This window comes from Vibrio anguillarum, from assembly GCF_001989995.2.
Taxonomy (GTDB): domain Bacteria; phylum Pseudomonadota; class Gammaproteobacteria; order Enterobacterales; family Vibrionaceae; genus Vibrio; species Vibrio anguillarum.
Genome location: NZ_JAHGUP010000050.1, coordinates 1 through 57,671, shown reverse-complemented (window position 1 = coordinate 57,671; position 57,671 = coordinate 1). Strand labels below are relative to the sequence as shown.

General features: G+C 45.5%; 52 protein-coding genes, 1 pseudogene and 1 riboswitch (1 of these 54 running past the window's edge). Of the genes and pseudogenes, 37 read left to right on the top strand and 16 right to left on the bottom strand.

Annotated elements, in window-relative coordinates; translation table 11 throughout:
• The 3 genes and pseudogenes from PL85_RS12645 to PL85_RS12635 form a co-directional block, all read right to left on the bottom strand.
• A protein-coding gene (locus tag PL85_RS12645) for an integrase (protein ID WP_115339417.1) crosses the window boundary here: on the bottom strand, positions 1-1,539 show its 5' portion. It extends 873 nt beyond the left edge of the window; the window shows 1,539 of its 2,412 coding nt (coding positions 1-1,539); its start codon is at positions 1,537-1,539; its stop codon lies off the left edge, out of view.
• Positions 1,533-3,872: a hypothetical protein gene (locus tag PL85_RS12640; protein ID WP_115339416.1), complete on the bottom strand. Its 2,340-nt coding sequence runs from the start codon at positions 3,870-3,872 to the stop codon at positions 1,533-1,535. The genes PL85_RS12645 and PL85_RS12640 overlap by 7 nt, the downstream gene beginning before the upstream one ends.
• Positions 3,873-4,019: 147 nt before the next feature.
• Positions 4,020-4,934: pseudogene (locus tag PL85_RS12635) on the bottom strand (YifB family Mg chelatase-like AAA ATPase); the annotation flags it as partial.
• A gap of 477 nt (positions 4,935-5,411) precedes the next feature.
• Between PL85_RS12635 and ilvG the strand changes: the two are divergent.
• The 6 genes from ilvG to acuI all read left to right on the top strand — a co-directional run bounded on the left by ilvG (position 5,412) and on the right by acuI (position 12,821).
• On the top strand, positions 5,412-7,058 hold the full coding sequence (gene ilvG, locus PL85_RS12630; RefSeq protein WP_064624014.1) for an acetolactate synthase 2 catalytic subunit: 1,647 nt from the start codon (positions 5,412-5,414) through the stop codon (positions 7,056-7,058).
• On the top strand, positions 7,058-7,342 hold the full coding sequence (ilvM, locus tag PL85_RS12625; RefSeq protein ID WP_010319930.1) for an acetolactate synthase 2 small subunit: 285 nt from the start codon (positions 7,058-7,060) through the stop codon (positions 7,340-7,342). The genes ilvG and ilvM overlap by 1 nt, the downstream gene beginning before the upstream one ends.
• Positions 7,343-7,354: 12 nt before the next feature.
• Complete coding sequence (gene ilvE / locus PL85_RS12620; RefSeq protein WP_010319931.1) at positions 7,355-8,293, top strand: branched-chain-amino-acid transaminase; 939 nt, start codon at positions 7,355-7,357, stop codon at positions 8,291-8,293.
• A 16-nt stretch (positions 8,294-8,309) separates the two neighbouring features.
• On the top strand, positions 8,310-10,151 hold the full coding sequence (gene ilvD, locus PL85_RS12615) for a dihydroxy-acid dehydratase (protein WP_017044150.1): 1,842 nt from the start codon (positions 8,310-8,312) through the stop codon (positions 10,149-10,151).
• Between the two features lie 3 nt (positions 10,152-10,154).
• Positions 10,155-11,693 (top strand): threonine ammonia-lyase, biosynthetic, encoded by a 1,539-nt coding sequence (gene ilvA / locus PL85_RS12610; RefSeq protein WP_088728513.1) that lies wholly within the window; start codon positions 10,155-10,157, stop codon positions 11,691-11,693.
• A 147-nt stretch (positions 11,694-11,840) separates the two neighbouring features.
• Positions 11,841-12,821 carry an acrylyl-CoA reductase (NADPH) gene (acuI, locus tag PL85_RS12605; RefSeq protein ID WP_088728512.1) on the top strand — a complete coding sequence of 327 codons (981 nt, stop codon included), beginning with the start codon at positions 11,841-11,843 and terminating at the stop codon, positions 12,819-12,821.
• A gap of 46 nt (positions 12,822-12,867) precedes the next feature.
• Here acuI and PL85_RS12600 read toward each other — a convergent pair whose 3' ends face one another.
• A complete protein-coding gene (locus tag PL85_RS12600; RefSeq protein ID WP_088728511.1) occupies positions 12,868-13,812 on the bottom strand; it encodes a LysR family transcriptional regulator in 945 nt (314 codons plus the stop codon).
• A 156-nt stretch (positions 13,813-13,968) separates the two neighbouring features.
• Positions 13,969-14,154: a hypothetical protein gene (locus PL85_RS12595; protein WP_010319936.1), complete on the bottom strand. Its 186-nt coding sequence runs from the start codon at positions 14,152-14,154 to the stop codon at positions 13,969-13,971.
• A 133-nt stretch (positions 14,155-14,287) separates the two neighbouring features.
• Here PL85_RS12595 and tusA point away from each other — a divergent pair, with 133 nt between their 5' ends.
• Positions 14,288-14,536 carry a sulfurtransferase TusA gene (gene tusA, locus PL85_RS12590; protein WP_020977692.1) on the top strand — a complete coding sequence of 83 codons (249 nt, stop codon included), beginning with the start codon at positions 14,288-14,290 and terminating at the stop codon, positions 14,534-14,536.
• A gap of 83 nt (positions 14,537-14,619) precedes the next feature.
• Here the strand turns inward: tusA and PL85_RS12585 are convergent, their stop codons facing one another.
• Together PL85_RS12585 and PL85_RS12580 are read right to left on the bottom strand one after the other, a co-directional pair.
• Positions 14,620-14,880 carry a hypothetical protein gene (locus PL85_RS12585; protein WP_010319938.1) on the bottom strand — a complete coding sequence of 87 codons (261 nt, stop codon included), beginning with the start codon at positions 14,878-14,880 and terminating at the stop codon, positions 14,620-14,622.
• 155 nt (positions 14,881-15,035) lie between these two features.
• The gene (locus PL85_RS12580) at positions 15,036-15,590 is read right to left on the bottom strand and encodes a TMEM165/GDT1 family protein (protein ID WP_017046363.1); all 555 of its coding nucleotides are present in this window, start codon (positions 15,588-15,590) and stop codon (positions 15,036-15,038) included.
• An 89-nt stretch (positions 15,591-15,679) separates the two neighbouring features.
• Positions 15,680-15,793: riboswitch (yybP-ykoY riboswitch) on the bottom strand.
• 211 nt (positions 15,794-16,004) lie between these two features.
• Here PL85_RS12580 and glyQ point away from each other — a divergent pair.
• The 3 genes from glyQ to PL85_RS12565 all read left to right on the top strand — a co-directional run bounded on the left by glyQ (position 16,005) and on the right by PL85_RS12565 (position 20,466).
• Positions 16,005-16,922, top strand: coding sequence for a glycine--tRNA ligase subunit alpha (gene glyQ, locus PL85_RS12575; RefSeq protein ID WP_013855568.1), 918 nt, complete (start codon positions 16,005-16,007; stop codon positions 16,920-16,922).
• Position 16,923: 1 nt separating this feature from the next.
• Complete coding sequence (glyS, locus tag PL85_RS12570) at positions 16,924-19,005, top strand: glycine--tRNA ligase subunit beta (protein WP_115339414.1); 2,082 nt, start codon at positions 16,924-16,926, stop codon at positions 19,003-19,005.
• A gap of 213 nt (positions 19,006-19,218) precedes the next feature.
• The gene (locus PL85_RS12565; RefSeq protein WP_115339413.1) at positions 19,219-20,466 is read left to right on the top strand and encodes a valine--pyruvate transaminase; all 1,248 of its coding nucleotides are present in this window, start codon (positions 19,219-19,221) and stop codon (positions 20,464-20,466) included.
• 68 nt (positions 20,467-20,534) lie between these two features.
• On the opposite strand, the gene PL85_RS12560 is transcribed toward PL85_RS12565, so the two are convergent.
• The 6 genes from PL85_RS12560 to dnaA form a co-directional block, all read right to left on the bottom strand.
• Positions 20,535-20,972 (bottom strand): Hsp20 family protein, encoded by a 438-nt coding sequence (locus PL85_RS12560; RefSeq protein WP_088731324.1) that lies wholly within the window; start codon positions 20,970-20,972, stop codon positions 20,535-20,537.
• 536 nt (positions 20,973-21,508) lie between these two features.
• Positions 21,509-21,781, bottom strand: a complete 273-nt coding sequence (locus tag PL85_RS12555; RefSeq protein ID WP_017046366.1) for a GreA/GreB family elongation factor — start codon at positions 21,779-21,781, stop codon at positions 21,509-21,511.
• A 506-nt stretch (positions 21,782-22,287) separates the two neighbouring features.
• Positions 22,288-24,705, bottom strand: a complete 2,418-nt coding sequence (gyrB, locus tag PL85_RS12550) for a DNA topoisomerase (ATP-hydrolyzing) subunit B (RefSeq protein WP_115339412.1) — start codon at positions 24,703-24,705, stop codon at positions 22,288-22,290.
• Between the two features lie 19 nt (positions 24,706-24,724).
• Positions 24,725-25,804, bottom strand: coding sequence for a DNA replication/repair protein RecF (gene recF / locus PL85_RS12545; protein WP_013855575.1), 1,080 nt, complete (start codon positions 25,802-25,804; stop codon positions 24,725-24,727).
• Between the two features lie 9 nt (positions 25,805-25,813).
• A complete protein-coding gene (gene dnaN / locus PL85_RS12540) occupies positions 25,814-26,914 on the bottom strand; it encodes a DNA polymerase III subunit beta (protein ID WP_115339411.1) in 1,101 nt (366 codons plus the stop codon).
• Between the two features lie 73 nt (positions 26,915-26,987).
• Entirely contained in the window at positions 26,988-28,391 is a 1,404-nt protein-coding gene (gene dnaA, locus PL85_RS12535) for a chromosomal replication initiator protein DnaA (protein WP_010319947.1), read from the bottom strand.
• Positions 28,392-28,700: 309 nt separating this feature from the next.
• Here dnaA and PL85_RS12530 point away from each other — a divergent pair, with 309 nt between their 5' ends.
• The 23 genes from PL85_RS12530 to glmU all read left to right on the top strand — a co-directional run bounded on the left by PL85_RS12530 (position 28,701) and on the right by glmU (position 48,854).
• A complete protein-coding gene (locus tag PL85_RS12530) occupies positions 28,701-29,450 on the top strand; it encodes an amino acid ABC transporter substrate-binding protein (protein WP_026027668.1) in 750 nt (249 codons plus the stop codon).
• A gap of 75 nt (positions 29,451-29,525) precedes the next feature.
• Positions 29,526-30,197, top strand: coding sequence for an amino acid ABC transporter permease (locus PL85_RS12525; protein WP_010319949.1), 672 nt, complete (start codon positions 29,526-29,528; stop codon positions 30,195-30,197).
• A complete protein-coding gene (locus PL85_RS12520; protein ID WP_013855580.1) occupies positions 30,194-30,943 on the top strand; it encodes an amino acid ABC transporter ATP-binding protein in 750 nt (249 codons plus the stop codon). Before PL85_RS12525 ends, PL85_RS12520 begins: the two co-directional genes overlap by 4 nt.
• 196 nt (positions 30,944-31,139) lie before the next feature.
• Positions 31,140-31,277 (top strand): 50S ribosomal protein L34, encoded by a 138-nt coding sequence (gene rpmH / locus PL85_RS12515; protein ID WP_010319951.1) that lies wholly within the window; start codon positions 31,140-31,142, stop codon positions 31,275-31,277.
• Between the two features lie 12 nt (positions 31,278-31,289).
• Complete coding sequence (gene rnpA / locus PL85_RS12510) at positions 31,290-31,646, top strand: ribonuclease P protein component (protein WP_026027667.1); 357 nt, start codon at positions 31,290-31,292, stop codon at positions 31,644-31,646.
• The gene (gene yidD / locus PL85_RS12505) at positions 31,613-31,873 is read left to right on the top strand and encodes a membrane protein insertion efficiency factor YidD (protein ID WP_010319953.1); all 261 of its coding nucleotides are present in this window, start codon (positions 31,613-31,615) and stop codon (positions 31,871-31,873) included. Before rnpA ends, yidD begins: the two co-directional genes overlap by 34 nt.
• Positions 31,874-31,875: 2 nt before the next feature.
• Positions 31,876-33,498, top strand: coding sequence for a membrane protein insertase YidC (gene yidC / locus PL85_RS12500; protein ID WP_115339410.1), 1,623 nt, complete (start codon positions 31,876-31,878; stop codon positions 33,496-33,498).
• A 112-nt stretch (positions 33,499-33,610) separates the two neighbouring features.
• A complete protein-coding gene (gene mnmE / locus PL85_RS12495) occupies positions 33,611-34,972 on the top strand; it encodes a tRNA uridine-5-carboxymethylaminomethyl(34) synthesis GTPase MnmE (RefSeq protein ID WP_029189865.1) in 1,362 nt (453 codons plus the stop codon).
• Between the two features lie 43 nt (positions 34,973-35,015).
• A complete protein-coding gene (gene mioC, locus PL85_RS12490) occupies positions 35,016-35,450 on the top strand; it encodes an FMN-binding protein MioC (protein ID WP_017044116.1) in 435 nt (144 codons plus the stop codon).
• Positions 35,451-35,931: 481 nt separating this feature from the next.
• Positions 35,932-37,830, top strand: coding sequence for a tRNA uridine-5-carboxymethylaminomethyl(34) synthesis enzyme MnmG (gene mnmG, locus PL85_RS12485; RefSeq protein WP_115339409.1), 1,899 nt, complete (start codon positions 35,932-35,934; stop codon positions 37,828-37,830).
• Positions 37,827-38,459, top strand: a complete 633-nt coding sequence (gene rsmG / locus PL85_RS12480) for a 16S rRNA (guanine(527)-N(7))-methyltransferase RsmG (protein ID WP_115339408.1) — start codon at positions 37,827-37,829, stop codon at positions 38,457-38,459. Before mnmG ends, rsmG begins: the two co-directional genes overlap by 4 nt.
• A 14-nt stretch (positions 38,460-38,473) precedes the next feature.
• Positions 38,474-39,247 carry a ParA family protein gene (locus PL85_RS12475; RefSeq protein WP_013855586.1) on the top strand — a complete coding sequence of 258 codons (774 nt, stop codon included), beginning with the start codon at positions 38,474-38,476 and terminating at the stop codon, positions 39,245-39,247.
• A 24-nt stretch (positions 39,248-39,271) separates the two neighbouring features.
• Positions 39,272-40,153: a ParB/RepB/Spo0J family partition protein gene (locus PL85_RS12470; protein ID WP_017044113.1), complete on the top strand. Its 882-nt coding sequence runs from the start codon at positions 39,272-39,274 to the stop codon at positions 40,151-40,153.
• A 188-nt stretch (positions 40,154-40,341) separates the two neighbouring features.
• Entirely contained in the window at positions 40,342-40,731 is a 390-nt protein-coding gene (locus PL85_RS12465) for a F0F1 ATP synthase subunit I (RefSeq protein ID WP_013855588.1), read from the top strand.
• Between the two features lie 8 nt (positions 40,732-40,739).
• Positions 40,740-41,570 carry a F0F1 ATP synthase subunit A gene (gene atpB / locus PL85_RS12460; RefSeq protein ID WP_013855589.1) on the top strand — a complete coding sequence of 277 codons (831 nt, stop codon included), beginning with the start codon at positions 40,740-40,742 and terminating at the stop codon, positions 41,568-41,570.
• A 57-nt stretch (positions 41,571-41,627) separates the two neighbouring features.
• The gene (gene atpE, locus PL85_RS12455) at positions 41,628-41,882 is read left to right on the top strand and encodes a F0F1 ATP synthase subunit C (RefSeq protein ID WP_115339407.1); all 255 of its coding nucleotides are present in this window, start codon (positions 41,628-41,630) and stop codon (positions 41,880-41,882) included.
• Positions 41,883-41,958: 76 nt separating this feature from the next.
• Positions 41,959-42,429: a F0F1 ATP synthase subunit B gene (gene atpF, locus PL85_RS12450; RefSeq protein WP_013855591.1), complete on the top strand. Its 471-nt coding sequence runs from the start codon at positions 41,959-41,961 to the stop codon at positions 42,427-42,429.
• 15 nt (positions 42,430-42,444) lie between these two features.
• On the top strand, positions 42,445-42,978 hold the full coding sequence (gene atpH / locus PL85_RS12445) for a F0F1 ATP synthase subunit delta (protein WP_013855592.1): 534 nt from the start codon (positions 42,445-42,447) through the stop codon (positions 42,976-42,978).
• A gap of 13 nt (positions 42,979-42,991) precedes the next feature.
• Positions 42,992-44,533 (top strand): F0F1 ATP synthase subunit alpha, encoded by a 1,542-nt coding sequence (atpA, locus tag PL85_RS12440; RefSeq protein ID WP_026027662.1) that lies wholly within the window; start codon positions 42,992-42,994, stop codon positions 44,531-44,533.
• Between the two features lie 63 nt (positions 44,534-44,596).
• Positions 44,597-45,463 carry a F0F1 ATP synthase subunit gamma gene (atpG, locus tag PL85_RS12435; protein WP_013855594.1) on the top strand — a complete coding sequence of 289 codons (867 nt, stop codon included), beginning with the start codon at positions 44,597-44,599 and terminating at the stop codon, positions 45,461-45,463.
• Between the two features lie 34 nt (positions 45,464-45,497).
• Positions 45,498-46,901, top strand: a complete 1,404-nt coding sequence (gene atpD, locus PL85_RS12430) for a F0F1 ATP synthase subunit beta (protein WP_010319968.1) — start codon at positions 45,498-45,500, stop codon at positions 46,899-46,901.
• Positions 46,902-46,919: 18 nt separating this feature from the next.
• Positions 46,920-47,342 carry a F0F1 ATP synthase subunit epsilon gene (locus tag PL85_RS12425; RefSeq protein WP_013855597.1) on the top strand — a complete coding sequence of 141 codons (423 nt, stop codon included), beginning with the start codon at positions 46,920-46,922 and terminating at the stop codon, positions 47,340-47,342.
• Positions 47,343-47,492: 150 nt separating this feature from the next.
• The gene (glmU, locus tag PL85_RS12420) at positions 47,493-48,854 is read left to right on the top strand and encodes a bifunctional UDP-N-acetylglucosamine diphosphorylase/glucosamine-1-phosphate N-acetyltransferase GlmU (RefSeq protein WP_026029111.1); all 1,362 of its coding nucleotides are present in this window, start codon (positions 47,493-47,495) and stop codon (positions 48,852-48,854) included.
• A 62-nt stretch (positions 48,855-48,916) separates the two neighbouring features.
• On the opposite strand, the gene punC is transcribed toward glmU, so the two are convergent.
• Positions 48,917-50,122 carry a purine nucleoside transporter PunC gene (punC, locus tag PL85_RS12415; RefSeq protein ID WP_026027660.1) on the bottom strand — a complete coding sequence of 402 codons (1,206 nt, stop codon included), beginning with the start codon at positions 50,120-50,122 and terminating at the stop codon, positions 48,917-48,919.
• A gap of 148 nt (positions 50,123-50,270) precedes the next feature.
• On the opposite strand from punC, the gene punR reads away from it, so the two are divergent.
• Positions 50,271-51,176, top strand: coding sequence for a DNA-binding transcriptional activator PunR (punR, locus tag PL85_RS12410; RefSeq protein ID WP_115339406.1), 906 nt, complete (start codon positions 50,271-50,273; stop codon positions 51,174-51,176).
• Between the two features lie 66 nt (positions 51,177-51,242).
• Here the strand turns inward: punR and fadA are convergent, their stop codons facing one another.
• A complete protein-coding gene (gene fadA / locus PL85_RS12405) occupies positions 51,243-52,418 on the bottom strand; it encodes an acetyl-CoA C-acyltransferase FadA (protein WP_017046375.1) in 1,176 nt (391 codons plus the stop codon).
• Between the two features lie 14 nt (positions 52,419-52,432).
• Positions 52,433-54,604: a fatty acid oxidation complex subunit alpha FadB gene (gene fadB / locus PL85_RS12400; protein ID WP_115339405.1), complete on the bottom strand. Its 2,172-nt coding sequence runs from the start codon at positions 54,602-54,604 to the stop codon at positions 52,433-52,435.
• A gap of 218 nt (positions 54,605-54,822) precedes the next feature.
• Here fadB and PL85_RS12395 point away from each other — a divergent pair, with 218 nt between their 5' ends.
• The 3 genes from PL85_RS12395 to hemG are packed head-to-tail and all read left to right on the top strand — an operon-like array spanning position 54,823 to position 57,471.
• On the top strand, positions 54,823-55,446 hold the full coding sequence (locus PL85_RS12395) for a YigZ family protein (RefSeq protein WP_115339404.1): 624 nt from the start codon (positions 54,823-54,825) through the stop codon (positions 55,444-55,446).
• Positions 55,447-55,476: 30 nt separating this feature from the next.
• Positions 55,477-56,934 (top strand): TrkH family potassium uptake protein, encoded by a 1,458-nt coding sequence (locus tag PL85_RS12390; protein WP_115339403.1) that lies wholly within the window; start codon positions 55,477-55,479, stop codon positions 56,932-56,934.
• Positions 56,935-56,943: 9 nt separating this feature from the next.
• Positions 56,944-57,471, top strand: coding sequence for a menaquinone-dependent protoporphyrinogen IX dehydrogenase (gene hemG / locus PL85_RS12385; protein WP_115339402.1), 528 nt, complete (start codon positions 56,944-56,946; stop codon positions 57,469-57,471).
• Positions 57,472-57,671 lie beyond the last annotated feature (200 nt).

Here is a 57,671-nt window from a genome sequence, read left to right as displayed (position 1 = left end):
CAACTTGATTAATTCATCTTGTCGCCGCGCCATGATTGCACCTACCAAGACCTGTATAGCCCCTTGCAGCACCGAGAATAGCTCAAACAAACTTTCATTGACTCGAATCCGTTCGTGTCGCTTATCAGTACCTTCTGCAAAGGCTTGAACCTGTTTTATTCCTTTTTTTAGGTATTCATCGCTCAGGTAATTGATTGCTTCAGTTTGAAACCAATAACCTCGCTCCGAGCTACGCATATTTCGATGCAATTCTTCATTCCAAGCTGGCCTATCGGAGTTTGGTCGGTGGGGATTGGAGTTCTTCGCAGCAGACTTACATCTTGCTTTAGAAAGCAGAGTTAGTATTTCGTCTAGTAAAGTAACAGCATCTGTGTCGGTACGTAGATGCTCTTTAGCAAACTCATAGCACTGGCGAATTAAATTAAACACAAACTTAGGCGGCAATGAGCGCGTTCGCCCAGCCTTTTTTACATCCACTAGATGACTAATGCTGCTAGCACGGACGCGCTCGGATAGGATTGAGGGACTTGCGGCATCTTCACGGTCAAGGTTGGTATGAATCAATCTAATTACGTCAATGTAGCCCGAGATAGAATACTGATTAGTACCCGACGCTACATCTAAATTCTCAACAGCCCGATATTCTGAGTTTTGTTTTGGCTCTTTGAGGTGAAGCTCTGGATAGTTGGGAGCTTTAATGTTCTGATAAAGAATCATACCATCAAACAACAACTTACTTAATACCGAGCTATTCCCATCGTAATAAATGCCATTACCTCTTTGATAAAATCCTTGCTCAAAAAGCCAAGCACACGCCTTATCTCTCGCGGCTAAAGATAAGAAAACCTCTTCTTGGGAAATGCCTCGTGAAATATAGGGGTACTTTTCTTTAAATTTTTGAGCATCTAGATCTTTCACACCCAGACAAACACTGTCTAGTAATACTTTAATACGTTTATCAAACTCGTATACCCCATGAATAATTCCGTGCTCAGCAAACTTCACCAAGATGTTCAGCCAAAAGTCATCATTCACATTTTGAAGTTGGTATTTTGCAAGCTTCAATTCCTTTGAATGCAGCAAGATAGCATTTATCAAAGCAATAACCCTGTTAGTCTTATGGCTAGCCACTACTGGGCTAATAATTTTGCCACCATTTTCAAGCGGGTTATCTGTCGCCGTAATCCAGTATTTAAAACTGTTTAATAATTTGCGATGCTTTGTGTCCGTTAGTTTCTTTCCGTCATCCAAATGTACGCAATCCCAATGTATTGTTTTTGGGGTTTTACCGAATGTTAGTAACCATTTAGTTGCATCAAAGCTGGACTCTAACCACTCGGGCTGCCTTTCATCGTAGCCGTAGATTCCTGTATGGATATGAGTGATGATATCTAACACTCGATAATCATCATGAGCAACTGAAAAATTTATAATTTGCTCAAGTGTGTCTGAACTTAGACCATCCAGCGTCGAGTGGTCTAGCACGATGTCTTCAATGAGACTTGCGATTGGGGCGTTATTGATGGCAACACTCAACATAGCAACGCTCCCTTAATTAAATCAGAATCAAGGTTGTTTTGGGTGGCAATATCAAGCATTTCCATTAAGTCCGCATCAGCACTATGTTTGCCTGAATATAGGGTATCTAGGATAAACACCGCCGACTGATACCAGTGAAAAACGATGTCCAAAAAAGGGCGCTCACCATCGTCACTCTCAACAATAAGGCGGATCGCCATTAATAGCTGCAAAAGGGAGGTGGAAATTGTGTAGGTTAACTGGTCGAATGCTAAAGACTCTGGTGCTTCATTGTTAGTAGCAAGCCGTTGAACAAAACCGTGGTCGAAATGCTCTGGGATATTACTGATACCGTGATTGCTTAGGAACTCCTCAATGTCCTCAGCACTCATATTAACGGCCTCTAGGCAGTAAACAGAGTCTTTCATCGCTTCCAGCAAAATAGCATTCTGGAACTGACGTACCCAACGGTCATTAAAGAAATCCATGAGAGGTTTAGGAAGATAAGAAGTCAGTAGCTTTGCATCTTTATTTTCATGGCCCAGCGCCTCTGAAACCGCATCCATTGAGCGTGTTTCGAGATAAATTTGGAAACCTCTGTGTCGTCTAATCGAGCGCAGTGAATGAATATCAGAAATAACTTGTGTATCATCAGGGGTGATATCACTACTCCTATCAAAGAGCGATTTATCTCGCAACCAATCATAGAATTCATTCTCCGAGTGAAGATTTCTATTAAGGTTTGCTGGGCAGATTGCTCGAATAGAAGAAGCGACTAGAATCATCTTTCGCCAATTCACATCCCCCTTATCTTTTAAGTATTCACGCGCTATGTGAGTATGTTGTATCAAGAACTCAACAACAGACTTAGAAAACTCATTAAGCACAACTTCTTGCTGTGCATTAGTTGCCCCTTTGCGTGATTTATAGCTTACGGCAATATACTGATTGCCAACCTGCTTGTAGCCCACCTTATTTCCATTAACATCAAACAACTCCCATTTTTCTAACCAAGAGGGTGTTATTAAGGGGTGCTCCATCACTAATAGCGTTAGGAGAACATTCAGTGTTGCACTGGAGGGTAGGTTTAACTCAGTGTTAAGTTGTTTAGCATTACCGTAAAAGCACAAAAAGGAACAATAATGTAGCTTTGCACCTACCCCGTGTGCGTAAAACGTTGCCACGGTGTTATTTAGCTTATCCGCACCGACAGTATTGTAATAGTGAGGTGTGTGTGAATTGCAGCGAAGAGGTTTGACTAGACCTGTTTTGAGGAAAGCTTTATTTCTTCTCTCTCGCTCCAAAAGCTCCTCAAACTTCACCAAACACACTTGCTTGATATATGCCATATCTCGCTCTAGCCGTTTCTGAATGATTGAAACAGCCTCCTCATCTTTAATTTTCAGTGGAATGTTGGCAAACCATCGATTGCTTTCCTGTTGCGTTGTATTGCCACCTACTAAAAATGTGGGTGCGGCATCCTTGGGATCTTTCCATTTCGGAACTATAAACGGCTTATGAGGTTCATCAAAAACACCCGTATAAATAAAGCACTCTGTATAATAGCCAACGATATCTCGCCATCGTTTGTGAAAAACCTTTGGGCAGAGCATAGCAGCCTGAGAGCGAACAAATAGCACTTTAAATACCTTATGGAAGAAAGACTGAATATGATTGCGGCTCAGGTAGGTTTCTATTGTTAGTCCATCTCTTTCGGCATAAACGGTAGACATACCACCAAAAAGGGTTTTTAACCCCCCTAGGACAACGATAAGAGTTGATGATTTGTTTTTTAAAGCATAGTTTTTTATAGCGTGATGGATTTTGTTGGTAAAATCCTCACCAAAATTCACATAAAGCGTATCAAGGTGAACCTCGATGCTTTTGCCTTCTTTTGATACCGCTTGCCACCCATTAAGGTAGTCAGACTTTGTTTTATCTATCTCAAGCTTGTTAAATTGCGCTAGGCAGTTCTGAGCATCTTCTGAAATCTTGATACTTGATAGCTTTACGTCACTCAAACTTAACCGCTTATCCTGTGCAATGTTTCGAAAAAGGAGTTTAACTCTATTGCAATAGGTGTATCTGTTCTGGATAGTGATATTGTCAAGGCCATAAACATAACCAATAAATAGTTGAAAATGTTTATTGAGCGAGTTCGAATCATTTAGGATATTTAATGCGTTGTAGTTGCCTTGCTCCACTACATAACAGTATGCCGCATAAAGATTCAGTATTCTCTGCATATTTTTTTTGTAGATTGAGGATTCAACAACAGATGTTAGGTAGTTAGAGTATTCCCCTGACAGTGCGGTATTTAATAAAGAAAGCTCATTTAGAGTTTTTATATTCACAATAAAATCCCATAGATTGACAACCAATAGTTAAGGTAGTTATCAAAGTGATAACTTTCAATGTAAATTGGAGATCGCACCAAGTAAATATTCATTTATTTTCAATAAGTTAATTCATTATTGATATTTTTTATTTATTGGGATTTATGGCATTTCATCAAGAAACAATAACCCATTGTGTGCCAAAGAAATTTCCCCCGGCCTCGGAATAGAACCGCCACCGACCAGCGCCGCCATTGAACTGGAATGATGAGGCGAGCGAAATGGCCTTTGCTTCCAGTTGTGCTGGTTGATGTCTTGTGGAGTCAGAGAAGCAACCGAAGCAGTTTCCATCGCTTCATCTTCATTCATTTCTGGTAATAAATCACACAACCGAGAGGCAAGCATGGTTTTACCCGTTCCGGGTGGACCGAGAAAAAGCAGGTTATGGTTGCCCGCAGCTGCGATTTCTAACGCTCGCTTTCCTTGCTGTTGACCAATGATATCTTGCAGATCGCGAGTATTTTTCGCTCGGCATGGTTTAGGTTCGGTTTGAAAAAGAGAGAGGATTTGCTGGCCACACAAATCAGCACACACCTCAAGCAGTGTTTGCGCCGATTTATGCTGATCCTTTGCCACTAACGCAGCTTGATCACCATTACCATGAGGCACAACCAAACAGCGCTTGGCTCGATTCGCAGCTAAAGCGGCGGGTAATACACCTTTAACAGGACGCAACTCACCAGATAAGGCTAATTCACCAATAAACTCATACCCATCTAACTTCGTTAGCGCTATCTGCTGTGAGGCCGCCAAAATACCCAACGCGATCGGTAAATCAAATCGACCGCCCTCTTTGGGGAGATCCGCAGGGGCTAGATTGACCGTGATACGCTTGGCGGGAAACTCAAAGCGGGAATTAATGATAGCGCTGCGCACGCGATCACGAGACTCTTTAACCGTCGTTTCTGGCAAGCCGACCAACGTAAAACCGGGCATACCATTGCTAATATGTACTTCAACTGTCACTGTCGGTGCTTGCACGCCAACACTGGCTCGGCTGTGAATAATTGCGAGTCCCATTTCATTCCTTTGTGGTTGTTTAAAAAGTGTTCGTTCTGTTTCTGCGCCCTTATTTGCACACGAGAGATTGTTATATAGCTTGTTGTGATGCTGAAAGAATGTGAAAAAAGAATGAGTTTTTGCTTGTCATTTAACGGAATTGTGTGTTACCACTAGAGACGCAAACAATTTCGTAAGATATTACGCCAACTATTTTAAGAATTAAGTGATGAATTTGAACGCTCACATTAACCTACTGCTAAGCCTGATTATCGTGGTCATTATTGATTCCGCGCGGGGGCTAGTGGGCGCAAAATAACCACCAGATTCAAAAGACCCCCGCACTGAAAAGTCCGGGGGTTTTTTTACAACTATTAAACTAAAAAGTTCATACTGGTTGGCGATTATCCAACCCGATATGACAGGAAGAATGGGAGCGCACATGAAGTGCAAACACAACATGGTTTACTGTGCCATACACAGTTTGGGAGGGTTACGATGACAGGAGCACAACTGGTTGTAGCCGCATTAAAGCAGCAGGGAATCAAAACCGTTTTTGGTTATCCCGGCGGCGCTATTATGCCAATCTATGATGCATTATACGATGGCGGTGTAGAACACATTCTCTGTCGCCACGAACAAGGTGCAGCCATGGCGGCGATTGGCATGGCGCGCTCGACACAAGATGTCGCGGTGTGCATGGCCACCTCAGGACCCGGAGCGACCAATTTGGTCACCGGTCTTGCCGATGCATTTCTTGACTCAATCCCCCTCGTCGCCATCACCGGCCAAGTCGCAAGCTCACACATTGGTACCGATGCTTTTCAAGAGATGGACGTGATTGGTATGTCACTCTCTTGCACCAAACACAGCTACCTCGTTACCGATATCCACGATCTCGCACCCACCCTTGCCGAAGCCTTTGAGGTAGCGAAAGCGGGTCGTCCCGGCCCGGTGATTGTGGATATCGCTAAAGATGTACAACTGGCAAAAACCCCCGTGACTGAGCTACCTGCGTTCACTGCGCCAGCCATGCCAGTAGCCAGCCAAGAGCAGCTTCACGCAGCTCAACAACTGCTTTCACAAAGCTCTCGTCCTGTATTGTATGTTGGCGGTGGCGTTCAACTGGCCAAAGCGACCGATTCCGTACGCGAGTTTTTACGCCTCAATCCGATGCCATCAGTAAGCACTTTAAAAGGCTTGGGCACGATTGAGCGTCATGATCCGCATTACCTTGGCATGCTTGGTATGCACGGGACTAAGGCGGCAAACTTGGTCGTTCAAGAGTGTGATTTGTTGATTGTGGTTGGAGCGCGCTTTGATGACCGAGTAACGGGAAAACTGGATACTTTTGCACCACACGCCAAAGTGATTCATATCGATATCGATGCGGCCGAGTTTAATAAACTCCGTATCGCCAATGCGTCACTACGTGGTGACATCAATCTCATTCTTCCACAACTGGAACTGACGCGTGATATCGCACCGTGGGTTCACCACAGTGAAAGTTTGCGCAGTGGCTTTAAGTGGCGCTATGACCACCCGGGCGATCTCATTTTTGCACCATTGTTACTCAAACAACTGTCCGACATGATGCCCGATTCAGCCATCGTCTCAACCGACGTTGGCCAACATCAAATGTGGGCCGCGCAGCACATTCAGCCGCGTGCTCCACAGAACTTCATCACCTCAGCTGGCCTTGGCACTATGGGCTTTGGGTTGCCCGCCTCAATGGGTGCTGCCGTTGCTCGCCCAGATGATCAATCCATTCTCATTTCCGGGGATGGCTCGTTCATGATGAATGTTCAAGAACTTGGTACGCTCAAGCGCCGCCAAATCCCGGTCAAAATGGTACTACTGAACAACCATCGTTTGGGTATGGTGCGCCAATGGCAATCGCTGTTCTTTGATGGCCGCCATAGTGAAACGATTTTGGATGACAACCCAGATTTCGTGATGCTAGCTAAGGCGTTCGATATTCCTGGCAAAACCATCACCAAAAAAGAAGAAGTTGAATCAGCACTTAAAGAAATGCTGGCCAGCAAAACAGCTTATCTGCTTCACGTTTTGATTGATGAAGAAGAAAACGTATGGCCGCTTGTACCACCGGGCGCCTCAAATAGTGATATGTTGGAGAACACCTAATGGATAGATACCTATTAGACATCAAAGCCGATGATAAACCGGTGCTATTAGAGCGTGTTCTGCGCGTGATTCGCCATCGTGGATTTGTGATAAAACAAGTGGCCGCAACGCAAAACCACGCCAGCAAAGTCGCCAGTGTTGAAATCATTGTTGATAGTGATCGCCCCATCAGCACACTGATCAATCAAATTGAAAAATTATGGGATATTCGCAGTGTCGATGTCACCCCAATAAAAAATAACGAACTACCGAATAACAATTTACAACAAAAGATTTGTGCATAAGGAAGGCAATAAATGGCAACAAAAACTGCAGATTACATATGGTTCAACGGTGAAATGGTTCCGTGGGCAAATGCAAACGTTCATGTACTGACACACGCGATGCACTACGGCACTTCGGTGTTTGAAGGTGTGCGTTGTTATAACACTCCTAAAGGTCCAATCGTCTTCCGTCATAAAGAGCACGCTCAACGCCTAAAAGATTCAGCAAAAATTTACCGTTTCCCTATCCCCTATACGATAGAAGAGATCATGGAAGCGACACGTGAAACATTGCGCGTCAATAAACTGGATTCAGCCTACATTCGCCCACTTGGCTTTGTTGGCAACGTTGGCCTTGGCGTTTGCCCCCCAGTGAACACTGAAATGGAGTTAATCATTGCCGCCTTCCCTTGGGGTGCTTACTTAGGTGATGAAGCGCTAGAAAATGGCGTGGATGCGATGGTTTCTAGCTGGCATCGCGCTGCGCCAAACACCATTCCAACCGCAGCCAAAGCGGGTGGTAACTATTTATCGTCTCTGCTTGTCGGTGGTGAAGCTCGTCGTCATGGCTATGCCGAAGGTATCGCCTTAAGCGTGGATGGTTATTTATCTGAAGGTGCAGGCGAAAACATTTTCGTCATCAAAAACGGTGTGCTGCTCACGCCACCAACCACCAGCTCCATCTTGCCGGGCATCACGCGTGATTCGATAATGACGCTGGCTAAAGAGATGGGTTACGAAGTGCGTGAAGTGAACATTGCGCGTGAAGCTCTCTATCTTGCTGACGAAATTTTTATGACTGGCACCGCCGCCGAAATCGTCCCAGTACGGAGCGTAGACCAAATTACGGTTGGAGAGGGCAAACGTGGGCCAATCACGAAAGTGATGCAAGAAGCTTACTTTGGCCTATTTAACGGCACCACTGAAGACAAGTGGGGCTGGTTGGATTACGTGTACCCACAACCGAAGTAATAGAGGACGATAGACAATGCCAAAGTATAGATCCGCAACGACGACACACGGACGTAATATGGCTGGAGCGCGCGCATTATGGCGCGCCACTGGCGTCAAAGATGAAGATTTCGGTAAGCCGATTATTGCGGTGGTTAACTCGTTCACTCAATTCGTACCGGGCCACGTGCACCTCAAAGATATGGGGCAATTGGTTGCGGGTGAAATCGAAAAAGCCGGCGGCATCGCCAAAGAATTTAATACCATCGCGGTAGATGATGGTATCGCCATGGGGCATGGCGGCATGCTGTACTCACTGCCCTCACGCGAGTTGATCGCAGACTCTGTCGAGTACATGGTTAATGCGCACTGCGCTGATGCGATGGTCTGCATTTCCAACTGCGACAAAATCACCCCTGGGATGATGATGGCGGCACTGCGCATTAATATTCCCGTCATCTTTGTTTCTGGCGGGCCAATGGAAGCGGGTAAAACCAAGCTTTCTGATCAAATCATCAAACTCGATTTAGTCGATGCGATGATCCAAGGCGCTGACCCAAAAGTCTCCGATGCACAAAGTGAACAAATTGAACGCTCGGCCTGCCCAACCTGTGGTTCTTGTTCTGGCATGTTTACCGCCAACTCAATGAACTGTCTCACCGAAGCGTTGGGACTTTCTCAACCGGGTAATGGTTCGATGTTGGCCACGCATGCCGATCGTGAAGCGCTCTTCATCAACGCAGGTAAACGCATAGTTGAATTAACCAAGCGTTACTACGAGCAAGATGATGCATCCGCCTTACCGCGTAATATTGCCAACAAAGCCGCATTCGAAAATGCGATGGCGCTCGATATTGCCATGGGCGGCTCAACCAACACCGTATTGCACCTATTAGCAGGCGCTCAAGAAGGTGAAATCGATTTTGACATGGGTGATATCGACCGCATGTCACGCCGCGTACCTCATCTGTGTAAAGTCGCGCCATCGACTCAAAAATATCACATGGAAGATGTGCACCGCGCGGGTGGTGTGATGGCGATTCTTGGTGAATTGGATCGCGCAGGCCTCATCAATAATCAAACTCACACCGTGTTGGGTTTATCGATGAAAGAGCAGTTGGCTCAATACGACATCATGCAAACCCAAGATGAAGACGTCTTAACCTTTTTCCGTGCCGGTCCTGCGGGTATTCGTACCACTAAAGCCTTCTCGCAACAGTGCCGATGGGATCGCCTCGATGACGATCGCAAAGAAGGCTGTATTCGTACCAAAGAACATGCTTTTAGCCAAGATGGTGGCCTAGCCGTTCTATCAGGCAACATTGCCGTTGATGGCTGTATTGTAAAAACAGCAGGGGTTGATGAAGGTAGTCTGATATTTGAAGGCCCAGCCGTGGTCTTTGAAAGCCAAGAAAGTGCCGTTGAAGGTATTTTAGGCGGTAAAGTGAAGGCCGGTGATGTTGTCGTCATCCGCTATGAAGGCCCGAAAGGCGGCCCGGGTATGCAAGAAATGCTTTACCCAACCACCTACCTCAAATCAATGGGGCTAGGCAAAGAGTGCGCGCTACTGACTGACGGTCGTTTCTCTGGCGGGACTTCCGGTTTATCAATTGGTCACGTTTCTCCAGAAGCTGCCAACGGCGGAACGATAGGTTTGGTGAACTCTGGGGATATTATCGCCATCGATATTCCAAACCGCTCGATTACGCTCAACGTTTCAGAAGCTGAACTGGCTGAGCGCCGCGTAAAACAAGACCAGCTCGGTTGGAAACCTGTCAATCGCCAGCGTGAAGTCTCTTTGGCATTGAAAGCCTACGCAAGTATGGCAACCAGCGCTGATAAAGGGGCTGTTCGAGACAAATCTAAGCTCGAGGGCTAGCGGATGAGCGACTCAGGTAACGCAACTCAAACTGGCGCAGATTATCTGCGCCAAATCCTGCGCGCTCCCGTTTATGACGTCGCAACGGTAACGCCACTACAGGATATGCCCCGTTTGTCAGCGCGCATTAAAAATCGCGTTCAGCTCAAGCGTGAAGATCGCCAGCCTGTACACTCTTTTAAATTACGCGGCGCTTATAATATGGTGTCGAGTTTATCTGAAGCGCAAAAGCAAGCAGGGGTGATTGCCGCGTCAGCAGGCAACCACGCGCAGGGAATGGCTCTATCGGGAACAAAATTAGGCATTAAAACCACCATTGTGATGCCTAAAACTACCCCTGATATCAAAGTCGAAGCGGTGCGCGGTTTTGGCGGTTTGGTGATTTTGCATGGCAACAACTTTGATGAAGCCAAAGCCGAAGCGGAACGCTTGGCTCACGAGCAAGGTTATACGTTTGTCCCACCGTTCGATCACCCACTGGTCATTGCAGGGCAAGGCACGATTGGCATGGAAATGCTGCAACAAAATGGCCACCTTGATTACATTTTTGTACCAGTCGGCGGTGGCGGTTTAGCCGCTGGGGTCGCGGTGCTGATCAAACAGCTGATGCCAGAAATCAAAGTCATTGCGGTTGAACCTGAAGATTCTGCTTGTTTAAAAGCAGCACTCGAGGCAGGTAAACCCGTGGTGCTTGACCAAGTCAGCATGTTTGCCGACGGTGTCGCGGTAAAACGTATTGGTGATGAAACCTTCCGTTTGTGTCAGCAATACATTGATGGCCACATCACGGTATCAAGCGATGAAATCTGCTCGGCGGTTAAAGATATCTTCGAAGACACGCGTGCGATTGCCGAACCTTCTGGAGCGCTTGCTCTGGCTGGTCTGAAGAAATTCGCGGAAAAACATAAGCTGGTGGATAAACAGTTAGGCACCGTACTTTCAGGGGCTAACACCAATTTCCACGGCTTGCGTTACGTGTCGGAGCGATGTGAGCTAGGCGAAAAACGTGAAGGGCTTTTGGCGGTGACCATACCTGAACGCCAAGGCGCGTTTTTTGAGTTTTGTAATATCATTGGCGGTCGCGCGGTCACCGAGTTCAACTATCGCTATAACGATGACAAGCTGGCCAACATTTTCGTCGGTGTACGCCTGTTAAGTGGGCAAGAAGAGCTCGACAACATCATTCACGATTTACGCCATGGTGGCTACCCTGTGGTGGATCTATCGGATGATGAAATGGCCAAACTGCATGTCCGTTATATGATTGGAGGCAAACCCTCTAAGCCGCTAAAAGAGCGATTATATAGCTTCGAATTTCCGGAATATCCGGGCGCTCTGCTGAAATTTCTCAGCACGCTTGGCACACACTGGAACATTAGCTTGTTTAATTACCGCAATCATGGCGCCGATTATGGGCGCGTATTGTGTGGTTTTGAACTCGAAGAGAGCGATTTAAACCGCTTCTCCGCTCACCTTAGAGAATTGGGTTACCAATGCAAAGATGAGACAGACAATCCTTCATACCAGTTCTTCTTATCCTAAAGCTCAATGCCAGTCCCACGACTGGCATTTTTTATGAGTGATGCATAATACGCATAGAACCAATGCTAAAGTTTCATTTTAGTCATAGTTAATTCAGTACTACACTTAGCGACATCTTATGCTTGCTGTGCCAATCTGGAGATCCGAATGTTTAAAGCGTTAATCCTTAATCAACAAGAAAAAAACACAGTTGCCACCATTGAACAAATCGACGAATCACAATTACCGCAAGGTGAAGTTTTAGTCGCGGTCGATTACTCATCATTGAATTACAAAGATGGTTTAGCCATTACAGGTAAAGGCAAAATCATTCGCAATTTCCCTATGGTACCGGGCATTGATCTTGCGGGAACCGTACTTGAATCCCAAGATACTCGCTACCAAAGCGGTGATAAAGTTGTACTAACCGGTTGGGGAGTGGGTGAAAACCATTGGGGTGGTATGGCGCAAAAAGCACGCTTGAAAGCCGATTGGTTAGTACCACTCGCGCACGGCCTTGATAGCAAAAAAGCGATGATGATTGGCACTGCTGGCTTTACTGCCATGCTTTGCGTGCAAGCCATTTTAGATGCGGGTATTCAACCGGAAAAGGGTGAAATATTGGTGACGGGTGCCAGTGGCGGCGTGGGTTCAGTTGCTGTAACACTATTAGCTAAGCTAGGTTATACAGTTGCTGCGGTAACGGGTCGTGTTGAACAAAATGGTCCACTGCTAGAAAAACTAGGAGCAAGCCGCATTATTGATCGCAGCGAATTTGAAGAGCCAGCTCGTCCGCTGGAAAAACAGATTTGGGCTGGCGCGGTCGATACAGTAGGCAGCAAAATGTTAGCCAAAGTGTTAGCCCAAATGGACTACAACAGCACGGTTGCCGCGTGTGGTTTAGCGGGGGGTTTTGATTTACCCACCACCGTCATGCCGTTCATTTTGCGCAATGTACGCCTGCAAGGTGTCGACTCCGTCTCTTGCCCGCTAGAAAAACGCATGGCAGCATGGGAAAGCTTAGCGAAACTGCTACCTGCAAGCTACTTTGAGCAAGCGTGTGAGGAAATCACCCTCGAACAAACAGCGCAGTACGCTGAAACGATCACCAATAGTCAAGTGACTGGTCGCGTGGTGATTAAGCTTTAAACTATTCATTCATCAAGCTTTGGTCTTACTCAAAGCTTGATGATTTTTACCCCTCTAACTGCATCTCTTCAATACGTTTAGCAATCAACCGGCTGCACTCTTGTTTGACGATCTGCCTTAACCATTCTTGGGCAGGAGAATGCTCACATCGCGAGTGCCAAATCATAGAGTAGTCAAACGGCGTAAACTGAAACGGTAACGGCTTCACCACCAATGCGTAACGCTCTGCCACTAAATAGGCCAGATCCGCAGGCACCGTAATAATCAATGGCATGGTATCAACAATCGCTAGCGCAGCTTCTAAATGATAGGCTCTGAGCACCATTTTCCGTTTAGGCTGCCCACTTAATGCTTGTTCAATTAAGGCATTAACACCATCACTGATCGCAATCATCGCATGAGGGTATGTCAGGTAATCCGCTAAAGAGATCTGCCGATTCGCCAACGGATGGTGTTGGGAGAGCAAACAAAGCACACCGACTCGCCCAAGCACCTCACTCATCAATGGTGCTACTGGCGACGTTGGGCGACAAATCGCTAAATCAGCCCCTTCATAAGTCAGTTGATCGGCCAACCTATCATGCTGCAAAGGTAAAAACTCAAACGACACGTTTGGTGCCTCTTGATATATCCTTGGTAAAGCAAACGGTAAGATGGTCTGCATTGCGTAATCTGTCGTGGCAATGGTGAAGGTTTGTTCACATTGCTGGGGGTCAAATTCAATAGGTGAAAGGATTTGACGTAGAGACTCCAATGGCTCGCCTAAGGCGCGATTAAGCTCCAGCGCTTTTTCAGTCGGAATGAGATGCTGACCTTGACGCGTAAAAAGAGGATCATTGAGCAGATCACGTAACCGGCCTAATACACGGCTCATGGCTGACTGGCTAAGATTTAAACGCTGGGCCGCTTTACTGACACTGCTCTCTTCTATCAACACTCTCAGTGCAATCAATAAATTCAGATCGCGACGATAGATATCTTCCAACTCCATGCAATAACCCCACTTTTGTCATTGGTAAATAGGCTCAGTGTACGCGTTAGGCAAAAAAAATCCCGCCTTTCAGCGGGGAAGCCCAAGAAAATGGGGATAGTGTCGGAATGTGTTACGTGTCGTATTAGTGCAATGCGTTGATCAATATGTGATGGATTAGTGATTCTGCTCTTCTGAGATGCCTTTCCAAAGATGCATCTCAAGCCAGATCCCAACCAGTGACGCACTGACACCAAAAAGTGGCATCCATGACGTTTCTGCAGGCGTTCGCATCACTAAGGCACAAAATGAGATAAAGCAGAGAACCGAATAAATGGTTAACCTATCAAGCGCTGTTAACATAAGTGCCTCACCAAATTGTTATCAACTTGTTAAGTAAGTTAAAACAAAAAGATCACTTTGCCAAGTGGTTATTGAATATTTTTTCCTCGCCAGTATTATCTACGCCTTGCGATAACATCGATTAGGTTTGAATATGACATTTGATCCGGCACTTGCCACACAAATACTCGAAGCCGAAGGATTGCGCTGTCCCGAGCCTGTAATGATGGTCAGAAAAACCATTCGAACCATGCAAGATGGCGAAATTTTACTAGTGAAAGCCGATGACCCGTCAACCACTCGAGACATTCCCAGTTTTTGCCGCTTTATGGATCATCAGTTAATTGCGGAGAAAGTGGACACATTGCCCTATCTCTATTTGATTAAGAAAGGATTGAGTTAAGCCTCGATCTAAGTGATGCGTACGCAAAAGAAAAGGCGACCTCAAAAAGGCCGCCTTTTGCTATTGATTCATTGCGCTGCACACTACTCATTAAACTCGATGGTGCGGATCTCTGATTGCAGTTTTGTGATCTGCTTTTGCAGGGTTCGAATTTCATCGTGCATCGGGATAATGTGCGCGACTCGGATCCAAGATTCCACCATTAAGCCACACAATATGATTGCGCCGGCCACCATGGGTAGCCACATTTCCGTCAACGCCATACCCAACAACGTCAGCACAAAACCGAACGTAAACAAGTAACTTTGGCTCTTGGCGGTCATTCCCATATAACGTGTCAGCATATGCATTCCCTCTTAGACTTGCATCATCTAGCACTACAGTAACATGACCAGTATGGCATAAATTTGTCACTCATCACGCAACCGTAGACGTTGGGCGACAAGTTGAGTAATAAATTGTGTCACGCTCACTCGCCCAATCATCTAATCGATTGGAATTACCAAATCGCCGCGCCGATCGCTAATATCAAAAAGAGTACCGCCGTGATTTTACGAATAAGTCCTAGCGGCATTTTATCGGCGGATAATTTACCAATCAGCACCACAGGTACGTTAGCCAGCAACATACCAATCGTCGTTCCGAGCACCACCCACAGTAGAGCATCCGCATATTGCGCACCAAGAATAGACGTTGCTATTTGGGTTTTATCGCCAATTTCAGCGACAAAAAAAGCGATGAAGCTAGCGACAAAAGGACCTCGATTGGTAATCTTTTCATCACCGTCGAGTTTGTCTGGAATTAACACCCAACCCGCCATGGCAAGGAAGCTGGCGACCAACACCCATTTAAGGATTTCTGGTGACAGGTAATCGGCAACGACCACGCCCAGCCAAGCAGCGAGTGCATGGTTAACCATCGTTGCGACAAAAATGGCGGCAATAATAGGCAAAGGTTTACGATAACGACTGGCTAGCAGCAGAGAAAGCAGTTGGGTTTTATCGCCAATTTCAGCTAAGGCGACGGTAGTAATTGAAATAGCTAATACGCTCACGACAGGCTCAATGGGGCGGGATAATTATAATAACCATAGACAAACGCCACTCCCCGCCCCGGTTTGTGATGTTTGTCTAAGGTCTTGCTAAGCTAAAATGACTTTAGCCTCGAACGCCACGGTGATTTGGCACCAATTATGTTGACGAACGAACCATTAAGATAAGAAATCTCACTGGTAAGCTACTCCCCAAAGACGGCGCAATTCTAATCAGGCCGAGTGAAAATCTCAAGTTAGAAATAAGTCAAAATCGTTCATGTGCAGGAATTTGGCACAATCGATGCGATAAATTCGACCAAAACGGATTTTCGACCATTAATTAAGCAAGATTACCCCTACTCGCTGAGCGAATATCTGGGTATACTTGTTCGTTATTTTCATCCATTCAGACAGAAGAATCGCGCGAACCTGACTATGCAAAAATACGATATCAAAACCTTTCAGGGTATGATCCTCGCGCTGCAGGATTATTGGGCCCAACAAGGCTGTACCATTGTTCAACCATTAGACATGGAAGTTGGTGCAGGAACCTCTCACCCAATGACATGCCTGCGAGCTTTAGGCCCAGAGCCCATTGCAACGGCGTATGTTCAACCCTCTCGTCGTCCAACGGACGGTCGTTATGGTGAAAACCCAAACCGCCTGCAACACTATTACCAATTCCAAGTCATCATCAAACCTTCACCAGACAACATTCAAGAGTTGTATTTAGGGTCTTTAGAGGTGCTCGGTGTTGACCCACTAGTACACGATATTCGTTTCGTGGAAGATAACTGGGAAAACCCAACCTTAGGTGCTTGGGGTCTTGGCTGGGAAGTGTGGCTAAACGGCATGGAAGTAACTCAATTTACTTACTTCCAACAAGTCGGTGGCCTTGAGTGCAAGCCTGTCACCGGCGAAATCACTTACGGTATTGAACGTCTTGCCATGTATATTCAAGGCGTGGATTCAGTGTATGACTTAGTCTGGACAGATGGCCCATTAGGTAAAGTCACCTATGGTGACATTTACCATCAAAATGAAGTCGAACAATCCACTTACAACTTCGAACACGCGGATGTCGATTTTCTTTTCACTTTCTTCGACCAGTGCGAAAAAGAGTGTAAGCATCTACTTGAACTAGAAAAACCGCTGCCACTTCCTGCCTATGAGCGTATTTTGAAAGCGGGCCATGCCTTTAACCTATTGGACGCGCGTAAAGCGATTTCGGTGACAGAACGTCAACGTTACATCCTACGCATCCGTAACCTGACCAAAGCGGTTGCAGAAGCGTACTACGCATCTCGTGAAGCACTCGGCTTCCCTATGTGTAAAAAGGGTGAGGATAAATAAGATGGCAAAAGAATTTCTAATTGAATTAGGCACAGAAGAGCTACCACCAAAACAACTTCGCACTTTGGCTGAAGCGTTTGCGGCTAACTTTGCCGCAGAATTGAAAACCGCTGAACTGGCACACGAAGGCATCAAATGGTTTGCAACCCCTCGCCGTTTAGCACTGAAAGTGACCAACTTGGCCCAAGGTCAAGCGGATAAAGTGGTCGAAAAACGTGGCCCCGCTATTTCTGTTGCTTTTGATGCCGATGGCAATCCAACCAAAGCAGCACAAGGCTGGGCGCGTGGTAACGGCATTACTGTTGAGCTAGCGGATCGCCTAACAACAGAACAAGGTGAATGGCTACTGTTCAAACAGGAAGTCAAAGGCCAAGATGCCAAAGCTATTGTGGTTGAACTTGCCGCCAAAGCGTTAGCAAACTTGCCTATCGCCAAACCCATGCGCTGGGGTGATAAAGAAACACAATTTATCCGCCCAGTAAAAACTCTGACTATTTTGATGGGTGATGAACTGATCGAAGGTGAGATCTTAGGCGTAGCTTCTGCGCGCACCATTCGTGGCCACCGCTTTATGGGCGAAAAAGAGTTCACCATCGATTCAGCAGAGCAATACCCAGCGATTTTAGAACAGCGCGGTAAAGTAATCGCCGATTACGATGCACGTAAAGCAATAATTATTGCGGATGCACAAAAAGCAGCGCTACAGGTTGGCGGTGTTGCCGATCTTGACGATGACTTGGTTGAAGAAGTGACCTCACTGGTTGAATGGCCAGTGGTGCTGACGGCGAAATTTGAAGAAAAATTCCTTAAAGTACCGTCAGAAGCTTTGGTTTACACCATGAAAGGTGACCAAAAATACTTCCCGGTTTATTCTCATCAGATGAGCGATGCGAATAAGCAATTGCTGCCTAACTTTATTTTCGTCTCTAACATCGAGTCGAAAGAGCCTCGCCATGTTATCGAAGGCAACGAGAAAGTCGTTCGTCCACGCTTAGCGGACGCGGAATTCTTCTTTAATACCGATCTCAAAAGCAAATTAGTCGATCGTCTACCACGACTAGAAACCGCGATTTTCCAACAGCAGTTGGGTACGATTAAAGATAAAACTGACCGTATTACTGAACTGGCTGGTTACATTGCAGAACAGATTGGCGCGGATGTAGAAAAATCAAAACGTGCGGGCTTACTGGCTAAATGCGATTTGATGACCTCAATGGTGTTTGAATTTACCGACACGCAAGGCGTGATGGGTATGCATTATGCTCGCCATGACGGAGAAGCAGAAGAAGTCGCCGTTGCACTAAACGAACAGTACATGCCACGCTTTGCTGGCGATGCTCTGCCAACCAATGGCGTTTCCGCCGCTGTGGCAATCGCAGACAAGCTAGACACCATAGTCGGCATCTTCGGTATTGGCCAAGCACCAAAAGGCTCGGATCCCTTTGCTCTGCGTCGCGCATCACTGGGTGTACTGCGCATCATCGTTGAATACGGCTATAACTTGGACTTAGTTGACCTCGTAGCAAAAGCGAAATCGCTGTTTGGTGATCGCCTTACCAACGACAACGTTGAGCACGATGTAATTGAGTTTATGCTTGGCCGTTTCCGTGCTTGGTATCAAGATGAAGGTTTTAGCGTCGACATCATCCAAGCGGTACTTGCTCGTCGTCCAACCAAACCCGCTGATTTTGACAAACGTGTTAAAGCAGTTTCCCACTTCCGTGAACTGGACGCGGCTGAAGCCCTAGCGGCGGCAAACAAGCGTGTCGGTAACATTTTAGCGAAATTTGACGGTGAACTGGCTGCAGAAATCAGCCTAACACTTCTTCAAGAAGCGACCGAAAAAGCCTTAGCGGAAGAAGTGGAAGTGATGACCGAAGCACTAGAACCTGCTTTCGCTACCGGTGATTACCAACAAGCACTGAGCAAGCTGGCAGCACTACGTGAACCTGTTGATGCTTTCTTTGATAATGTCATGGTGATGGCAGACGATGAAGCATTAAAACAAAACCGTTTAACGCTGCTCAACAACTTGCGTAATCTGTTCCTACAAATTGCTGATATTTCACTGCTGCAAAAGTAGTCGCTGATATTTCGGCACACAAATTAATCTATCAAAGCCCAGCGGCCATCCGCTGGGCTTTTTGTTTTATCTGACCGCAGTGTGTTATTTGGCGAAAAATAGTGCTTTGACTCGCAAAAACATTGGGGTATGTTCAAGGATTACTCGATGGGCATGGCATCGTTTCATGCCCCTTTATGCAAGCAAATACAAGAATGAATTAGGCAGTCAGCAATGCAGTTTTCGAAATTTGGTGAAAAATTTAATCAGTATTCCGGTATTACCCAGTTAATGGACGATCTCAATGATGGCCTGCGCACCGCCGGAGCCATTATGCTCGGCGGTGGTAACCCAGCCGCCATTCCCGCCATGATTGACTACTTTCATCAAACCAGTGCTGACATGCTTAGCAGTGGTGAACTGATCGCTGCCCTCGCCAACTATGATGGCCCACAAGGTAAAGATCTGTTCGTTAAATCTCTCGCAAAACTGCTCAAAGAAACCTATGGCTGGGAAATCAGTGAAAAGAACATTAGCTTAACCAATGGCAGCCAGAGTGGATTTTTCTATCTATTTAATCTATTTGCTGGCCAGCAAGCTGATGGTTCACATAAGAAAATTTTACTGCCATTAGCGCCTGAATATATTGGTTATGGTGATGCCGGGATAGATGAAGATATTTTTGTCTCCTATCGCCCAGAAATAGAACTACTCGACAATGGCTTATTCAAATACCACGTGGATTTCGAAACCTTGAGCGTGGATTCGTCGGTAGCCGCCATTTGTGCTTCCCGTCCAACCAATCCGACGGGAAATGTGCTCACAGAACAAGAGATCCACAAGCTCGATAAGCTGGCTAGAGAGAACAATATCCCACTGATTATCGACAATGCATACGGCGTTCCATTTCCCAATATCATTTTTGAAGAGATTGAACCCTTTTGGAATGACAACACCATTTTATGCATGAGCCTTTCGAAACTGGGTTTACCCGGTGTGCGCTGCGGTATCGTCATTGCCAACGAAACCATTACCCAAGCATTAACCAACATGAATGGCATCATTAGCTTAGCGCCAGGCAGCATCGGCCCAGCCATTGCTCATCATATGATTGAAAAAGGCGATCTATTAAGGCTCAGTCGCGATGTGATCAAGCCCTTTTACCAGCAGAAATCACAAAGGGCAGTCGAGTTACTCAAGCAAGCCATTAGCGACCCGCGCTTTCGTATCCATAAACCAGAAGGGGCGATCTTTTTATGGCTCTGGTTTGATGAGCTCCCGATCACCACGATGGAACTTTACCAACGTCTAAAAGCCAGAGGAGTATTGATTGTACCGGGTGAATATTTCTTTATTGGTCAACAAGACGATTGGCAACACGCGCATCAGTGTCTACGCATGAACTACGTGCAAGATGATGAAGCCATGCAAAAGGGCATTCAAATTATTGCTCAAGAAGTGGCATTAGCGTATCAACAGTAATTCATCCTTTCTGCCATGAAAAAGAGCGCCAAAAGGCGCTCTTTCACTACTTTAATGTGGCCAGTAACTTAATTGTTCTCAATTAAGTTTTTACCATTAATCGCAATTTTACGTGGTTGCATCGCTTCAGGTGTTTCACGTTCAAGATCCACGTGTAGCAAGCCATTTTCCATTGTGGCTCCGAGTACTTTGACATAGTCGGCCAATTGGAATTTACGTTCAAAATCGCGCTCAGCAATACCTTGGTAGACGTAGTTTTTATTCTCTTCGGGTTTACGTTCGCCACGCACAATCAGCGTATTTTCTTGTTGAGTAATCTCAATCTGCTCTTCAGAAAAACCAGCTACCGCCATCGTGATGCGATATTTATCGTCGTCTTGCTGTTCAATATTGTACGGAGGGTAACCCGCAGAGCTATTCTTCGCTGAACTGGATTCCATCATGTTTAATAGACGGTCAAAACCAATTGCGTTGCGGTATAAAGGAGTGAAATCTACTGTTCTCATCATACTATCCTCATCATAAGCAATAGCCTTAGCGCATAGACGCTAAGCCGTTAGCAGCCATTCTTTCAACATGGAGCTAACAACACATTTAATAATCACAACACAAGGCTCCTCTTAAGAGAGCAAACCTGTGTCGCCATTCCAGAGGTCCTTACGGCATCCTCTTCATTGATAGATATAGGGGCACTAAAATTCTTTTCAAGGATTTTTTGAAAAATTTTTTAGTCCTCGCTAAAGCGAACAGAAACTAGAAAGAGGACATCGAATCAAACTGATACTCCGTAGAGTTACAAAGCCTTCATTAGCAGGATATAGAGTCAATACAGAGACATAAAAAAGCCTAACGATATCATTAGGCTTTATTTTGCACTTTAACCGATGAAAACTTATTTTATTTTCCGCGTTTTTTCCTTTCTTTAATTACACTGCTTTCTTCCATTTTTTCTTGCTTTAATTTCCGCTTTTCTTTTAGGCTAAGTTGCGCTTTTTTCATATCTTTCTTACTCATAGTAATCTCCTTATTTTAACGAAGAAATTTAATTTACACACGTTAGTGACTTTTCAGGAAGAATATTAACCACTTTATATTCTCGCTCTTTTCCTAAAATATATAATTTAAAACACTCTTGTTCACGTAATCCAAAAATAGAAGCGCCTAAATAAGAGTAAAGTGATACGAGACCATCATTAGGGTTGTTCCGCTCACCAAGCACTATAATAATTTGATAAGGTTGACACTTTTCTGTATCAACAAAGCTGACCCTATCTCCAACGTTGACTCGGCGCTCTGCCGTAGAATATCTGGCCAATGATTCTGCTTCTATTCTCTCGAAAAGAGTCAGTAAAATCAGTGGAGACTGATAGGTAACAAATAAGCTTGTTATTATTTTACTTTTAAAAAAAACAAGCCAACGCTTAAATAAGTTGATATTTATTACTCCTTACAATAATTCCAAAAATAGATTAGATAATATCCGAAAGTTAGACCTTCGGATTTATTACTGTAAGATAAATAACAAACCCACATCTCCTAAAAAGTAATTAATGAATACTATATCGGCCAAAAAATATAATTCAAGCTCATAAAAACCTCTAAAAACATGGAATAAAATAAAATAGTAGATACTTTTTTTTATTGAGAGAAAATCCCAATAAAAAAACGTTTATGACCTTTTATCCTTAAAGACAACCTAAGATAAGTAGAAAGTGTTGATGCTAAAAATGGTTGCTCCCACGTTGGGTGACTTTGTATTGACCATAAAAAAACACCGCTCTTGCGAAACGGTGTTTTTGGGATTTGCTTTATAGCAACGGCTTAGACATCGAGGTTGGCAACTTTTAAGGCGTTCTCTTCGATGAATGCGCGACGCGGCTCAACTTGATCACCCATCAAGGTGGTAAACAGTTCATCAGCACCAACAGCATCTTCAATCGTGACTTGCAGCATACGGCGAGATTCAGGATCCATCGTCGTTTCCCACAACTGATCTGGGTTCATTTCACCTAGACCTTTGTAGCGTTGCAGGCTTAGGCCACGGCGAGACTCTTTAATTAACCAGTTCAACGCATCAACAAAGTTATCGACAGGTTGAATACGCTCACCACGTTGAATGTAAGCCCCTTCTTCAACTAAGCCATAAAGTGCTTCAGAAAGGTCCGCCAGCTTGCTGTACTCTTTCGAATTGAGCAAATCAGCACTTAATAGATGTTGGTGCGTTACACCATGAGTGCGCACTACAATCTTAGGCTGATAAATACCAAGCTCCGCATTGTGCTCAGTTTCAATGCTGTATTGGCTTGCGCCAACTTCTTTCGCATTTAACTGCTCCACCAGCTGTTTGCCCCACGCTTCTACTACTGCAGAATCAGCGCATTGATCAACAATGATACGCGGCATATAGATGAATTCATGGATCAAGGCGTAAGGGTAGCGGCGGCTCATACGCTCCACCAGCTTAATGGCGACATTGTATTGCTTAACCAAGGTTTCTAACGCTTCACCTGCTAATGCTGGTGCTTGAGGGTTAACATGCAGTGAGGCACCATCCAATGCCAAAGCAACTTGGTATTGGTTCATCGCCTCTTCATCTTTGATGTACTGCTCTTGCTTGCCTTTTTTCACTTTATACAAAGGCGGTTGAGCAATGTAGATGTAGCCACGCTCAATCAGCTCAGGCATTTGACGATAGAAGAAGGTCAACAGTAGCGTACGGATGTGCGAACCGTCGACGTCCGCATCGGTCATGATGATGATATTGTGATAACGCAGTTTGTCTGGGTTATATTCATCACGGCCAATGCCACAGCCTAATGCAGTGATAAGCGTTGCGACTTCTTGCGAAGAAAGCATTTTGTCGAAACGAGCTTTTTCAACGTTAAGAATTTTACCTTTCAGCGGTAAAATCGCTTGGTTTTTACGGTTACGTCCCTGCTTGGCAGAACCGCCAGCAGAGTCCCCTTCCACTATGTACAGTTCAGATAGTGCAGGATCTTTTTCTTGGCAATCGGCGAGTTTACCCGGCAAACCAGCAAGATCTAACGCACCTTTACGACGTGTCATTTCACGCGCTTTACGCGCCGCTTCACGAGCACGAGCCGCATCAATGATTTTTGAACAGACCATTTTGGCTTCACTTGGGTTTTCAGCCAAAAACTCCGCCAATTTCTCACCCATTGCTGATTCAACCGCAGTTTTCACCTCGGATGAAACCAATTTATCTTTAGTTTGGCTAGAGAACTTAGGATCCGGCACTTTCACTGAAACCACCGCGGTTAAACCTTCACGAGCATCATCACCCGAGGTCGCCGCTTGCGCTTTTTTCGAGAAGCCTTCCTTATCCATGAAGGTGTTTAGGGTACGAGTTAACGCCCCACGGAAACCCGCTAAGTGGGCACCACCATCACGTTGAGGAATATTGTTGGTAAAGCAGTAAATGTTTTCTTGGAAACCATCGTTCCACTGCATCGCCACTTCCACGGTAATCCCATCGTCACGCTCAGAGCTGAAATGGAATACTTTTTCATGGATCGGCGTTTTATTGCGGTTTAAATGGCCAACGAACGCTTTAATACCACCTTCATATCTGAAATGGTCTTTTTTATCTTCTTCGCGTTCATCAAGCAATTTGATGGATACACCAGAGTTTAGGAAAGAGAGCTCACGCAGACGCTTAGCTAAAATATCGTAATGGAATTCAATGTTGGTAAAGGTTTCAGCACTTGGCCAAAAACGCAGGGTTGTCCCGGTTTTATCGGTTTCACCCACCACAGCCAACGGCGCTTGTGGCACACCGTGACAATAAGTTTGTGTGTGAATAGCGCCGTTACGGTAGATAGTCAGTAGCACTTTTTCAGACAGCGCGTTGACAACGGACACACCGACGCCGTGCAGACCACCCGAAACCTTGTATGAGTTGTCATCAAATTTACCGCCCGCATGCAGAACCGTCATAATAACTTCCGCGGCAGAAACTTGTTCTTCTTCGTGAAGGTCGGTAGGAATACCACGGCCATCATCGCTAACTGAAACTGAATTGTCTTCGTGAATAGTCACTACGATGTCTTTACAGTGACCTGCCAACGCTTCATCAATTGAGTTATCCACCACCTCAAAAACCATGTGGTGCAGACCGGTGCCATCATCCGTGTCGCCGATGTACATTCCTGGACGTTTACGAACCGCGTCCAGACCCTTCAGTACCTTAATACTCGATGAATCGTAATTATTCGACATGAGTTACTCTCTCACTATTTTATCCGTGCTCTATTGTGCCATGTTCCACATGAAACATCTTGCTGTTTGACTCAATCATGTCTGCAACTTGGCCTTGCGTAATAGAACTTACAAAAACTTGTGCCCCCGTCGATTTTAAGCAATCCGCTAAACGCTTACGACGATGGCTATCTAATTCGGAAGCAAAGTCATCAATTAAATAGATGCATTGCTTACCTGTCAGCTCGGTTAAGTGTTGTCCTTGTGCGACGCGCAGTGCACACACCATTAATTTAAGCTGACCGCGTGATAGAACATCTTCAACCGGTGTTCCATTGACCTTTATTTTTAAATCCGCTTTATTCGGGCCACTGAATGTGTAGCCTAGCGATTGATCGCGTTCGAAGTTTTTCTCGAGGATTTGTTGATAGGGCGTCTCTTTTTCCCAACCACGATAATACTTCATTTGCACATCAAATTCTGGCAAAAAACTGCGACACAACGCCTCGGCAACACACTTCATTTGCGTCACATAATGTGTGCGCCATGCATCGATTTGTTCAGCCAAGCGCGCCATCTCCTGATCCCAGTAACTGAGTTCACGATAATGGGTTGCCGTTTTTAACAACGCATTGCGCTGCTTATTGAGGCGCTTAAAACGCCCCCATGCATCATAAAAGGCAGGTTCACTATGAAATACCCCCCAATCAATAAATGCACGTCGTTGTTTTGGTCCATCGGTGAGCAGATCAAACCCTTCCGGATGAATTAATTGCAAAGGTAAAACTTGTGCCAGTTGCGCCAGTTTTTGCCCAGATTGACCGCCTATTTTAACCTCTGTTGAACCGTCACGCTGCTTATTAATGCCAATCGGTAGCTCAAATTGATCCGAGGTCAAAAAACGCCCATGCACAAACAGCTCCTGACACTCATTTTGTATGACGCGTCCGGTTAAGGCGCTTTTGAACGAGCGACCATGACCCAGCAGGTAAATCGCTTCCAGTACACTGGTTTTGCCGCTGCCATTAGGGCCAATAAGAAAGTTAAAGCCTGATGATAATGGGATATCACAGGCTTTAATATTGCGAAATTGTTGGACGATTAAACGAGTCAGCGGCATTGCGCAAACTTAAAGTCGGATCGGCATGACGACATACATCGCGCTGTCGTCATCGCGATTTTCAATCAGCGCGCTGGCGTTGGCGTCAGACATCGATACACGAACCTGTTCACAACGTAATGTATTCAGTACATCGAGTACATAGCTGACGTTAAAACCGATTTCGATGGCGTCGCCTTCAAAGGTGACATCCAACAACTCTTCCGCTTCTTCTTGCTCTGGGTTGTTGGCGGTAATGCGCATTTCATTATCCGCAAGATTAACCCGTACCCCGCGAAACTTTTCATTTGAGAGAATCGCGGCACGAGAAAATGCCTGACGTAACTCATCACAGCCCGTTTCTAAGGTTTTGGTCGTTTGCTGCGGCATAACGCGGCGATAATCAGGGAAGCGACCATCAACCAGCTTAGAAGTGAAGATGAAATTATTCACTTGAGCGCGCAAATTTGAACTGCCAATTTGCAGCACAACCGGCTGTTCTGGCGCATCAAGTAACTTGACCAGTTCCTGTACCCCTTTACGCGGCACGATGATCTGTTTATTGGCAAAATCCGCGCTGAGTGCCGTTTGCGAAACCGCCATACGGTGTCCATCGGTTGCCACAGAGCGCAAGGTTGAACCGTCGATTTCAAATAGCATACCGTTCAGGTAATAACGCACATCTTGGTTAGCCATCGAAAACTGGGTTTTCTCAATTAAACTGCGCAGTTCTGCCTGAGTGAGCGACACTTCCACTTCACTTTGCCAATCTTCAATATTAGGAAAGTCACTGGCAGGTAAGGTTGCCAGAGAGAAACGGCTACGGCCAGAACGCATCTGGATGCGATCGCCTTCCAATACCACAGTGATCACGGCGCTATCGGGCAAGCCGCGACAAATATCTAAAAATTTACGCGCAGGGACAGTGATGCTTCCTGCTTCGCACTCACCTTCAAGAGTCACGTGGCTAATCAGTTCGACTTCAAGATCGGTCGCCGTCATCGACAGCACGTTCTCTTCCACTTTGAGCAACAAATTACCAAGAATTGGCAAAGTCGCACGTCCGCCTAATGTTCCAGATACTTGCTGAAGTGGCTTAATGAAGTGGCTACGTTCAATAGTAAATTTCATAGTTAGCTCTTACGATGTTATCGGGCAACCCTAAATGTGAGGGTTAAAATAGCTGATATAAGAAGGTTGTGCATCAAGAAGACAGGGTACGAATTAAATTCGAATAGTCTTCTTTGATGTCGTGGCTCTCTTCACGTAACTGCTGGATTTTACGGCAAGCGTGCAGTACTGTCGTATGATCTCGGCCACCAAACGCATCACCAATTTCAGGCAAGCTGTGGTTAGTCAGCTCTTTAGCCAGTGCCATCGCCAACTGGCGTGGACGGGCAACCGAGCGAGAGCGACGTTTAGAAAGCAAATCCGCCACTTTAATTTTGTAGTATTCCGCCACGGTCTTTTGAATGTTATCAATGGTGACCAATTTTTCTTGCAAAGCTAATAAGTCACGCAGCGCTTCACGCACAAAATCGATGGTGATCGGACGGCCAGTAAAGTTAGCGTTGGCGATAACACGGTTTAGTGCGCCTTCCAATTCACGCACGTTGGAACGTAAGCGTTTGGCAATAAAAAAGGCAACTTCATCGGCAAGATGAATTTGGTGATCTTCTGCCTTCTTCATTAAAATCGCGACACGCGTTTCAAGCTCTGGTGGCTCAATCGCAACCGTCAAACCCCAACCAAAACGAGATTTAAGGCGATCTTCCACCCCATTGATCTCTTTCGGATAGCGGTCGGAAGTCAAAATGATTTGTTGGTTACCTTCAAGCAATGCGTTAAAGGTATGAAAGAACTCTTCTTGCGAACGCTCTTTATTGGCAAAGAATTGAATATCATCGATCAAGAGTGCATCAACACTGCGGTAATAGCGTTTGAACTCTTCAATCGCATTATTTTGCAGCGCTTTCACCATATCTTGCACGAAACGCTCTGAGTGCATGTAAATCACTTTCGCATTCGGGTTGTTATCAACAATCGCATTACCAACGGCGTGCAATAAGTGTGTTTTACCTAGCCCCGTGCCACCGTATAAGAAGAGTGGGTTATAGGCCGCGCCGGGGTTATCGGAAACTTGACGCGCTGCAGCCAAACCGAGTTGGTTCGATTTACCTTCAACGAAGTTATTGAACTTATGTTTAGGGTTAACGTTTGATCTGTGATTAATGTCTGCTACAACCGTGTCGTTTTCCCACGTACGATGTACCGGTTTACGCGCTTGTAACTGTGCAGGAGCTGAAGATTCAGCCGCGACATCCGCTTGAGTACGAACGGGAGCAGCTTTAGGCGCGCTAACCCGGCGACTACCCACTTCAAAACGCAGGTTCGGGGTATCGTGGCCACAATGCTCTTGCAGTAGTCGGTTGATGCTGTTGATGTATTTATCGCGCACCCAATCAAGCACAAAGCGGTTTGGGGCGAATAAAGTGAGAGTATTGTCATTGAGCTCCGCTTGTAACGGACGTACCCACATGCTGAATTCCGCTGCTGGTAACTCTTCTTGAAGCTGTTGCAAACATTGCAACCAAAGCGAAGATGACACGGTTGCCCTCACCCTAAGTAAATGATCGAAAAGACTGGCGATTTTACCTGTTGATAACCAAGATCGCCAGCGATTGATCCGTGATCCAGTGAATAAGATCGAAGTTATTCACACAATTTGCGCTTGATTTTTGTCGATCTTCACAATTAGCACCACTTTACCCACACGATGATCCACATATACAAGGATCCTCTATACTTATCCCCAATTGTGTCACTATGTTCGGTTATGGTTAATAACTACTGGTTATTTATTCTATTGAGTGCTTTGCCAGTAACATCCCTCTCTATAAATATAAGGAGTTTCAAGATGAAAAACTGGGTTAAAGTCGCCATTACTGCAATTGCACTCTCCGCTGCAAGCGTACACGCGGCAACGGAAATAAAAGTCGGCATGTCAGGGCGCTATTTTCCATTCACTTTTGTCAAACAAGACAAGCTGCAAGGCTTTGAAGTGGATGTTTGGGATGAGATAGGTAAACGCAATGATTACGATGTAAAATATGTTACGGCTAATTTCTCCGGTCTCTTTGGCCTGCTTGAAACTGGCCGAATTGATACCATTTCAAACCAAATCACCGTCACAGAAGCACGTAAAGCGAAATACTTATTTGCTGACCCGTATGTCATCGACGGTGCACAAATTACCGTTCGCAAAGGTAATGACAGCATTAAAGGGATTGACGATCTTGCCGGCAAAACGGTCGCGGTCAATTTAGGCTCAAACTTCGAGCAGCTACTGCGCAGCTTTGACAAAGACAATAAAATCATCATCAAAACTTACGATACTGGCATTGAACATGACGTTGCTCTTGGCCGTGCTGATGCGTTTGTGATGGATCGCCTTTCGGCTCTGGAATTGATTAAAACAACGGGCTTACCGTTGCAATTGGCTGGCCACCCTTTTGAAACCATTGAAAACGCTTGGCCGTTTGTTAACAACGAGCAAGGCCAAAAACTGCAAGCTGAAGTGAATCAAGCGTTAGCCTCGATGCGCGCTGATGGCACACTGAGTGCGATTTCTGAAAAATGGTTTGCTGCCGATATCACCAATAAGTAAATTCCCCTATTATCAAAAGATAGGATTGAGGTGGAACCACACATTCCACCTTTTTTGTTTTAAAAAGGTAAGCCGATGGGATTTGATTTTCACTATATGCTTGAGCTGATGCCAATACTGCTCAGGTATTTAGGCACCACCATGGAGATGGCGACTTGGGGCTTAGTGTTTGCTTTGATCCTGTCGGTCATTTTAGCCAATATTCGTGTGTTCAAAGTGCCCATTTTGGATCCGCTAAGCCAGCTGTACATCAGCTTTTTCCGCGGTACTCCCCTGCTGGTACAACTATTTCTACTCTACTATGGTCTGCCGCAAGTGTTACCGTGGATGGTCGGTTTAAATGCATTTAGCGCCGCGGTGATCGGGCTAACTCTTCACTTCGCCGCTTATATGGCAGAAAGTATTCGCGCCGCCATTTTGGGTATTGATCGCAGCCAAATGGAAGCGAGTTTGTCTGTGGGTATGACCACAAGCCAAGCAATGCGCCGCATTATTTTGCCGCAAGCCACTCGTATCGCGTTGCCATCATTAATGAATTACTTCATTGATATGATCAAATCGACCTCATTAGCTTTTACATTAGGAGTCGCTGAGATCATGGCCAGAGCGCAGATGGAAGCTTCGTCAAGCTTTCGCTTCTTTGAAGCTTTCCTCGCCGTTGCATTAATTTACTGGGCCGTAGTGGTGGTACTGACTCGGGTACAAATTTGGGCTGAAGAGAGACTCAATAAGGCGTATGTACGATGATTAAACTCGATAATATTCATAAGCGCTTTGGCGATACTGAAGTGCTCAAAGGCATCAGCTTAGCAATAGAAAAAGGTGAAATCATCGTCATTATTGGCTCAAGCGGTACAGGTAAATCGACCTTACTGCGCTGCGTCAACTTCCTAGAACGCGCAGACCAAGGCTCCATTACTATTGATGATGTCACCGTCGACACCCAGCAACAGACCAAAGCAGATGTATTAGCGCTGCGCAGAAAAACAGGCTTTGTTTTCCAAAACTACGCGCTGTTTGCTCATATGACGGCGAGGCAAAATGTCGCCGAAGGGCTCATTACGGTGCACGGTTGGAAAAAAGATCTCGCCCTGACCCGCGCACAGCAGATTTTGGATGACATCGGTCTTGGGGATAAAGGAGAGAGTTATCCCGCAGCGCTTTCTGGTGGCCAGCAGCAGCGCGTTGGGATCGGTCGTGCGATGGCGCTACAACCAGAATTGCTGCTATTTGATGAACCTACATCAGCACTCGATCCTGAATGGGTTGGCGAAGTGCTTGCTTTAATGAAGAAATTAGCCACTCATCACCAAACAATGCTGGTGGTTACCCATGAGATGCAGTTTGCAAAGGAGGTAGCCGATCGCGTGATCTTCATGGCCGATGGGCAAATTGTAGAGCAAGGCTCTCCACAGGATATCTTTGGTAATCCACAGGATCCTAAGCTCAAGAAATTTTTAAATCAGGTGGGGATCGACGAAGGATCCTTGTGATTTAAAGGAGACTGCGTATAATCCCCCGACCGGAATTTTAGTGAACCCAATCGTTGACACTTATTGTGACAGTGATTACAATTCCGCCTCTTTGTTGAGAGGCGTCGGATTCCTTTCTTTCTATTAAAGAAGCGAAAATATACCCACGCCGGGTTTATTTGAACCTAAAAACTACTGATCAGTAAGGTAATTACACATGTCTAAACGCACTTTTCAACCTACCGTTCTAAAGCGCAAGCGTACTCACGGTTTCCGTGCACGCATGGCAACTAAGAATGGCCGTAAGGTTATTAATGCACGTCGTGCTAAAGGCCGCGCGCGCCTGTCAAAATAATTCGCGATTATTTTGAATACGTACGCGTTCAATCGGGAGTTACGTTTGTTAACTCCCGAACATTATAAAAAAGTCTTCCAGCAAGCGCACAGCGCAGGCTCTCCCCATTTCACTATCATTGCTCGCGAAAACGCTCTTACCCACCCAAGGTTAGGGTTGGCCGTCCCCAAAAAACAGATCAAAACTGCTGTTGGCCGTAATCGCTTCAAACGCCTCGCTCGCGAAAGCTTCCGTAATAAACAGCATCAACTTCCTAACAAAGATTTTGTTGTGATTGCGAAAAAGAGCGCGCAAGATTTAAGCAATGAAGAAATGTTCAAACTATTTGAAAAATTATGGCATCGCCTGTCTCGCCCTTCGCGTGGTTAGCAATCGGATTCGTCCGCCTTTACCAAGGAATCATCAGTCCTCTGCTTGGACCACGCTGTCGTTTTACTCCAACCTGTTCAAACTATGCGATAGAAGCGTTGAAAGCTCACGGTTTTGTAAAAGGGTGTTGGTTATCAGGCAAACGTCTATTAAAATGCCACCCTTTGAACGAAGGGGGTTTTGACCCCGTTCCGCCACCAGTCCAAAAACAAGACAGAGATAATTAACGATGGATTCTCAACGTAATATCCTGTTAATCGCCTTGGCACTCGTTTCTTTTTTACTTTTCCAGCAATGGCAAGTAGCAAAGAACCCAGCACCTCAAGCGGTTGAGCAGGCACAAAATAGCAGCACTTTAACTGCACCATCTATGGCTGATGAGTTAGACCCAGCACCAGCAGTAACCAATACGTCTGCAAAAACCATCACCGTCAAGACTGATGTACTGACTCTGTCAATTGACACGGTAGGTGGTGATGTAGTGAAGGCCGAGCTGAATAAGTACGATGCTGAACTCAATTCAGAAGACCCATTTGTGCTACTTAAAGACATTCCTGGTCACCAGTTTATCGCGCAAAGTGGTTTAGTGGGACCGCAAGGGATCGATTTAAGCAGCAACAATCGTCCAAACTATACTGTTAGCGCCGACACCTTTGCTCTAGCGGATGGTCAAGACGAACTGCGCATTCCCATGACTTATCAAGCCAATGGCCTTGAATACACCAAAACCTTCATCCTTAAACGTGGCAGCTACGCCTTGGATGTTGAATTTGATGTAGTCAACCAATCTGGTAATAACGCGACACTGGGTATGTATGCACACCTACGCCAAAATTTATTGGACGCTGGTGGCAGCTTGGCTATGCCAACTTACCGTGGCGGTGCTTACTCAACACAAGATACACGTTATAAGAAATACAGTTTCGATGATATGCAAGATCGTAACTTGTCACTGCCTTTAGTTAACGGTGAAGGTTGGGCGGCGATGATCCAACACTACTTTGCCAGCGCGTGGATCCCACGTGATGCAGCAGGGTCAAACTTATACACTCGCGTGATTGGCAACTTAGGTGATATTGGTGTTCGCATGCCAAATAAAACCATCGCCAACGGTGAAAAAGCAACATTCTTAGCCACACTTTGGGTCGGTCCAAAACTGCAAGATGAGATGGCTGCTGTTGCGCCAAATCTTGATCTAGTTGTCGACTACGGCTGGTTATGGTTTATTGCAAAACCACTACATATGTTGCTTTCATTCATTCAAAGCTTCGTTAGTAACTGGGGTGTAGCAATCATCTGCTTAACCTTCATTGTTCGTGGTGCTATGTACCCACTGACCAAAGCACAATACACCTCTATGGCAAAAATGCGCATGCTGCAACCGAAGCTGCAAGCAATGCGTGAGCGCATCGGCGATGACCGCCAACGCATGAGCCAAGAAATGATGGAGCTGTATAAGAAAGAGAAAGTAAACCCACTCGGTGGTTGTTTACCTATCTTCCTGCAAATGCCCATCTTCATTGCGCTTTACTGGTCATTAATGGAATCGGTTGAACTGCGTCATTCACCTTTCTTTGGTTGGATTCATGACCTTTCAGCACAAGACCCATACTACATCTTGCCACTGCTGATGGGTGTGAGTATGTTTATGATCCAGAAAATGAGCCCGACGACAGTCACTGACCCGATGCAACAGAAGATCATGACCTTTATGCCGGTTATGTTTACGTTCTTCTTCTTGTTCTTCCCATCAGGTTTAGTGATTTACTGGTTGGTATCGAACATCGTTACCTTGATCCAGCAAACCTTGATTTACAAAGCGCTGGAGAAAAAAGGCTTACACTCTAAGTAGCCACTTCAGTAAGAAGTCACACTGACAAGTGAAACAAAGGCGACCTTTTGGTCGCCTTTTTGTTTTTGGCTGATTACAATTGCGCTCATACACCCCTATGTTAGGTACCCTTATGTCTACAGACACCATTGTTGCTCAAGCGACCGCTCCAGGCCGAGGTGGCGTGGGGATTATTCGCGTCTCAGGCCCGAAAGCCGCTCAAGTCGCGCTTGAAGTAACCGGGAAAACGCTAAAACCCCGTTATGCGGAATACTTGCCTTTTAAGCATCAAGATGGCACCGAACTTGACCAAGGCATCGCGATCTATTTTCCTAACCCTCACTCCTTTACCGGCGAAGATGTGCTCGAACTACAAGGACACGGCGGTCCGGTCGTCATGGATATGCTGATCAAACGCATTTTGGCTATCAGTGGCTTGCGCGCAGCGCGCCCGGGTGAATTTTCTGAGCGTGCGTTTTTAAACGACAAAATGGATTTAACCCAAGCGGAAGCGATTGCCGATTTGATTGATGCCAGCTCTGAAGAAGCGGCCAAATCCGCTCTGCATTCATTGCAAGGTCAATTTTCCAAACGCATTCACACCTTGGTCGATTCCCTAATCCACCTGCGAATTTACGTTGAAGCAGCGATTGATTTTCCTGAAGAGGAGATCGATTTTCTTGCCGATGGTAAAGTTGCCGCAGATCTGCAAAATATCATCGACAACTTAGACGCCGTGCGCAAAGAGGCCAATCAAGGGGCCATTTTACGCGAAGGGATGAAAGTGGTGATAGCAGGGCGTCCTAACGCGGGTAAATCGAGTCTATTGAATGCGCTTTCAGGCAAAGATTCCGCCATCGTTACAGACATAGCAGGAACCACGCGTGACGTACTGCGAGAGCACATCCACATCGATGGCATGCCACTGCATATCATCGATACCGCAGGCCTACGTGATGCCAATGACGAAGTCGAAAGAATAGGTATTGAGCGTGCTTGGGATGAAATAGCAAAAGCAGATCGTGTGCTCTTTATGGTTGATGGCACCACCACCGATGCCACCGATCCGAAAGAAATCTGGCCAGATTTTGTCGATCGATTGCCTGAAAACATCGGCATGACGGTGATCCGCAACAAAGTCGATCAAACCAAAGAATCGCTCGGTATCTGTCATGTTAATTCTCCAACCTTAATCCGCCTGTCGGCAAAAACTGGAGAGGGAGTTGATGCTCTGCGTACTCATCTCAAAGAGTGCATGGGCTTTGCTGGGGGCAATGAAGGCGGCTTTATGGCCAGACGACGCCATTTGGACGCGCTAGAGCGCGCCGCACAGCACCTCATGATTGGTCAGCAGCAGCTCGAAGGCTACATGGCCGGTGAAATCTTAGCGGAAGAACTGCGTTTATCGCAGCAACATCTAAACGAGATAACGGGCGAATTTAGCTCCGATGACTTGTTAGGGCGCATCTTTTCGTCGTTCTGTATCGGCAAATGATCGCAGTGAGAAGCTTGATCACTCTTAATTATAGGAATATCTCATGATCCATATCATCACTGGCAGCACCTTAGGAGGCGCTGAATATGTCGCCGATCATCTCAACGATCTACTGCAAGAGCAAGGTTATACGACGACTATCCACAACCAACCCAACTTAAGTGATATACCCTCACAAGGGACTTGGCTCATTGTCACCTCCACGCATGGAGCGGGTGACTACCCAGACAATATCCAACCTTTTATCGCTTCTTTGCAATCAACACCACCGAATACGAGCGAGTTAAAATATGCCGTGGTAGCACTTGGCGATTCAAGCTATGACACGTTTTGCGCAGCAGGTAAGCATGCATATCAACTGCTTGAGGATATAGGTGCAACGCCAATTAGCGACTGTTTCACCATAGATATATTAGAATATTCCGTTCCTGAAGATGCCGCTGAAGTATGGCTCAAACAGCACATCGAACAATTCTAGCGAATGGCATAAAGTCACCAAGCGGCCTGTGAGCCGCTTTTTTTGTACCCTTAAGCTCTGTGTATAACTGTCTCAATACTCGCCATAGAAAAGTTAAGCCCATTTTAAATATTTTAATGTGTATAACTATGCTGTTATTCGGTGATTAACCTATAGTTATCCAATTAATAACTTATGCATTTTACGACCCTGTGCATAACTAGCCTTTTTGATCCCAGCTAATACACGATTAGATCATGTCAGGATCACAGCTTGTGATCCTCTTAAAAACCATGATCTTGTTGATCATTTATCGGTTATCCACAGATATGCTCGATCCTAATAATAGATCTAATAAAAGATCTCTATATAGATCTTATATATTATTAACTTACCAAGCTCAGATTAAAAAAGCAGAAAAGCGATTTTCTAGCCAGTGGAAAGCAGGTAGAATACGCCTCTTTTGTCAGTCCATGCTTCATTGAATACCTGAGGTCGGTTCATGCTTTATCACGAAAAATTTGACGTCATTGTGGTCGGTGGTGGCCATGCTGGAACGGAAGCCGCTCTCGCTGCAGCTCGTACTGGTCAAAGTACGCTATTGCTTACCCATAACATTGAGACTCTAGGACAGATGTCGTGCAATCCTGCGATCGGCGGAATTGGTAAAGGACATCTGGTTAAAGAAGTCGATGCCATGGGCGGTCTAATGGCACAAGCGATTGATCATGCAGGTATTCAATTTAGAACACTCAATGCCTCAAAAGGGCCAGCGGTTCGAGCGACTCGAGCCCAAGCAGATCGTGCGCTTTACAAATCGTATGTGCGTGATGTGCTTGAAAACACGCCAAACTTAACTTTGTTCCAACAAGCGGTCGATGATCTTATCGTTGAAAATGATCGTGTAATGGGCGTTGTGACTCAAATGGGCCTCAAATTCCACGCCAAAGCGGTGGTATTGACGGTAGGCACCTTCCTTGGTGGAAAGATCCACATTGGTCTTGAAAACTTCTCAGGAGGCCGCGCAGGAGATCCTCCATCGATCGCATTAGCGCAACGTTTACGTGAACTGCCGTTTCGAGTCGATCGTTTAAAAACCGGTACGCCACCAAGGATCGATGCGCGCAGCGTGGACTTCTCAGTGTTAGAAACACAACACGGTGATAACCCAACGCCTGTTTTTTCCTTCATGGGACAACGTGAACAGCATCCACGTCAAATACCATGCTACATCACGCATACCAACGATAAAACGCATGATGTGATCCGTGCCAATCTTGATCGTAGTCCGATGTACGCAGGTGTCATCGAAGGTATCGGCCCACGCTACTGCCCATCGATCGAAGACAAAGTCATGCGTTTTGCCGACAAAAATAGCCATCAAATTTTTATCGAGCCTGAAGGTTTGACCACGACAGAACTCTACCCTAACGGTATTTCCACCAGCTTACCGTTTGATGTACAAGTGCAGATCGTTCGCTCAATGAAAGGGTTTGAAAACGCACATATTGTTCGTCCGGGTTACGCCATCGAGTACGATTTTTTCAATCCACAAGATTTAAAACAAACCTATGAAACCAAATTCATCAGTGGTTTGTTCTTTGCTGGTCAAATCAACGGCACCACCGGATACGAAGAAGCGGCAGCGCAAGGGTTAATGGCTGGTTTGAATGCAAGCTTATTTAGCCAAGAAAAAGAAGGCTGGAGTCCACGCCGTGATCAAGCTTACATGGGCGTGTTGATCGATGATCTTTCCACTATGGGTACCAAAGAACCTTATCGCATGTTTACCTCTCGCGCTGAATATCGCTTACTGCTACGCGAAGATAACGCCGATTTGCGTTTAACCGAAAAAGCCAGAGAGTTAGGTTTAGTCGATGATGCGCGCTGGGCGCGTTTTAATCAAAAAATGGAAAACATGGAAATCGAGCGTCAACGTTTGAAACAAACGTGGATGAACCCGAACTCCGTTGGTGTTGATGCACTGAATGCGTTGCTCAAAACACCCATGTCTCGTGAAGCGAGTGGTGAAGATTTATTGCGTCGACCTGAAATCACCTATCAACAGCTCACGTCGCTTGAGTCATTTGCACCAGCATTGAACGATAGTGAAGCGGCTGAGCAAGTTGAAATTCAAATCAAATACGATGGTTATATTCAGCGTCAGCAAGATGAGATCGACAAATCATTGCGCCATGAACACACTAAATTGCCACTGGATCTTGACTATAAACAGGTCAAAGGCTTGTCCAACGAAGTGATCCTTAAGCTTAACAATGCCAAGCCTGAAACGGTTGGTATTGCCTCTCGTATTTCCGGTGTTACACCAGCTGCTATTTCTATCTTATTGGTTTATTTGAAAAAGCAAGGTGTACTAAAGAAAGGGGAAGACGCCGCATGAGCGAGTTAAGAACGCGTCTCGATGATTTAATTGGTCAAACCGATCTCGAGGTCAATGAGCAGCAACGTAGCCAATTAGTCGGTTACGTGGAACTGCTGAATAAATGGAACAAAGCCTACAATCTCACCTCAGTGCGCGATCCTATGGATATGTTGGTGAAACATATTTTAGATAGTATAGTGGTAAGTCCTCACTTACAGGGTGAGCGTTTTATCGACGTTGGTACTGGGCCTGGTTTACCTGGAATACCTCTCGCTATCATGAATCCTGATAAAACCTTTTACTTACTCGATAGTTTAGGTAAGCGCATTCGTTTTATTAAACAAGTTCTGCATGAGCTTGGTATTAAAAATGTGACCACGATTCAAAATCGAGTCGAAGAGTTTCAGCCTGAAGTAAAATTTGATGGCGTACTGAGCCGTGCGTTTGCTTCAATGCTCGATATGGTGGAATGGTGTCACCATTTACCAAAAGAAACATCGGGCCGATTTTTAGCCCTGAAAGGACAACGACCAGATGAGGAAATAGCCACACTACCTGAGTGGTGTTCTGTGACTGATGTCAAAGCTTTGAAAGTTCCTGAGTTGGAAGGTGACCGTCATCTTGTAATCTTATCTCGCAAGGGATAACAGCGAGGCATACCGTGGGCAAAATCGTAGCAATCGCCAACCAGAAAGGTGGCGTAGGAAAAACAACAACGTGCATTAACTTAGCGGCCTCTATGGCGGCGACTAAGCGTAAAGTTTTAGTGATCGATCTCGACCCACAAGGCAATGCAACGATGGCCAGTGGTGTTGATAAGTATCAAGTAGATGCAACCGCGTACGAATTGTTGGTCGAAGACACTCCTTTTGATGAAGTCGTATGTCGCAAAACAACGGGACACTACGATTTGATTGCGGCGAACGGAGACGTGACAGCCGCTGAAATCAAATTAATGGAAGTCTTTGCTCGCGAAGTGCGTTTGAAAAATGCCCTCGCGCCAGTTCGTGATAACTATGATTTCATCTTTATTGATTGTCCTCCTTCTTTAAATCTTCTTACAATCAACGCCATGGCCGCAGCGGATTCTGTGTTAGTGCCAATGCAATGTGAGTATTTTGCATTAGAAGGTTTAACGGCGTTAATGGATACCATCAGCAAGTTAGCCGCGGTAGTCAACGAAAACCTGAAAATCGAAGGGTTACTTCGAACGATGTACGATCCGCGTAATCGCCTAGCCAATGAAGTATCCGATCAACTGAAAAAGCACTTTGGAAACAAAGTCTATCGCACCGTTATTCCTCGTAATGTCCGTCTTGCTGAAGCGCCAAGTTATGGCAAGCCAGCAATGTACTACGACAAGTATTCAGCTGGGGCAAAAGCGTATCTCGCCTTAGCTGGCGAAATGCTTCGTCGAGAAGAAATACCCGCATAATCTCAACTAAAGGAATTCGTCTACATGACTAAACGTGGTTTAGGAAAAGGATTGGATGCATTGCTCGCAACCAGTTCTCTTGCTCGTGAAAAGGAGCAAGCCGCCTCACATAGCCAAGCACTCTCTTCTGATGGCGAATTAATGGATATCGCGGTATCAAATTTGAAACCTGGCATGTATCAACCACGTAAAGATATGTCGGCAGAAGCGTTGGAAGAGCTATCTGCGTCTATCCAATCGCAAGGTATTATCCAGCCGATCGTGGTAAGACGTTTAGAACTTGGCGGCTATGAAATTATTGCAGGTGAACGCCGTTGGCGCGCTGCAAAACAAGCAGGTTTAAAGCAAGTGCCCTGTTTGATCAAAAATGTCCAAGATCGCGCTGCGATTGCGATGGCACTGATAGAAAATATTCAACGCGAAGATTTGAATGCGATTGAAGAAGCACAAGCTTTAGAGCGGTTGCAAGACGAATTTAAGCTCACTCACCAACAGGTGGCTGATGTGATTGGTAAATCACGCACTACCGTGAGTAACTTATTACGCTTAAATCAATTGGCGGATGGCGTGAAGCGTTTAGTGGAAACCAAGCAGCTTGAAATGGGCCATGCACGAGCATTATTGATGCTCGAAGGCGATCAACAAATTGAAATTGCACAACGTGTGGCCGCAAAACAGCTGACCGTGAGACAAACTGAGCAATTAGTGAAAAAGTGTCTAACACAGCCTTCTGAGGACGGATCGGCATCGGAAGACTTAGATGCACAACAAATGTCACAAAGATTGAGTGAAATGTTAGGGGCTAAAGTGTCGATCATTCGTTCAAAAGGTGGCAAAGCCAAAATGACGATTAGTCTTGATGAGCCTCACAAATTAGAGCAACTAATTGCCAAGCTAGAAAGCTAAATGAGATAATTGATTTAAGTCAATTATGCAAAAAACGTTTTTTTATTTGAAAGTTGTCGGTTTGTAAACAAAATTGTAACTTTTTGCTGTCTTTCAATTGCAATCAGTTCGACTCACCGTATAATTTTCGCCAATTTCCCAGCCCTATGTTGTAGATGAGCTGAGGATATTACTAGAGGTACGAATACATGGTAGCTGCGTTGGCTAGACCAGGACGAGAGCTTGCTAAGCGATTGTTAATGATCCAGTCTGGCGCGGTTATTTTTGTGGCGGCAGGGATGGCGGTAGCTGTAAATGCTGAATGGGGCTTTTCTGCGCTGATTGGGGGTGGCATCTTTGTCATTGCCAATGCGGTTTTTGCGCTGTGTGCTTTTATGTTTAGTGGAGCTCGTGCTGCGAAGCAAGTCGCGGCCTCTTTCTACACTGGCGAAGTACTCAAGATCCTCATCACAGTTGCACTGTTCTGTGTTGCCTACATGTATATGCAGGTGGAACTCGTTCCCCTCAAACTAACCTATTTGCTGGCTCTAGGTATTAATATCTGTGCGCCAGTGCTATTCATTAACAACAAAAAATAGGATGAGTTATGGCTGCGCCAGGTGAAGCGCTAACATCGTCCGGATACATTGAACACCACTTGACGAACCTCTCTCTTGCGAAGATTTCTGAGCATTACGATTTGGGGCTGTCAATTAGTGAGACGAGTTTCTGGAACGTACATATCGATAGCCTGTTTTTTTCCTTGTTTACTGGCTTAATATTCCTATGGATATTTCGCTCTGTAGCAAAGAAAGCAACAGCGGGTGTACCCGGTAAGCTGCAGTGTTTTGTTGAAATATTGGTAGAATTTGTCGATCAAAACGTCAAAGACACCTTTCATGGACGCAATCCACTTATAGCACCGCTGGCACTGACTATCTTTTGTTGGGTATTGTTAATGAACATCATGGACTTAGTGCCCATCGATTTCTTACCGTATCCAGCACAACATTGGCTTGGTATCCCTTATCTAAAAGTGGTTCCGTCAGCTGATGTGAATATCACCATGGCTATGGCTCTAGGCGTATTTGCTCTGATGATTTACTACAGCATCAAAGTGAAAGGCCTAGGTGGTTTTGCGAAAGAATTAGCTCTACATCCATTCAATCACTGGACCATGATTCCGTTTAACCTACTTATTGAAGTGGTATCGTTACTTGCGAAACCTCTCTCACTCGGTATGCGTCTATTCGGTAACATGTTCGCAGGTGAGGTGGTATTTATTCTTATCGCAGCGATGCTACCATGGTGGCTACAATGGATGGGTTCACTACCGTGGGCGATTTTCCATATTCTGGTAATTCTGATTCAATCTTTCGTGTTCATGATGCTGACTATTGTTTATCTATCAATGGCACACGAAGATAGTGATCATTAATTTTTTAAAGCTTTTTATTTGGGCACATAAGCCAACAACTATAAATTGGAGATAGTAATGGAAACTTTACTGAGCTTTTCTGCAATCGCCGTAGGTATTATCGTCGGTCTTGCTTCTCTTGGTACAGCGATTGGTTTCGCACTTCTAGGCGGTAAATTCCTTGAAGGTGCTGCTCGTCAACCAGAAATGGCTCCTATGCTACAAGTTAAGATGTTTATCATCGCGGGTCTACTTGATGCGGTTCCTATGATCGGTATCGTAATTGCGCTTCTATTCACTTTCGCGAACCCATTTATTGGTCAACTAGGTTAATCAACCGATCACACAAATTGATGATTTGTCGTTGATTAATACTTTTCGTTGGTGAACAAATAGAGGGGTAGCTGTTGTGAATATGAACGCAACTCTGCTAGGTCAAGCAATCGCGTTTGCACTGTTTGTGTGGTTCTGCATGAAATATGTATGGCCGCCAATCATGAATGCGATCGAAGAGCGTCAGAAGAAAATTGCTGACGGTCTTTCAGCCGCTGAGCGTGCTGCTAAAAACTTGGATCTAGCACAAGCCAACGCTTCTGAACAAATGAAAGAAGCGAAGCGCACTGCAACTGAGGTCATCGAACAGGCAAATAAACGTAAAGCTCAAATTTTAGACGAAGCACGTGAGGAAGCTCAGGCAGAACGCCAGAAAATCCTTGCTCAAGCGGAAGCTGAACTTGAATCTGAACGTAACCGTGCCCGCGATGAGCTGCGTAAACAAGTTGCAACTCTGGCTGTAGCTGGTGCTGAGAAAATCCTTGAGCGTTCTATCGATAAAGATGCGCACAAAGATATTCTCGACAACATTACTGCAAGACTTTAAGGATGGGGGCGCTTTATGTCTGATTTGACTACAATTGCACGCCCCTATGCTAAAGCAGCATTCGATTTTGCGGTAGAGAAAAAGCAACTTGACCAATGGGGTCAGATGTTAGCTTTTGCTGCCGAGGTCGCAAAGAACGAGCAAATGAAAGAGCTACTAACGGGCTCTGTTTCGGCTGAGAAATTAGCGGAAATTTTCATCGCAATTTGTGGCGAACAGTTTGATGTTTATGGCCAGAACCTGTTAAAGGTGATGGCTGAGAATGGCCGATTAAAGGCTCTTCCTGATGTTAGTGAACAGTTCTTTGCTCTGAAACAAGAGCATGAGAAGCAGATGGATGTTGAAGTGATTTCAGCAACTGAGCTTTCTGATGAACAGCTTGTCAATATCAGCACCAAACTTGAGCAGCGTCTTGAACGCAAAGTTCAGCTGAATTGCAGTATAGATGAGACCCTACTTGGTGGGGTTATAATTCGAGCCGGAGACCTTGTCATCGATAACTCAGCCCGCGGTCGTTTAAACCGCCTGAGCGATGCATTACAGTCTTGATGGGGATTGGAGCATGCAACTTAATTCCACGGAAATTAGCGATCTAATTAAACAACGTATCGAATCTTTCGACGTTGTTAGTGAAGCTCGCAATGAAGGTACTATCGTATCGGTAAGCGATGGTATCATTCGCATTCACGGCCTAGCGGACGTGATGCAAGGTGAAATGATTGAATTACCGAGTGGCCGTTATGCACTTGCACTTAACCTTGAGCGTGACTCGGTTGGTGCGGTTGTCATGGGCCCATATGCTGACCTTAAGGAAGGCATGAAAGTAACAGGTTCTGGTCGTATTCTTGAAGTGCCAGTTGGTCCTGAATTGTTAGGTCGCGTAGTGAATACACTCGGTCAGCCTATCGATGGTAAAGGTCCTATCGAAGCGAAATTGTCTTCACCTGTTGAAATGATTGCACCTGGTGTAATCGACCGTAAATCAGTCGATCAACCAGTACAAACCGGCTATAAGTCAGTTGACTCTATGATCCCAATCGGTCGTGGCCAACGTGAACTTATCATCGGTGACCGTCAAACTGGTAAAACAGCAATGGCGATCGACGCAATTATTAACCAAAAAGATTCAGGTATTTACTCTATCTATGTTGCGATTGGCCAAAAAGCCTCAACTATCGCTAACGTAGTACGCAAATTAGAAGAGCACGGCGCGCTTGCAAACACAGTTGTGGTTGTTGCATCGGCTTCTGAATCCGCGGCATTGCAATACCTTGCGCCATATGCAGGTTGTGCAATGGGTGAATACTTCCGCGATCGCGGTGAAGATGCACTGATTGTTTATGATGACTTATCTAAACAAGCGGTTGCTTACCGTCAGATCTCACTACTACTCAAACGCCCACCAGGCCGTGAAGCATTCCCAGGTGACGTTTTCTATCTCCACTCTCGTCTACTTGAGCGTGCTGCTCGTGTTAGCGAAGAGTATGTAGAACGTTTCACTAAGGGTGAAGTGAAAGGTAAAACCGGTTCTTTAACCGCTCTACCTATCATTGAAACACAAGCGGGTGACGTTTCAGCATTCGTACCGACTAACGTAATCTCGATTACCGATGGTCAGATCTTCCTACAAACTGAACTATTCAACGCGGGTGTTCGCCCAGCCGTTGACCCTGGTATTTCAGTATCTCGTGTAGGTGGTGCCGCTCAGACGAAAATCATCAAGAAACTGTCAGGTGGTATCCGTACCGCGCTTGCACAGTACCGTGAACTTGCTGCATTTGCTCAGTTCTCGTCAGATCTTGATGAAGCGACGAAGAGACAGCTAAACCATGGTCAGAAAGTAACAGAGCTGATGAAGCAGAAACAATATGCTCCGATGTCTGTGTTTGACCAAGCGTTGGTTATCTTTGCGGCAGAGCGTGGTTATTTAAATGATGTTGCGTTGAATAAACTGGCTGATTTTGAATCTGCTCTACTGTCGTATGCTCGTGGTCAATATGTTGATCTTGTAAAAGATATCGACAAATCGGGTGCTTATAACGATGAAATCGAAGCTCAGTTCAAGAAACTGGTTGACGATTTCAAGGCAACCCAGACCTGGTAATTGGTGGGTGACCCTAGGGTCACCACTGACCAATAACGGATTACCTTAAAAGAGAGTAAAACGATGGCCGGCGCAAAAGAGATACGTAATAAAATCGGTAGTGTTAAAAGCACGCAGAAAATTACGAAAGCGATGGAAATGGTAGCAGCTTCAAAAATGCGTCGTTCGCAAGACGGCATGGAAGCTTCTCGTCCATACGCTGAAACAATGCGTAAAGTGATCGGTCATGTGGCGAGTGCAAATCTAGAATATCGTCATCCTTATCTAGAAGAGCGCGAAGCCAAACGTGTTGGTTACATCATTATTTCAACAGACCGTGGTTTGTGTGGTGGTTTGAACGTGAACTTGTTCAAAAAAGCTCTACATGACATGAAAGATTGGTCGGAGAAAGGTGCTGAGGTTGAGCTGGCAATTGTGGGCTCAAAGGCAACGGCTTTCTTTAGAAACAGTGGCGCTAAAGTCGCTGCTCAAGTCTCTGGTTTGGGCGATAGCCCAACCTTGGAAGATTTGATCGGTTCCGTTGGTGTTATGCTGAAGAAATATGATGCAGGTGAGTTGGATCGCCTATACGTAGTGTTCAACAAATTTGTGAATACTATGGTTCAAGAACCAACGATCGATCAATTACTACCTTTGCCTAGATCGAATAGCGAAGAGATGAAACGCGAACATTCTTGGGATTACATCTATGAGCCTGAACCAAAGCCTCTACTCGATGCACTATTGCTGCGTTATGTAGAGTCTCAGGTTTATCAGGGTGTGGTTGAGAATCTTGCTTGTGAGCAAGCTGCTCGAATGATTGCGATGAAAGCAGCTACCGATAACGCAAGCAACTTGATTGATGATTTACAGCTTGTGTATAACAAAGCCCGTCAGGCGGCGATTACACAAGAACTATCGGAAATCGTTTCTGGTGCAGCAGCGGTTTAAGCTTAGGTAAAACAAACAGTTTAGAGGATTAACGATGGCTACAGGTAAGATCGTACAGATCATCGGTGCGGTAGTCGACGTAGAGTTCCCACAGGGCGAAGTACCAAGTGTTTACGATGCTCTGAATGTTGTGGATTCAAAAGAACGTCTCGTTCTTGAAGTTCAACAGCAGCTTGGCGGTGGCGTGATTCGCGCAATCGTAATGGGTAGCTCTGATGGTTTACGTCGTGGTTTGGTAGTTGAAAATACTGGCGCTCCAATTTCAGTACCAGTCGGTATTAAGACTTTAGGTCGTATCATGAACGTGCTTGGTGATGCGATTGATGAGCGTGGTGAAATCGGTGCGGAAGAGCTTTACTCTATCCACCGTCCAGCTCCAAGCTATGAAGAGCAATCAAACGAAACTGCTCTTCTTGAAACCGGTGTAAAAGTAATCGATTTGGTTTGTCCATTCTCTAAGGGTGGTAAAATCGGTCTATTTGGTGGTGCAGGTGTAGGTAAGACCGTTAACATGATGGAACTTATCAACAACATCGCACTGCAACACTCAGGTCTTTCAGTATTTGCGGGTGTTGGTGAACGTACTCGTGAAGGTAACGATTTCTACTATGAGATGCAGGAAGCAGGTGTTGTAAACATCGAAGAGCCTGAAAAATCAAAAGTAGCGATGGTTTACGGACAGATGAACGAGCCACCAGGCAACCGTCTACGTGTTGCACTGACGGGTTTGACAATGGCAGAACGTTTCCGTGACGAAGGTCGTGACGTACTTCTGTTCATCGATAACATCTACCGTTACACGCTTGCCGGTACGGAAGTATCAGCACTGCTAGGTCGTATGCCTTCAGCGGTAGGTTACCAACCTACTCTTGCAGAAGAGATGGGTGTGCTTCAGGAGCGTATTACGTCAACTAAGCAAGGTTCTATCACGTCTGTACAGGCGGTATATGTACCAGCAGATGACTTGACGGACCCGTCTCCAGCCACAACGTTCGCGCACTTGGATGCAACGGTTGTACTTAACCGTAACATCGCAGCAATGGGCCTATACCCAGCGATCGACCCACTCGATTCAACGTCTCGTCAGCTAGACCCACTCGTCGTAGGTCAAGAGCACTACGACATCGCTCGTGGCGTTCAGCAGACGCTTCAGCGCTACAAAGAGCTGAAAGACATCATTGCGATCTTGGGTATGGACGAGTTGTCTGAATCTGATAAGCAAGTTGTATCACGTGCACGTAAGATTGAACGTTTTCTAACTCAGCCTTATCACGTAGCTGAAGTATTTACAGGTGACCCTGGTGTTTACGTACCTCTAAAAGAGACGCTACGTGGCTTCAAAGGTCTTCTATCTGGTGAATACGATGACATTCCAGAGCAAGCGTTTATGTACTGCGGTACTATCGACGATGCGATTGAGAATGCTAAGAAGCTATAAGGATAACTAGGAGGCGATATGGCAGCAATAACCTTTCACCTAGACGTCGTCAGTGCAGAGAAGAAAATCTTCTCTGGCCAAGTCGAAACGTTTCAGGTGACCGGTAGCGAAGGTGAACTGGGAATTTTCCATGGTCACACACCGCTGCTGACCGCTATTAAGCCTGGTATGGTGCGTATCGTTAAGCTACACGGCCACGAAGAAATTATTTATGTTTCGGGTGGTATTGTCGAAGTGCAACCGGGTACTGCTACAGTACTGGCTGATACGGCAATTCGTGGTGAAGAACTAGACGCAGCTAAGGCAGAAGAAGCCAAACGCAAAGCTGAAGAGAATATTTCAAATCAGCATGGCGATATGAACTTCGCACAAGCGGCCAGTGAACTGGCTAAAGCCATGGCTCAGTTACGAGTTATCGAGCTGACCAAAAAACGTCGTTAATGTGTTTTATAATTAAGACGTGATGTAAAAAGGCGACCTATAGGTCGCCTTTTTGCTTATTTTTTAACAGAAAATTATTTAGTTAAATTAACTATCTCTTTAATTACCGCTAAAATGCGGCTTAACTTTTTTAACGTCAATAGGTTGTCAATGAAATTTAGCGCAGTGATCCTCGCAGCAGGTAAAGGTACTCGAATGTATTCTAATATGCCTAAAGTGCTGCACACACTGGCGGGTAAGCCAATGGTGAAACACGTAATTGATACGTGCAATAGCTTAGGTGCCCAAAATATCCACTTGGTTTATGGTCATGGTGGTGAGCAAATGCAGCAAGCGCTTGCCGAAGAGTCGGTTAACTGGGTGCTGCAAGCGGATCAATTAGGAACTGGCCATGCCGTTGATCAAGCCTCGCCTCATTTCCAAGACGATGAGAAGATCCTCGTGTTGTACGGTGATGTTCCATTGATCTCGGAAGAAACCGTGGAAAGCTTGTTAGATGCACAGCCTAATGATGGAATAGCCTTGCTGACAGTGGTACTGGATAACCCAACCGGTTATGGCCGTATCGTGCGTAAGCATGGCCCTGTGGTGGCAATTGTTGAACAAAAAGATGCCACTGATGAGCAAAAGTTAATTAAAGAGATCAATACGGGCGTGATGGTGGCAACGGGGCGCGATCTCAAGCGCTGGTTGTCAGGCTTAAGTAATGAGAACGCACAAGGCGAATATTATCTGACAGATGTTATCGCTGCCGCGCACAATGAAGGCCGCGCAGTTGAGGCTGTTCATCCTGCCAGCTCTATTGAAGTGGAAGGAGTAAATGATCGCGCTCAACTGGCTCGTTTAGAGCGTGCTTATCAAGCAACACAAGCGAAAAAGCTATTAGAACAAGGTGTGATGCTACGTGATCCTACGCGTTTTGATCTGCGTGGTGAATTACAGTGTGGGATGGATGTTGAGATTGATGCTAACGTCATCATCGAAGGAAATGTCTCTTTGGGTGATAACGTGATTATCGGCATGGGTTGTGTGCTTAAAGATTGCGAAATTGATGATAACACAGTGATCCGCCCATACAGCGTCATTGAAGGGGCAACCGTTGCAGAAAACTGTACCGTTGGGCCTTTTACCCGTTTACGTCCTGGTGCTGAACTGCGTAATGATGCGCACGTGGGTAATTTCGTAGAAGTAAAAAATACTCGTTTGGGTGAAGGTTCAAAAGCCAATCACTTAACTTATCTTGGTGATGCTGAAATTGGCCAGCGTGTTAATGTCGGAGCTGGCGTTATCACTTGTAATTACGATGGTGTCAATAAATTCAAAACCACAATTGGTGATGATGTGTTTGTCGGTTCAGACAGCCAGTTGATTGCTCCTGTAACGATCGCCAATGGTGCAACGATTGGTGCTGGCACTACGCTAAGCAGTAACGTTGCTGAAGGTGAGTTAGTCATCACTCGCGCGAAAGAGCGCAAAATCAATGGTTGGAAGCGTCCTGTTAAGCGTAGCTAACAAATGAACGATTAAAAAGCCGCTCATAATGAGCGGCTTTTTATCAGTTCTTATTAAAAGACTTACTCTTCATCGCTGACTACGCGTGCATTATCTGGTGCGGTGAAGTGTTGAGAAAGTTCGCGGTTCGAGACGATATAACCAATCCATAGCCCGCCCATACAAATCATAATTGCAATACCCGTCACCATTTGTGCTTGGCTGGCCAACGTTGCGACCAATGCGCTGGCTAAACTACTAACGCAGATTTGTAAGCTATTTTGTAAACCCGCTGCAGTGGCTGGGCTTTGTTTGGCACTCGATAGTGCGCGGTTCACCACGATAGGGTAAAGCGCTCCGTTGGCAACTGCTATTAAGCAAAACGGTGCCAAAATTGGCCAAATTGAGGTCAGTTGCCACTGTGATGCAATGAATACTAATAAAGTGGCAACGCTGAAGAGGCCAATCAACTGCTTGAGCACTTTTTCGTCACCAAATTTATTCACTCCCACCTTACCTAAGTAGCCACCAACCATGAAAGCGATCGTTTGAGGAATGAAACTCAAACCGATATCTTTAGCGGCATAACCAAGGCGTGCCATAATCTCTGGCATCCCAGTCAAGTAAGCAAAGAAGGCCGCAGAAGCGCAAGCAAACATCATCACATTACCCAAGTAGGTTTTAGTGCTGAGCAGAGCTTTGATATCTTGCTTAATTGAGGTTTGTTTGGGTTGTGATTGTTCATTTTTTTGAGCAAAAGTACAGGCTACAAGCGCAACACCCATTAATGTCAATGTCACAAAAATACTGTGCCAACCAAAGTTATCGGCCAGTAAGACGCCTAATTGAGGTGCAAGCGCGGGTGAAAGCGCGACCAAAGGCATGATGGTGGCGAATATTTGCTGGCTTGTTTTAGCTGGGTAGCGTTGAATTACCATTGCTTGCCAGATCACTGCGGGAGCACACACCCCTAAAGCTTGCACAAAGCGCAACGCTAATAATTGCCACACCTGCTCGCTAAAAGCTAAACCAAATGATGCCAACGTGAAGAGAACTAGGCCAGCCGCTAAAGTGTTACGGTGACCATATTTATCGGAAGCTAAGCCCCACACCAGTTGACCTAATGCCATACCGACCAGAAAAACGGTGAGAGACAAGGCTATTTGCTCTGGCCCTGTGGCAAAGTCCATTTCCATCGCTTTAAAGGCAGGGAGGTACATGTCTGTGGCAATGAAGCCAAGCATAGAGAGCGCGGCTAAGTACAGCAACTGTAATTTTGATGCTTTCATTTTTATTACCATTCAAAAAAATTAATCAATATTTGGCCAGCATTAATCTATGCCAACCTTAATTTATCTACTCATCTATTCTATTTTTCGTTTAATATTAAATGAAACGCTAAATTTGTTGGTTATTCATCAAAAAAATTGAAGGCTTATGTTTTCTAAATCCTCATTAGAAATGCTTGATACTGTCGCACGGTTGGGTAGTTTTACCGCCGCTGCGGAAGTTTTGCATAAAGTGCCGTCAGCGATCAGCTACGGCGTTCGCCAAGTCGAACAAGATTTGGATGTGCTGCTGTTTCGCCGTTTACCTAGAAAGGTCGAACTGACGCCCGCTGGTGAGCTGTTTATGGTGGAGGCTCGCCAGTTGCTTAGGCAAATGGAAGAGATTCGTTCACAAACTAAACGCGCGGCGCATGGTTGGCAGAAAACGCTGAAATTGACGCTTGATAACGTGGTCAAACTCGACAAAATGAAACCGCTGGTGGAAGATTTTTATCGCACATTTGAGTTTGCTGAGCTGCAAATCAACATGGAAGTGTTTAATGGCTCATGGGAAGCTATTGCGCAAGGTCGAGCTGACATTGTGATTGGTGCAACCTCTGCGATTCCTGTCGGTGGTGATTTTGAAGTGCGTGACATGGGTGTGTTGGATTGGGCATTTGTAATGTCTCCTCATCACCCTTGTGCTCAAGAGCCCTATTTAAACGAAGATTTTGTCAGTCAGTTCCCGGCGATTTGTTTGGATGACACGTCAAGTGTATTACCCAAGCGACATACGGATCACTACCCGCAGCAACGGCGCTTACTTTTACCGAATTGGTATAGTGCGATTGAATGCTTAAAAAATGAAGTCGGTGTGGGCTACATGCCAAGACACATTGCACAACCTTTGATTGTTGATGGTGGGTTGGTTGAACGGGTTCTCACCGTTGATAAACTGCTTAGTCAATGCTGTTTAGTATGGCGCAAAGATGATAATCATAAATTGATCGAGTGGATGGTAAATTATCTGGGCAGTAGCGATCAACTTTATCGTGATTGGCTTCAAGCTAAATAACCTAATAAGAAGAGCCAGCAGTGCTGGCTCTTAAAAGACTCTTCAGTGAGAAGAAAAACAGAATGGTTATGGGCGCTCAAAAATAGTCGCAATGCCCTGGCCTAAACCAATGCACATCGTTGCTAGACCATATTTGGCGTCTTTCGCTTCCATCAAGTTAATCAATGTGGTTGAGATGCGCGTGCCAGAACACCCGAGAGGATGACCCAGCGCGATCGCCCCTCCGTTTAGGTTAACCTTCTCATCCACTACATCGAGCAAACCGAGATCTTTCGCGCAAGGTAGAGATTGAGCTGCAAACGCTTCGTTTAACTCAATCACATCCATATCTTGCATGGTGAGGCCTGCACGCTGTAGCGCTTTATGAGTAGCCGGAACTGGCCCGTAACCCATAATTGAAGGATCGCAACCAGCGACGGCCATTGATTTCACACGCGCGCGAATCTTTAAGCCAAGCGCATTGGCTTTCTCTTCGCTCATGATCAACATTGCCGATGCGCCATCGGACAGAGCCGATGAGGTGCCAGCTGTTACAGTACCATTCGCTGGGTCAAAAACAGGACGTAACTGTGCTAGCCCTTCAACAGTGGTTTCCGGGCGGATCACTTCATCAAAATCCAGCGTGAACAGAGTACCATCTTCAGCATGAGCCTCGGTGGGAAGGATTTCATTTTTGAAGCGACCTTCAACGGTTGCTGCGTAAGCGCGTTGATGCGAACGAGCGGCAAAGGCATCTTGTTGCTCACGGCTAATGCCGTGCATTTTACCTAACATCTCAGCCGTTAACCCCATCATCCCCGCAGCTTTGGCAACGGTTTTTGACATGCCGGGATGGAAATCAACGCCATGGTTCATTGGTACGTGTCCCATATGCTCAACGCCGCCCACAAGGCAGATTTCAGCATCACCAACCATAATGGCGCGGGTGGCATCATGCAGTGCTTGCATTGATGAACCACATAAACGGTTAACGGTGACGGCACCAATTTCAATCGGCAAGCCAGCTAACAGTGCCGCATTACGCGCGACGTTAAAGCCTTGTTCTAAGGTTTGTTGCACGCAACCCCAGTAGATATCTTCGATCTCTTTTGGGTTGACTTGTGGATTACGGGCTAAAATGCCTTTCATCAGATGTGCAGATAAATCTTCCGCACGAGTATGACGAAATGCCCCACCTTTTGAACGACCCATCGGGGTGCGTAGGCAATCAACAATTACGACATTTCTCTTATGTGAAGTCATTTGGACATCTCTCCTTAGATAGAACTTGCTTGTTGAGCACCGTAGAAGGTCTCGCCTTTTTCTGCCATATCAAGCAGCAGTTGAGGTACATGATACATCGCGCCCAATGCTTGGTATTGGCTTGCCATTGCAACGTAGTTTTGTAAGCCAAGACTATCGAGATAGCGGAATACGCCGCCTCTAAAAGGAGGGAACCCCAAGCCGTACACCAACGCCATATCAGCTTCTTGGGGTGAGGCGATGATCTTCTCTTCTAAACAGAGTGCCACTTCATTGATCATCGGAATCATCATGCGTTCAATGATGGTTTGATCATCAAAAGTACGTTTATCACCACATTCTACGTTAAGAACAGTGAGAACCTCTTCAGAGAAAGTTTTCTTCGGTTTTCCTTTCTTATCTAAAGTGTATTGATAGAAACCGCTGCCATTTTTCTGGCCATATTTATTGGCGTCAAACAGTGCATCAATAGCATCGCGGCCCTGTTTGCCCATTCTTTCTGGGAATCCTTGTGCCATGACTGCCTGGGCATGGTGAGCGGTATCAATACCGACCACATCTAGAAGATAAGCTGGGCCCATTGGCCAACCAAACTTACGTTCCATCACTTTATCGATTTGAGTGAAATCAGCGCCATCGCGCAGTAATAAACTAAAGCCACCAAAGTAAGGGAAAAGTACGCGGTTTACGAAGAACCCAGGGCAGTCATTGACCACGATGGGGGATTTACCCATTTTGGCCGCGTAAGCGACAACTCGATTGATGGTTTCATCGGAAGTGTGTTCACCACGAATAATTTCCACCAATGGCATACGATGTACTGGGTTAAAAAAGTGCATACCACAGAAGTTTTCTGGACGTTTGAGTGATTTGGCCAGTAGGTTGATTGGAATGGTTGAGGTGTTCGAGGTGATAACCGCATCCTCACCAACATTGGCTTCGACTTCACTTAGTACCGCGGCTTTGATTTTCGGGTTTTCAACCACAGCTTCAACAATTACATCCGCTTGCTCAATCCCCGCATAATGCAGGCTAGGCGTAATCGATGCCAGCACACTTGCCATTTTAAAACCATCAATTTTTCCGCGCTCTAGCTGCTTGTTGAGTAACTTAGATGCCTCTGTCATACCTAAATTAAGGGACGATTGAGCAATATCTTTCATCAAAACAGGCACGCCCTTTACTGCCGATTGATAAGCAATGCCGCCGCCCATGATACCCGCACCAAGTACAGCCGCTCGTCCGGTTTCTTTATTGGCTGATTTAGCCGCTTTTTTTGCCAGTGCTTTAATATATTGGTCGTTGAGGAATAAACCGACCAAGGATTTCGCCGCTTCAGAATGAGCGAGCTTAACGAAGTGTCTACGCTCAATGGCCAATGCTTCATCACGGCTACAGCGCGCGGCTTCTTCTATTGCAATAACAGCGGTTATTGGCGCTGGATAATGAGGTCCGGCATGCTGTGCAACCAAGCCTTTGGCCATGGTGAAGCTCATCATGGCTTCTAATTTGCTGAGTGTCAGCGCGGACATTTTTTGCTGGCGACGCATTTTCCAATCAACGGTTTCATTGATGGCCGATGTGATGGTTTTGAGTGCTGACTCAAGCAGTTTGTCGCTATCAACAATCGCATCGAGCAGTCCAATTTTAAGGGCTTCCTCAGCACGACATGCTTTGCCTTGAGTGATCACTTCCATAGCATTGTCGGCACCAATTACACGAGGCAGACGCACACAGCCACCGAACCCCGGCATAATACCAAGCTTTGTTTCCGGTAATCCTATGCTGGTGGTCGCGTCACCAATACGGAAATCGGTAGCGAGTACACACTCACATCCACCGCCTAGCGCGTGCCCTGTTAAAGCGGCTAGTGTCGGAACGGGTAGATCTTCTAGTTTGTTGAAAATGCTATTGGCAAATTGCAGCCATTGGTCGAGTTCTTGCGCAGGTTTAGCAAAGAGACCTAAAAACTCAGTGATATCAGCCCCGACAATAAAAGATTCTTTATCGGAAGTAAGAATAAGGCCTTTCAGTCCTTGGTGGGCTTTTAGGGCATCAAGTGCATGGTTGAGCGATTCAAGAGTGGCAAGGTCAAGTTTGTTCACTGACTCCTTGGAGCAGAAACGCAACTCCGCAATACCATCTTGTAATTCCTTTACCTGTAGGGTGTTGGCTTGGTAAATCATTGTCTATCTCCGTGACATACAACCTTAAGATCGTGTGTGAGAGTTTTTGTTGTATTAATGGTTCTGGTTTGACCAGTCGGTTTAGTTTGACCTGAGGATTGTTTAATTTCAATACATTTTTTAAACAACTGTTTAACATTGAGTGCGAATGGAGATCAGCGCTGCTTTTTTAAGTGCACGTGTTACACTCTTGCCATCCGCTCGATCTATGATTTCACATGAACGAACAACCTTATTTAATTCCAGCGTTGCCCACCCAATTTGAAGAGGAAATCAAAAAAAGCCTCTTTATTACCTATTTGGCCCATACTCCGAGTGTAGATGCTGCCAAAGCCTTCGTTGCGCAAATAAAGACAAAACATAGCGACGCCAGACATAACTGCTGGGGCTTTGTTGCCGGACGATCGGAAGATTCGATGTTGTGGGGTTTTAGTGATGATGGTGAGCCATCAGGGACGGCGGGCAAACCGATATTGGCGCAGCTAGCCGGATCGAGTGTCGGGGAGTTAACGGCCGTCGTCACTCGTTATTATGGTGGGATTCGTCTTGGCACTGGTGGGTTAGTTAAAGCTTATGGTGGCGGAGTACAACAAGCACTCAAGCAGCTTCAAACTATTGAGAAAAAAATCACCACAAAATTATCCCTAACGTTAGACTACAGTTTTGTGCCGATTGCTCAATCCATCATCGCGCAGTATGAAGCATTAGAAGTCGAAGCCGATTATAAAGAACAGGTTAAATTTCTTGTTGAGATAGAATTGCGCCATCTTGATGCCTTTACTCAAACTATCATTAATAAAAGCGGTGCAAAAGCTGTAGTGACCGCCATAAAAAATAATTAGGAAGTCAGAAGCTTCGCTTCAGAAAAAGCAATGCAAATTCGATCTATTATTCGTATCGTCGGGCTTTTGCTCGCGCTATTTAGTGTCTCTATGCTTGCCCCTGCGCTGGTGGCTTTGCTGTACCGCGATGGTGCAGGTGTACCTTTTGTCACGACCTTTTTTGTATTGTTGATGTGTGGCGGTTTTTTTTGGTTTCCAAACCGCCGCTATCGACATGAATTGAAAGCCAGAGACGGTTTTTTGATCGTTGTACTGTTTTGGACGGTTATCGGTAGTGCGGGTTCATTACCATTTTGGTTAGCGGATAACCCTAATGTATCGGTGACGGATGCGTTTTTTGAATCGTTTTCAGCATTAACCACCACCGGAGCAACCGTCATTGTTGGGTTAGATGAATTACCTAAAGCGATTTTGTTCTATCGGCAGTTTTTACAATGGTTTGGTGGGATGGGGATCATCGTTCTAGCGGTGGCCATTTTGCCAGTATTGGGAATTGGGGGAATGCAGTTATATCGAGCAGAAATTCCAGGCCCGGTCAAAGATACTAAAGTCACTCCAAGAATCGCCGAAACCGCTAAAGCACTTTGGTACATCTATTTAAGCTTAACGATTGCCTGCGCGACTGCTTTTTGGGCAGCAGGGATGACCCTATTTGATGCGATTTGTCATAGCTTCTCTACGATCGCTATTGGTGGGTTTTCGACTCATGATGCAAGCATGGGGTATTTTGACAGTTATGCGATCAATTTAATTACGGTTGTTTTTTTGCTCATTTCAGCCTGTAATTTTACGCTCCATTACGCGGCGTTTGCGACAGGTGGTGTTCATCCAAAATATTACCTTAAAGATCCAGAGTTTAGAGCTTTTGCTCTTATACAAGTCATTTTGTTTGCGGTTTGCTTTTCGATTTTACTCAAACACCATTCTTACGACTCTTTTTATGACGCTTTTGATCAGGCGCTATTTCAAACGGTATCCATTTCGACGACGGCAGGCTTTACCACAACAGGTTTTGCAGATTGGCCGTTATTCTTACCTGTATTATTGCTGTTTTCTTCATTTATAGGTGGGTGTGCTGGCTCTACGGGCGGTGGCATGAAAGTGATCCGTATCTTATTGCTTACCTTACAAGGTGCTCGTGAGATGAAACGCCTTATCCACCCAAGAGCCGTGTATACGATTAAGGTGGGCGGAAGTGCTCTTTCACAGCGAGTGGTTGACGCGGTTTGGGGGTTTTTCTCAGCGTACGCACTGGTCTTCGTGGTGTGTATGTTGGCATTGATCGCAACAGGAATGGATGAACTGAGTGCATTTTCTGCCGTCGCGGCAACATTGAATAACTTAGGGCCTGGATTGGGTCAAGTCTCCGTACACTTTGCGGATGTTAATGACAGTGCAAAATGGGTATTGGTTGTTTCGATGCTCTTTGGTCGCTTAGAAATTTTTACACTATTAATACTGCTTACCCCTACGTTTTGGCGCAGTTAAGGATATCCCGTGCAAAAAGCTCTTTTTCTCTATTCTTCCCGTGAAGGTCAAACCAAGAAAATTCTTAACTATATAAAAGAGGAACTTTCTGAGTTTGATTGCGAACTTGCCGATTTACATCAAATTGAGGATATTGATTTAGCTCTTTACGATCGAGTCTTAATTGGTGCTTCTATTCGCTACGGACATTTAAATAAAAAGCTTTATCAATTTATAGAAAAACATGCCGAGCAATTAGCACTCGCTAAAGCGGCGTTCTTTTGTGTCAACTTAACTGCAAGAAAAGAAGCGCAGGGCAAAGATACTCCAGAAGGAAGTGTCTATATTAAAACGTTTCTCAGTAAATCAGCATGGCAACCCAAGCTAATCGGAGTTTTCGCTGGTGCTCTTTACTATCCACGTTATCACCTTTTCGATAAGGTGATGATTCGTTTCATCATGTCATTGACTGGCGGTGAAACTGACACCTCAAAAGAAGTTGAGTACACAAACTGGCAAAAAGTATCTCTTTTTAGTGATAACTTTAAAAAATTGTAAATAAAAAGTCGATTTTTAGCGTCTTTTGGCTTTTTTCTGTTCGAACAAATAGAAAATTAAAAAAAACAGCAAAAAGGGGTTGCCAACGTGACGGCGATCTCTATAATGCCGCCTCACTGACACGGCACAGCCAGTAAGGGTTCAAGCCCAATTAGCCAGCCAATTAGTAGGTCAAATCGATAAGACGAAATAATTTAATA

What these genes read in the sequence shown, in the direction of transcription:
- ilvG (WP_064624014.1), top strand. Translation starts at nt 5,412, where the DNA reads ATGACAGGAGCACAACTGGTTGTAGCCGCATTAAAGCAGCAGGGAATC.
- ilvM (WP_010319930.1), top strand. Translation starts at nt 7,058, where the DNA reads ATGGATAGATACCTATTAGACATCAAAGCCGATGATAAACCGGTGCTA.
- ilvE (WP_010319931.1), top strand. Translation starts at nt 7,355, where the DNA reads ATGGCAACAAAAACTGCAGATTACATATGGTTCAACGGTGAAATGGTT.
- ilvD (WP_017044150.1), top strand. Translation starts at nt 8,310, where the DNA reads ATGCCAAAGTATAGATCCGCAACGACGACACACGGACGTAATATGGCT.
- ilvA (WP_088728513.1), top strand. Translation starts at nt 10,155, where the DNA reads ATGAGCGACTCAGGTAACGCAACTCAAACTGGCGCAGATTATCTGCGC.
- acuI (WP_088728512.1), top strand. Translation starts at nt 11,841, where the DNA reads ATGTTTAAAGCGTTAATCCTTAATCAACAAGAAAAAAACACAGTTGCC.
- PL85_RS12600 (WP_088728511.1), bottom strand. Translation starts at nt 13,812, where the DNA reads ATGGAGTTGGAAGATATCTATCGTCGCGATCTGAATTTATTGATTGCA.
- PL85_RS12595 (WP_010319936.1), bottom strand. Translation starts at nt 14,154, where the DNA reads ATGTTAACAGCGCTTGATAGGTTAACCATTTATTCGGTTCTCTGCTTT.
- tusA (WP_020977692.1), top strand. Translation starts at nt 14,288, where the DNA reads ATGACATTTGATCCGGCACTTGCCACACAAATACTCGAAGCCGAAGGA.
- PL85_RS12585 (WP_010319938.1), bottom strand. Translation starts at nt 14,880, where the DNA reads ATGCTGACACGTTATATGGGAATGACCGCCAAGAGCCAAAGTTACTTG.
- glyQ (WP_013855568.1), top strand. Translation starts at nt 16,005, where the DNA reads ATGCAAAAATACGATATCAAAACCTTTCAGGGTATGATCCTCGCGCTG.
- glyS (WP_115339414.1), top strand. Translation starts at nt 16,924, where the DNA reads ATGGCAAAAGAATTTCTAATTGAATTAGGCACAGAAGAGCTACCACCA.
- PL85_RS12565 (WP_115339413.1), top strand. Translation starts at nt 19,219, where the DNA reads ATGCAGTTTTCGAAATTTGGTGAAAAATTTAATCAGTATTCCGGTATT.
- PL85_RS12560 (WP_088731324.1), bottom strand. Translation starts at nt 20,972, where the DNA reads ATGAGAACAGTAGATTTCACTCCTTTATACCGCAACGCAATTGGTTTT.
- gyrB (WP_115339412.1), bottom strand. Translation starts at nt 24,705, where the DNA reads ATGTCGAATAATTACGATTCATCGAGTATTAAGGTACTGAAGGGTCTG.
- recF (WP_013855575.1), bottom strand. Translation starts at nt 25,804, where the DNA reads ATGCCGCTGACTCGTTTAATCGTCCAACAATTTCGCAATATTAAAGCC.
- dnaN (WP_115339411.1), bottom strand. Translation starts at nt 26,914, where the DNA reads ATGAAATTTACTATTGAACGTAGCCACTTCATTAAGCCACTTCAGCAA.
- PL85_RS12530 (WP_026027668.1), top strand. Translation starts at nt 28,701, where the DNA reads ATGAAAAACTGGGTTAAAGTCGCCATTACTGCAATTGCACTCTCCGCT.
- PL85_RS12525 (WP_010319949.1), top strand. Translation starts at nt 29,526, where the DNA reads ATGGGATTTGATTTTCACTATATGCTTGAGCTGATGCCAATACTGCTC.
- PL85_RS12520 (WP_013855580.1), top strand. Translation starts at nt 30,194, where the DNA reads ATGATTAAACTCGATAATATTCATAAGCGCTTTGGCGATACTGAAGTG.
- rpmH (WP_010319951.1), top strand. Translation starts at nt 31,140, where the DNA reads ATGTCTAAACGCACTTTTCAACCTACCGTTCTAAAGCGCAAGCGTACT.
- yidD (WP_010319953.1), top strand. Translation starts at nt 31,613, where the DNA reads ATGGCATCGCCTGTCTCGCCCTTCGCGTGGTTAGCAATCGGATTCGTC.
- yidC (WP_115339410.1), top strand. Translation starts at nt 31,876, where the DNA reads ATGGATTCTCAACGTAATATCCTGTTAATCGCCTTGGCACTCGTTTCT.
- mnmE (WP_029189865.1), top strand. Translation starts at nt 33,611, where the DNA reads ATGTCTACAGACACCATTGTTGCTCAAGCGACCGCTCCAGGCCGAGGT.
- mioC (WP_017044116.1), top strand. Translation starts at nt 35,016, where the DNA reads ATGATCCATATCATCACTGGCAGCACCTTAGGAGGCGCTGAATATGTC.
- mnmG (WP_115339409.1), top strand. Translation starts at nt 35,932, where the DNA reads ATGCTTTATCACGAAAAATTTGACGTCATTGTGGTCGGTGGTGGCCAT.
- rsmG (WP_115339408.1), top strand. Translation starts at nt 37,827, where the DNA reads ATGAGCGAGTTAAGAACGCGTCTCGATGATTTAATTGGTCAAACCGAT.
- PL85_RS12470 (WP_017044113.1), top strand. Translation starts at nt 39,272, where the DNA reads ATGACTAAACGTGGTTTAGGAAAAGGATTGGATGCATTGCTCGCAACC.
- PL85_RS12465 (WP_013855588.1), top strand. Translation starts at nt 40,342, where the DNA reads ATGGTAGCTGCGTTGGCTAGACCAGGACGAGAGCTTGCTAAGCGATTG.
- atpB (WP_013855589.1), top strand. Translation starts at nt 40,740, where the DNA reads ATGGCTGCGCCAGGTGAAGCGCTAACATCGTCCGGATACATTGAACAC.
- atpE (WP_115339407.1), top strand. Translation starts at nt 41,628, where the DNA reads ATGGAAACTTTACTGAGCTTTTCTGCAATCGCCGTAGGTATTATCGTC.
- atpH (WP_013855592.1), top strand. Translation starts at nt 42,445, where the DNA reads ATGTCTGATTTGACTACAATTGCACGCCCCTATGCTAAAGCAGCATTC.
- atpA (WP_026027662.1), top strand. Translation starts at nt 42,992, where the DNA reads ATGCAACTTAATTCCACGGAAATTAGCGATCTAATTAAACAACGTATC.
- atpG (WP_013855594.1), top strand. Translation starts at nt 44,597, where the DNA reads ATGGCCGGCGCAAAAGAGATACGTAATAAAATCGGTAGTGTTAAAAGC.
- atpD (WP_010319968.1), top strand. Translation starts at nt 45,498, where the DNA reads ATGGCTACAGGTAAGATCGTACAGATCATCGGTGCGGTAGTCGACGTA.
- PL85_RS12425 (WP_013855597.1), top strand. Translation starts at nt 46,920, where the DNA reads ATGGCAGCAATAACCTTTCACCTAGACGTCGTCAGTGCAGAGAAGAAA.
- glmU (WP_026029111.1), top strand. Translation starts at nt 47,493, where the DNA reads ATGAAATTTAGCGCAGTGATCCTCGCAGCAGGTAAAGGTACTCGAATG.
- punC (WP_026027660.1), bottom strand. Translation starts at nt 50,122, where the DNA reads ATGAAAGCATCAAAATTACAGTTGCTGTACTTAGCCGCGCTCTCTATG.
- punR (WP_115339406.1), top strand. Translation starts at nt 50,271, where the DNA reads ATGTTTTCTAAATCCTCATTAGAAATGCTTGATACTGTCGCACGGTTG.
- fadA (WP_017046375.1), bottom strand. Translation starts at nt 52,418, where the DNA reads ATGACTTCACATAAGAGAAATGTCGTAATTGTTGATTGCCTACGCACC.
- fadB (WP_115339405.1), bottom strand. Translation starts at nt 54,604, where the DNA reads ATGATTTACCAAGCCAACACCCTACAGGTAAAGGAATTACAAGATGGT.
- PL85_RS12395 (WP_115339404.1), top strand. Translation starts at nt 54,823, where the DNA reads ATGAACGAACAACCTTATTTAATTCCAGCGTTGCCCACCCAATTTGAA.
- PL85_RS12390 (WP_115339403.1), top strand. Translation starts at nt 55,477, where the DNA reads ATGCAAATTCGATCTATTATTCGTATCGTCGGGCTTTTGCTCGCGCTA.